This is a genomic window from Nocardiopsis halophila DSM 44494, from assembly GCF_000341245.1.
GTDB classification, from domain to species: domain Bacteria; phylum Actinomycetota; class Actinomycetes; order Streptosporangiales; family Streptosporangiaceae; genus Nocardiopsis_A; species Nocardiopsis_A halophila.
In genome coordinates this window covers 1-47,942 of record NZ_ANAD01000251.1, presented here as the reverse complement: position 1 = coordinate 47,942, position 47,942 = coordinate 1, and the positions used below count along the sequence as shown (strand labels likewise).

The 47,942-nt window shown below is 74.1% G+C and carries 43 protein-coding genes and 1 pseudogene; 20 read left to right on the top strand and 24 right to left on the bottom strand.

The features are described 5' to 3' along the window. The first annotated feature begins 632 nt into the window (after window positions 1-632). The 4 genes from D450_RS0126875 (at window position 633) to D450_RS0126860 (ending at window position 5,448) form a co-directional block, all read left to right on the top strand. On the top strand, window positions 633-1,403 hold the full coding sequence (locus tag D450_RS0126875) for a hypothetical protein (RefSeq protein ID WP_017541718.1): 771 nt from the start codon (window positions 633-635) through the stop codon (window positions 1,401-1,403). Window positions 1,404-1,617: 214 nt separating this feature from the next. Next, on the top strand, window positions 1,618-2,472 hold the full coding sequence (locus D450_RS0126870; protein ID WP_017541717.1) for a hypothetical protein: 855 nt from the start codon (window positions 1,618-1,620) through the stop codon (window positions 2,470-2,472). Window positions 2,473-2,557: 85 nt separating this feature from the next. Then, a complete protein-coding gene (locus D450_RS0126865; protein ID WP_193374801.1) occupies window positions 2,558-4,045 on the top strand; it encodes a TldD/PmbA family protein in 1,488 nt (495 codons plus the stop codon). After that, complete coding sequence (locus D450_RS0126860) at window positions 4,042-5,448, top strand: metallopeptidase TldD-related protein (RefSeq protein ID WP_017541715.1); 1,407 nt, start codon at window positions 4,042-4,044, stop codon at window positions 5,446-5,448. The genes D450_RS0126865 and D450_RS0126860 overlap by 4 nt, the downstream gene beginning before the upstream one ends. Before the next feature lie 42 nt (window positions 5,449-5,490). Here the strand turns inward: D450_RS0126860 and D450_RS0126855 are convergent, their stop codons facing one another. Beyond that, complete coding sequence (locus D450_RS0126855; protein ID WP_017541714.1) at window positions 5,491-5,709, bottom strand: dodecin; 219 nt, start codon at window positions 5,707-5,709, stop codon at window positions 5,491-5,493. Between the two features lie 454 nt (window positions 5,710-6,163). Here D450_RS0126855 and D450_RS33910 point away from each other — a divergent pair, with 454 nt between their 5' ends. Continuing rightward, on the top strand, window positions 6,164-6,388 hold the full coding sequence (locus D450_RS33910; protein WP_152513448.1) for a hypothetical protein: 225 nt from the start codon (window positions 6,164-6,166) through the stop codon (window positions 6,386-6,388). 61 nt (window positions 6,389-6,449) lie between these two features. On the opposite strand, the gene mobA is transcribed toward D450_RS33910, so the two are convergent. The 3 genes from mobA to moaA all read right to left on the bottom strand — a co-directional run bounded on the left by mobA (window position 6,450) and on the right by moaA (window position 9,406). Further along, the gene (gene mobA / locus D450_RS0126845) at window positions 6,450-7,043 is read right to left on the bottom strand and encodes a molybdenum cofactor guanylyltransferase (protein WP_017541712.1); all 594 of its coding nucleotides are present in this window, start codon (window positions 7,041-7,043) and stop codon (window positions 6,450-6,452) included. Between the two features lie 41 nt (window positions 7,044-7,084). Next, a complete protein-coding gene (locus D450_RS0126840; protein ID WP_017541711.1) occupies window positions 7,085-8,272 on the bottom strand; it encodes an RtcB family protein in 1,188 nt (395 codons plus the stop codon). A gap of 144 nt (window positions 8,273-8,416) precedes the next feature. After that, a complete protein-coding gene (gene moaA / locus D450_RS0126835; protein ID WP_026128791.1) occupies window positions 8,417-9,406 on the bottom strand; it encodes a GTP 3',8-cyclase MoaA in 990 nt (329 codons plus the stop codon). A gap of 418 nt (window positions 9,407-9,824) precedes the next feature. Between moaA and D450_RS0126830 the strand changes: the two genes are divergently transcribed. After that, complete coding sequence (locus tag D450_RS0126830; protein ID WP_017541709.1) at window positions 9,825-10,652, top strand: alpha/beta hydrolase; 828 nt, start codon at window positions 9,825-9,827, stop codon at window positions 10,650-10,652. Window positions 10,653-10,733: 81 nt separating this feature from the next. On the opposite strand, the gene D450_RS0126825 is transcribed toward D450_RS0126830, so the two are convergent. Next, window positions 10,734-12,593: an AMP-dependent synthetase/ligase gene (locus D450_RS0126825; protein ID WP_017541708.1), complete on the bottom strand. Its 1,860-nt coding sequence runs from the start codon at window positions 12,591-12,593 to the stop codon at window positions 10,734-10,736. Window positions 12,594-12,793: 200 nt separating this feature from the next. Further along, window positions 12,794-14,221: a MocR-like transcription factor YczR gene (gene yczR, locus D450_RS0126820; protein WP_017558964.1), complete on the bottom strand. Its 1,428-nt coding sequence runs from the start codon at window positions 14,219-14,221 to the stop codon at window positions 12,794-12,796. A 64-nt stretch (window positions 14,222-14,285) separates the two neighbouring features. Between yczR and yczE the strand changes: the two genes are divergently transcribed. The 4 genes from yczE to D450_RS0126800 all read left to right on the top strand — a co-directional run bounded on the left by yczE (window position 14,286) and on the right by D450_RS0126800 (window position 18,372). After that, window positions 14,286-14,951 (top strand): membrane protein YczE, encoded by a 666-nt coding sequence (gene yczE / locus D450_RS0126815; RefSeq protein ID WP_017541706.1) that lies wholly within the window; start codon window positions 14,286-14,288, stop codon window positions 14,949-14,951. A 323-nt stretch (window positions 14,952-15,274) separates the two neighbouring features. Continuing rightward, entirely contained in the window at window positions 15,275-17,065 is a 1,791-nt protein-coding gene (locus D450_RS0126810; protein WP_017541705.1) for a glycoside hydrolase family 15 protein, read from the top strand. A gap of 112 nt (window positions 17,066-17,177) precedes the next feature. Next, complete coding sequence (locus tag D450_RS0126805; protein WP_017541704.1) at window positions 17,178-17,882, top strand: MgtC/SapB family protein; 705 nt, start codon at window positions 17,178-17,180, stop codon at window positions 17,880-17,882. Window positions 17,883-18,048: 166 nt separating this feature from the next. After that, window positions 18,049-18,372 (top strand): hypothetical protein, encoded by a 324-nt coding sequence (locus tag D450_RS0126800; protein ID WP_017541703.1) that lies wholly within the window; start codon window positions 18,049-18,051, stop codon window positions 18,370-18,372. Window positions 18,373-18,474: 102 nt separating this feature from the next. Here D450_RS0126800 and D450_RS0126795 read toward each other — a convergent pair whose 3' ends face one another. After that, on the bottom strand, window positions 18,475-19,308 hold the full coding sequence (locus D450_RS0126795; protein ID WP_017541702.1) for a DsbA family protein: 834 nt from the start codon (window positions 19,306-19,308) through the stop codon (window positions 18,475-18,477). A gap of 492 nt (window positions 19,309-19,800) precedes the next feature. On the opposite strand from D450_RS0126795, the gene D450_RS0126790 reads away from it, so the two are divergent. Further along, complete coding sequence (locus D450_RS0126790) at window positions 19,801-20,472, top strand: uracil-DNA glycosylase (protein WP_017541701.1); 672 nt, start codon at window positions 19,801-19,803, stop codon at window positions 20,470-20,472. 156 nt (window positions 20,473-20,628) lie between these two features. On the opposite strand, the gene D450_RS0126785 is transcribed toward D450_RS0126790, so the two are convergent. Then, window positions 20,629-21,027 (bottom strand): VOC family protein, encoded by a 399-nt coding sequence (locus D450_RS0126785; protein ID WP_017541700.1) that lies wholly within the window; start codon window positions 21,025-21,027, stop codon window positions 20,629-20,631. A gap of 198 nt (window positions 21,028-21,225) precedes the next feature. Between D450_RS0126785 and D450_RS0126780 the strand changes: the two genes are divergently transcribed. Both D450_RS0126780 and D450_RS0126775 read left to right on the top strand, forming a co-directional pair. After that, a complete protein-coding gene (locus D450_RS0126780; RefSeq protein WP_017541699.1) occupies window positions 21,226-24,522 on the top strand; it encodes an NACHT domain-containing protein in 3,297 nt (1,098 codons plus the stop codon). Window positions 24,523-24,627: 105 nt separating this feature from the next. Continuing rightward, a complete protein-coding gene (locus D450_RS0126775) occupies window positions 24,628-25,626 on the top strand; it encodes a DUF2207 domain-containing protein (RefSeq protein WP_017541698.1) in 999 nt (332 codons plus the stop codon). Window positions 25,627-25,699: 73 nt separating this feature from the next. Here D450_RS0126775 and D450_RS0126770 read toward each other — a convergent pair whose 3' ends face one another. Further along, window positions 25,700-26,437 carry a DUF6882 domain-containing protein gene (locus tag D450_RS0126770; protein ID WP_017541697.1) on the bottom strand — a complete coding sequence of 246 codons (738 nt, stop codon included), beginning with the start codon at window positions 26,435-26,437 and terminating at the stop codon, window positions 25,700-25,702. Window positions 26,438-26,693: 256 nt separating this feature from the next. Between D450_RS0126770 and D450_RS0126765 the strand changes: the two genes are divergently transcribed. Beyond that, window positions 26,694-27,170 carry a nucleoside deaminase gene (locus tag D450_RS0126765; RefSeq protein ID WP_017541696.1) on the top strand — a complete coding sequence of 159 codons (477 nt, stop codon included), beginning with the start codon at window positions 26,694-26,696 and terminating at the stop codon, window positions 27,168-27,170. A 90-nt stretch (window positions 27,171-27,260) separates the two neighbouring features. Here the strand turns inward: D450_RS0126765 and D450_RS0126760 are convergent, their stop codons facing one another. After that, window positions 27,261-27,440, bottom strand: coding sequence for a DUF1918 domain-containing protein (locus D450_RS0126760; protein WP_017541695.1), 180 nt, complete (start codon window positions 27,438-27,440; stop codon window positions 27,261-27,263). A gap of 406 nt (window positions 27,441-27,846) precedes the next feature. Here D450_RS0126760 and D450_RS34220 point away from each other — a divergent pair, with 406 nt between their 5' ends. Further along, entirely contained in the window at window positions 27,847-28,086 is a 240-nt protein-coding gene (locus tag D450_RS34220) for a hypothetical protein (RefSeq protein ID WP_017541694.1), read from the top strand. A gap of 1,410 nt (window positions 28,087-29,496) precedes the next feature. Here the strand turns inward: D450_RS34220 and D450_RS0126745 are convergent. The 4 genes from D450_RS0126745 to D450_RS0126730 form a co-directional block, all read right to left on the bottom strand. Next, window positions 29,497-30,138: a sulfotransferase family protein gene (locus D450_RS0126745; protein ID WP_017541692.1), complete on the bottom strand. Its 642-nt coding sequence runs from the start codon at window positions 30,136-30,138 to the stop codon at window positions 29,497-29,499. Next, on the bottom strand, window positions 30,126-31,463 hold the full coding sequence (locus tag D450_RS0126740) for a cytochrome P450 (RefSeq protein ID WP_017541691.1): 1,338 nt from the start codon (window positions 31,461-31,463) through the stop codon (window positions 30,126-30,128). The genes D450_RS0126745 and D450_RS0126740 overlap by 13 nt, the downstream gene beginning before the upstream one ends. A 125-nt stretch (window positions 31,464-31,588) precedes the next feature. After that, entirely contained in the window at window positions 31,589-31,672 is an 84-nt protein-coding gene (locus D450_RS35685) for a cittilin family RiPP precursor (RefSeq protein ID WP_394296684.1), read from the bottom strand. Window positions 31,673-31,853: 181 nt separating this feature from the next. Continuing rightward, window positions 31,854-32,351, bottom strand: a complete 498-nt coding sequence (locus D450_RS0126730) for a hypothetical protein (RefSeq protein WP_017541690.1) — start codon at window positions 32,349-32,351, stop codon at window positions 31,854-31,856. A 109-nt stretch (window positions 32,352-32,460) separates the two neighbouring features. On the opposite strand from D450_RS0126730, the gene D450_RS0126725 reads away from it, so the two are divergent. Beyond that, window positions 32,461-33,015, top strand: coding sequence for a PadR family transcriptional regulator (locus tag D450_RS0126725; RefSeq protein ID WP_017541689.1), 555 nt, complete (start codon window positions 32,461-32,463; stop codon window positions 33,013-33,015). 64 nt (window positions 33,016-33,079) lie between these two features. Here D450_RS0126725 and D450_RS31425 read toward each other — a convergent pair whose 3' ends face one another. From D450_RS31425 to D450_RS34210, 3 genes are all read right to left on the bottom strand, one after another. Continuing rightward, window positions 33,080-33,898, bottom strand: coding sequence for a TetR/AcrR family transcriptional regulator (locus D450_RS31425; RefSeq protein WP_152520929.1), 819 nt, complete (start codon window positions 33,896-33,898; stop codon window positions 33,080-33,082). Window positions 33,899-34,261: 363 nt separating this feature from the next. Then, the gene (locus D450_RS34215) at window positions 34,262-34,477 is read right to left on the bottom strand and encodes a hypothetical protein (RefSeq protein WP_193789694.1); all 216 of its coding nucleotides are present in this window, start codon (window positions 34,475-34,477) and stop codon (window positions 34,262-34,264) included. Window positions 34,478-34,627: 150 nt separating this feature from the next. Continuing rightward, entirely contained in the window at window positions 34,628-34,846 is a 219-nt protein-coding gene (locus D450_RS34210; protein WP_017541686.1) for a hypothetical protein, read from the bottom strand. Between the two features lie 220 nt (window positions 34,847-35,066). On the opposite strand from D450_RS34210, the gene D450_RS0126705 reads away from it, so the two are divergent. Beyond that, entirely contained in the window at window positions 35,067-36,683 is a 1,617-nt protein-coding gene (locus tag D450_RS0126705) for an FAD-dependent monooxygenase (protein ID WP_017541685.1), read from the top strand. Window positions 36,684-36,836: 153 nt separating this feature from the next. On the opposite strand, the gene D450_RS0126700 is transcribed toward D450_RS0126705, so the two are convergent. From D450_RS0126700 to D450_RS0126675, 7 genes and pseudogenes are all read right to left on the bottom strand, one after another. Further along, window positions 36,837-37,598: an SIR2 family NAD-dependent protein deacylase gene (locus D450_RS0126700; protein ID WP_017541684.1), complete on the bottom strand. Its 762-nt coding sequence runs from the start codon at window positions 37,596-37,598 to the stop codon at window positions 36,837-36,839. A 339-nt stretch (window positions 37,599-37,937) separates the two neighbouring features. Beyond that, a pseudogene (locus D450_RS35680) lies at window positions 37,938-38,072 on the bottom strand (IS481 family transposase); the annotation flags it as partial. A 295-nt stretch (window positions 38,073-38,367) separates the two neighbouring features. Further along, entirely contained in the window at window positions 38,368-39,816 is a 1,449-nt protein-coding gene (locus D450_RS0126695) for an FGGY-family carbohydrate kinase (protein ID WP_017541683.1), read from the bottom strand. Beyond that, window positions 39,813-40,871: a 2-hydroxyacid dehydrogenase gene (locus D450_RS0126690; RefSeq protein ID WP_017541682.1), complete on the bottom strand. Its 1,059-nt coding sequence runs from the start codon at window positions 40,869-40,871 to the stop codon at window positions 39,813-39,815. Before D450_RS0126690 ends, D450_RS0126695 begins: the two co-directional genes overlap by 4 nt. A gap of 29 nt (window positions 40,872-40,900) precedes the next feature. After that, the gene (locus D450_RS0126685) at window positions 40,901-41,425 is read right to left on the bottom strand and encodes an RpiB/LacA/LacB family sugar-phosphate isomerase (protein ID WP_017541681.1); all 525 of its coding nucleotides are present in this window, start codon (window positions 41,423-41,425) and stop codon (window positions 40,901-40,903) included. A 490-nt stretch (window positions 41,426-41,915) separates the two neighbouring features. After that, a complete protein-coding gene (locus D450_RS0126680) occupies window positions 41,916-43,691 on the bottom strand; it encodes a dihydroxyacetone kinase family protein (RefSeq protein ID WP_017541680.1) in 1,776 nt (591 codons plus the stop codon). Then, window positions 43,688-44,377: an HAD family hydrolase gene (locus D450_RS0126675; protein ID WP_017541679.1), complete on the bottom strand. Its 690-nt coding sequence runs from the start codon at window positions 44,375-44,377 to the stop codon at window positions 43,688-43,690. Before D450_RS0126675 ends, D450_RS0126680 begins: the two co-directional genes overlap by 4 nt. Window positions 44,378-44,493: 116 nt before the next feature. Here D450_RS0126675 and D450_RS0126670 point away from each other — a divergent pair, with 116 nt between their 5' ends. From D450_RS0126670 to D450_RS0126660, 3 genes are all read left to right on the top strand, one after another. Beyond that, window positions 44,494-45,285, top strand: a complete 792-nt coding sequence (locus D450_RS0126670) for a DeoR/GlpR family DNA-binding transcription regulator (protein WP_017541678.1) — start codon at window positions 44,494-44,496, stop codon at window positions 45,283-45,285. 120 nt (window positions 45,286-45,405) lie between these two features. Further along, on the top strand, window positions 45,406-46,770 hold the full coding sequence (locus tag D450_RS0126665; protein WP_017541677.1) for an MFS transporter: 1,365 nt from the start codon (window positions 45,406-45,408) through the stop codon (window positions 46,768-46,770). An 82-nt stretch (window positions 46,771-46,852) separates the two neighbouring features. Then, complete coding sequence (locus D450_RS0126660) at window positions 46,853-47,755, top strand: sulfotransferase family protein (protein WP_017541676.1); 903 nt, start codon at window positions 46,853-46,855, stop codon at window positions 47,753-47,755. Window positions 47,756-47,942 lie beyond the last annotated feature (187 nt).

Sequence of the window (47,942 nt, the reverse complement as noted above, 5' to 3'; positions counted from 1 at the left end):
GTTGCTGCTGTTCCGGAACCGCGAGAGGCCTGGCAGCCGACCGCCAAGCCCGGGGAACCGCCACGCCTCTTCGTCGCCGCCCTCCCCCCCCTGGCACCCCGACGGCCCGCCGCCCGGCAAGCAGGCCGGAGCGGGGCACCTGCCGTCCCGTCGCCGCTCCTCCCCTGCATCGAAGGACCCCGCCTCCAGGCCGCGCGCCGAATTCCTCGCCTGGCTGGAGGTGGAGCATCTCCTCCGAAGGGGAGCCGAGTGGAACAGGCGATCGCGGGGTCGCGCCTGCGTGCAGGGCCCCGCCTCTGGAATCGGACCTCGGCCCCAGGTGCCCTGTCCGCTGCCGCCCCTCGATCGCGCAGGGACGCCCCGGAGCACGCAGGAACCGCGAATCGCGGTCCCCCAGTCCCCCGGTCCCGCGACCCCGCCTCCGACCGCGTCTTCGACGCCCCTCGTCCGGCCCCTTCCCCGCGGCGTCCGGCCGTGTCGCTTCCCCACCGTCCCCGGCGCGAACCGCCGTTCCGGGGCTATGGCCGCTCCCGGCCATGATCGCTGCTGAGCGTTGATCGCACGGTCGCCTCGTGTGACGCTCGCGTCGGGGCACCGGCGGCGCGACCTGCGGACGGGAACGGTGGGCGGCGATGACCTCAGCCCAGCTGTGGACCCTGATCGGCCTCGGCGTCTTCCACGGCGCCAACCCTGCGATGGGGTGGCTCCTGGCCGTCTCACGCGGGCTCCAGGAGGGCAGCAGGGCGGCGCTGCTGCGGTCGCTGCCGCCGCTGGCGCTGGGCCACGCGGCCTCCATCGCGGCGGTCGCGGTGGTCATCACCGTCACCGGGTCGATGACCGCCTCCCACTGGTTCACCGTGGTCGGCGGCGCCCTGCTCGTCGCGGCCGGCCTGTGGACGCTGCTTGCGCGGCGGCACTTCCACTGGGCCGACGTGCGCATGTCCCTGCCGCAGATCGGGGCGTGGTCCTTCTTCATGGCGTCCATGCACGGTGCGGGCCTGATGGTGCTTCCTGTGCTGGCGGGCGAGATCGCCGAGGGCGGCTCCGGGGCCGGGCACCGGCACGGTGCGGCCGGGCACGCCCACGCCGCGGCCGGGCCGAGCGCCGACGGGGCCGCCGCCGGGCAGGCGGCCTCCGCGGATCAGGGCGGCACCGTCGCCGAGACGGGTGCGGCCGGGGCCGCGGACGCCTCCTGGAGCCTGCTCGACGCGACCGCCGTCGGCCTGTTCGCCACGGGGATCCATACGCTCGCCATGTTCGCCGCCGCGGGCGTGGTCGCCCTCATCGCCTACGACTTCCTGGGTGTGCACGCCATGCGGCTTCGCTGGGTGAACATGGACCGCGTCTGGGCCTTCGTGCTGATCGGGGGCGGCGCCTACGCGGCCTGGTCGGCCTTCGCCTGAGCCGACCCGGCCCCCCGTCACCACGCCCCGGCGATCTCCCCCGGCCTCATCGCCGGACGGCCGCAGGGTCCGCAGGGTCGCCGCCCCGGTCGGCTCCTGTCCCGGCGTCGTCTCCGTGCATGGTCTCCCGGCGTGGCCTCCCTGCGTCGTCCGCACAGGCCGCATCACGGCGCCGCTCAGGAACCATCCCCTGGGCCCGGTCGTCATACGGGCCGTGAGCACCGATCCCCGTCAAGGCGCCTCCGACGCCCCCCGTTCTCCCTCCGCCCCACGGCCCCGGGACACCGGCGCCGGTCGCGGAACCGGCGGCGCCCGGCCGCCCAGGCGCAGGCGCGGCGGCTGCCTCGTCCGCCTCCTGATCGGCCTCGCCGTTCTGGCGCTGCTGGCCGGCGGTCTGGCGCTGGCCGCGCCCAGGCTCCTCGACGCGGCCGGGAAGGACCGCACAGCACTCCCCTGGGGTCCCGAGTGCGCCGTGCACACCGAGGGCGGCAGCGTCGGTCTGACGGCCGAGGAGGCGCAGCTGGCCACCACCGCCGTCGCGCTCAGCGCGCGCGGCGCCGAGGCGCCGGACACCTCCGGGATCGACCCGGCGGCCCTGGAGCGCCTCGCCGAGGGGCCGCCGGACGACGCCGGTCCCAGCCTGACCTGCCGCGCCTCCCCCGCTTCGGGCCTTGCGCGCGAGGATCTGGCCGAGTCGGGCCTGACCCCGCGCGCCGAGAACGTCCTGGAGGCCATGGGCGAGGTCTTCGGTGAGCAGAGCCTGGGCGGCTACGAGCCCGGCGGGGTGGACAGCGGCCACGGCGGCGACTCGGCCCACTACGACGGCCGCGCCATCGACGTGTTCTACCGGCCCGTGAACGAGGAGAACCGCCGCGAAGGGTGGCTGCTGGCGCACTGGCTGGTCGCCCACGCCGAGGAGCTGCACGTGGCCAACGTGATCTTCGACGACAAGATCTGGAACGCACGCGGCTCGGCCGGGGGCTGGTGGGACTACCGCTCGCCCGACCCCGACAACGAGATCCTGCGCCACCTGGACCACGTGCACGTCGACGTCCAGCGCGGCGGGTGAGGAGGGCGGAGCGCCCCCGCCCCGGCGCGGAGCCCCTGGTGCGGCCCCTGGTCGGCGGGTGGGGCCGCCGAGTAGGTTGTCCGGCGTGCCTGACATCGATTCGGACTTCCTCGCACTGCCCCTGCGCGAGCTCGCCGACGCCGCCCTGGAGCGGGCCGGCGCGCTCGGCGCCGAGCATGCCGACTTCCGCCTGGAACGGGTGCGCGGCCGGGTGCTGTCGCTCTCCGACGGCTCGGTCGACACCGCCGCCGACTCCGACACCCTGGGCTTCGCCGTGCGCGTGGTGCACGACGGCGTGTGGGGCTTCGCCTCCGGCGACGTCCTCGAACCCGGCGCCGCCGCCGAGGCCGCCGAGCGCGCCGTGGGCATGGCCCGCGTCGCCGCCCCGCTGACGGCCGAGCGCATCGAACTCGCCCCCGAACCCGTCCACGCCGACAAGGTGTGGGTGTCCTCCTACGAGAGCGACCCCTTCGCCGTCACCGTGCGCCAGCAGGCCTCGATGCTGTCGAGCTGGTCCCGCCGCCTGCAGGAGGACCACCGGGTCGACCACGTGGACGCCACGCTGCTCCAGGCCAAGGAGCAGAAGTTCTACGCCGACAGCGCCGGGACCTCCACCACCCAGCAGCGGGTGCGCATCGCCCCCGAGGTGGAGGTGTTCGCCCACCGGGGCGGGCTCATGGACAGCATGCGCACGCTCTCGCCCCCGGCGGGCCGCGGCTGGGAGTACACCTCCCGGGTCGAGGCCGAGCTGCACGCGCTGCCCGCGCTGCTGGAGGAGAAGCTGCGCGCGCCGTCGGTCGAGCCCGGCCTGTACGACCTGGTGGTCGACCCCTCGCAGCTGTGGCTGACCATCCACGAGAGCATCGGCCACGCCACCGAGCTCGACCGCGCGCTCGGCTACGAGGCCGCCTACGCCGGCACCTCCTTCGCCACCCCCGACCACCTGGGCACCCTGCGCTACGGGGCCCCGTCGATGCAGGTGAGGGGCGACCGGACGGCCGAGCACGGCCTGGCCACCGTCGGCTACGACGACGAGGGGGTGGCCGCCTGCTCCTTCGACCTGATCCGCGACGGGGTGCTGGCCGGCTACCAGCGCGACCGCCGCATCTCCCGGCTGACCGGCCAGGGCCCCTCCAACGGGTGCGCCTTCGCCGACTCCCCCTCCACCATGCCGATCCAGCGGATGGCCAACGTGTCGCTGGCCCCCGACCCCGAGGGCCCCAGCACCGAGGGGCTCATCGCCGGCGTGGAGGACGGCGTGTACATCGTCGGCGACCGCAGCTGGTCCATCGACATGCAGCGGTACAACTTCCAGTTCACCGGGCAGCGCTTCTACCGGATCCGCAACGGGCGCCTGGACGGCATGCTGCGCGACGTCGCCTACCAGGCCACCACCACCGACTTCTGGAACGCGATGGCCGCCGTGGGCGGGCCCTCCACCTACGTGCTGGGCGGGACCTTCCGCTGCGGCAAGGGACAGCCCGGCCAGGTGGCGGCGGTCAGCCACGGCTGCCCGGCGGCGGCCTTCACCGGCGTCCGCGTCCTCAACACCGTGCAGGAGGCAGGAGAGTGACCACGTCCACCCCGCAGGACCTCGTCGAGCGCGCCCTGGGGCTGTCCCGCGCGCACGCGTGCATGGTGCTGGTCCGCGAGCGCAGCCGGACCGACCTGCGCTGGGCGGGCGGCTCGCTGACCACCAACGGCGCCGCCCGCTCGCGGTCGGTGACGGTCGTGGCAGTGGCCGAGGGCCCCGGCGGCACCCAGGTCGGCGTGGTCGAGCGCGGCGGCCTGCGCGACGAGGAGCTGGAGGAGCTGGTGCGCGCCGCCGAGGCCGCCGCCTCCTCGGCCATCCCCACCGAGGAGGCCGTTCCGCTGGTCGGGCCGGGCGAGGCGGGCTCGGGCGGCGACTGGGACGCGCCCCCCGCGGCGACGGGCGTGGAGGTGTTCACCGAGACGGCCCGCGGCCTGGGGCGGGTCTTCGGCGCCTCCGGCGGGTCGGGGCGGCTGCACTACGGCTTCGCCCAGCACAGCATGGTCACCACCTACCTGGGGTCCTCGACCGGGCTCCGGCTCCGCCACGACCAGCCCGAGGGCACCATCGAGATGAACACCCGGGGCGAGGGCGCCGACCCGCGCTCGGCCTGGGTCGGGCGGGGCACGCGGGACTTCACCGACGTGGACCCCGAGGCGCTCGACGCCGAGCTGGCGCGGCGGGCCGAGTGGGCCTCGCGCCAGGTGGACCTGCCGGCCGGGCGCCACGAGGTGGTCATGCCGCCCGAGGCGGTGGCCGACATGATGGTGCCGCTGTACTTCGACTCCGGTGCGCGCGACGCCTACGAGGGGCGCTCGGCCCTGTCGTCCTCCGACGGCGGGGGCGGGACGCGCCTCGGCGAGCGCATCGCCGGACTGCCGCTGGACCTGCTGAGCGATCCGCGGTACCCGGGCCTGGAGTGCGCGCCCTTCACCGTCACCGGCAGTCCCGGGCGCGACGTCAGCGCCTTCGACAACGGAATGCCCCTGCGCCGCACCGAGTGGATCTCCGAGGGCGTGCTGCGCGCGCTTGGCCAGACGCGGGCGACGGCCCGCACGACCGGTATGAAGGCGACGGGCTTCATCGACAACCTGGCGCTGGAGATGCCGGGGGCGACGGACGGCGTGCAGGAGATGGTGGAGCGCACCGAGCGCGGGCTGCTGCTGACCTGCCTGTGGTACATCCGCTCGGTGGACCCGCAGACGATGCTGCAGACCGGGCTGACGCGCGACGGCGTGTACCTGGTGGAGGACGGGCGGGTCACCGGGGCGGTGAACAACTTCCGGTTCAACGAGTCGCCCCTGGGGCTGCTGCGGCGCGCCACCGAGGCCGGGGCGTCGGTTCCCGCGCTGTCCAGGGAGGCCGGGAGCATGTTCCCGCGCACGGCGATGCCTCCGCTGCGGATCCCCGACTTCAACATGTCGACGGTCAGCAAGGCCTCGTGAGGGCCGCGCGGGGAGCGGTCGCATCCGCTCCCCGCGCCCCGTTCACTCCTGGTTCCCCTCCAGGCGGAAGCCCAGCTTGAGCCCCACCTGGTAGTGGGCGATGCGTCCGTCCTCCAGGTGGCCGCGCACCTGGGTGACCTCGAACCAGTCCAGGCCGCGCAGGGTCTGCCCGGCCCGCTCGATGCCGTTGCTTATGGCCTGGTCGACGCCTTCGTGTGAGGTGCCGACGATCTCGGTGACCCGGTAGGTGTGCTCGCTCATGGCCGTCCTCCCCGCCTCCGCCGCGTCCCCTCGGGACCCGGCGGGTGTGTTCCATCGCACATTCCCCGGCTCCCTTCCCGGGGGGCCGAACGGGCAATCCCGTCTTCGCCGCCGCTTTCCCGACCCTTTACGGGTTCCGCCCCTCCACCATTGGTCCCGTTCCGGATAATTCGCCATTAGTTGGAGAAACAGCAGGTCCGCGGGACTCTCCCGAGATCACGTCGTAACTGAGTCTTGACGTACCCCGGGGAGCGGCGGTGTACATTGGGGGACAGCGCTTCGGTCCCCCGTCGGAGCGCTGGGCCGGTGTTTCGAGCCCCCGTCGGAACACCGCGCGCGACGTCGGGTGGTTTGCCCCCGTAGCCACCCGGCGTCGCCTTTTTCTCTCCCCGGCCGGCGCCGCACCGCGGCGTCCGACCGGCCGGGCCGCCGAAGCGACCAGGAAGCACCGCCGTTGAGCCCGAGCGACCCCGCAGCCGCCGAACCGCCCGTCTGCTCGCGGAGGGCGTGCCGCGAACCGGCGCAGTGGGTGCTGGTGTGGAACAACCCCAAGGTGCACACCCCGGACCGCCGCAAGACCTGGCTCGCCTGCGGCGAGCACCGTGCGTACCTGGCCGAATTCCTCGACGTGCGCGGCTTCCTGCGCGAGACGGTGCCCTTCGAGGAGTTCGAGGGCTGACCCCCCGGCCCTGGCACCCCTGTCCTGGCGGCCCGTCCCGGTGCGGGCCGCGTCCCGGCGGTCAGGGCGACCGGCGCCGCAGCAGCTCCCGGGCGCGGTCCAGTTCCTCGGGGGTGTCGCAGTCGAAGGCGGCCAGCTCGGCGCCCTCCCTGAGCGGCACCCGGGCGAAGTCGAACGTCCGGACGTCGCCCGTGGAGGAGAACAGGCCCCGCAGCGACGCCCCTGTGCAGGCCTCCAGTGCCGCGCGCAGCCTCTCGGTGCGCCAGACGCCCAGCAGCCACTGCTCGCGGCCGGCGGCGTCGACCATGACGGCCCCGTGCCGCCCCCGGGCCGCCGCCCGCAGCGCCGAGACGTCCTCGGGGCGCAGGAACGGCAGGTCCCCGGCCAGGACGGCCGTCCAGGGCTCCGCGACCCGCGCCGCGCCTGCGCGCAGCGCGGGCACCGGGCCGGCCCCGGGCGGGTCCTCGCGCACGTACTCGGCCCGGGGCCGCTCCCGGGGCGGCCCCACGACCACCACGCGCCCGGGGGCCGCCGCGGCCACCCGCTCCAGCAGGGTGGCTCCCCCGGCCTCCAGGCCGGGCTTGTCGGCGCCGCCCATGCGGCGTGCGCGGCCGCCGGCCAGGATGACGCTGTCACAGCCCTCGAGCCGCTCCACGGCCCCTCCCCTCAGTCTCGCGCGGCCGCCGGGCCGCCCGCTCAGCCCTTGACGCACACCACCTGCCGCAGGTGCGCCACGACCTCGACGAGGTCGGTCTGGGCCGAGACCACTTCCTCGATGTCCTTGTAGGCGCCGGGGATCTCGTCCACGACGCCGGGGTCCTTGCGGCACTCGACGCCGCGGGTCTGCTCGGCCAGGTCGGCCTCGCTGAAGGTCTTGCGGGCCTTGTTGCGGCTCATCCTCCGCCCCGCCCCGTGCGAGGCGGAGTTGAACGAGGACTCGTTGCCCAGCCCGCGCACGATGTAGGTGCCGGTGGCCATACTGCCCGGGATGATGCCGAGGTCGCCGGCGGCGGCGCGGATCGCGCCCTTGCGGGTGACCAAGACGTCGACGCCGTCGTAGCGCTCCTCGGCGACGTAGTTGTGGTGGCAGGAGATCCACGGCTCGAACCGCACGCCGGGGAAGGACCGGCGCAGCACGTCGCAGGCCAGGCCCATCATGACGTCGCGGTTGCGGCGCGCGTACTCCTGCGCCCAGAACAGGTCGCGGCGGTAGGCGTCCATCTCCGGGGTGCCCGAGACGAACACCGCCAGGTCGCGGTCGGGCAGGTCCTGGTTGTGCGGGAGCCGGCGGGCCTTCCCGATGTGGTGCTCGGCCAGCTCCTTGCCGATGTTGCGCGAGCCGGAGTGCAGCACGGCCCACACGGAGCCCGCGTCGTCGAGGCAGACCTCCAGGAAGTGGTTGCCGCCGCCCAGCGTGCCCATCTGGCGCTCGGCGCGGCTCCGGCGGGGGTGCACGGCCGGGGCGAGGTCGTCGAAGCGGTCCCAGAGCCGGCCCCAGCCGGCGGAGGCGAGGCCGTGCACGCGCCGCACGTCCACCGGAGCCCGGTGCATCGCGAAGCCGACCGGGACGGCCGCCTCCAGGTCCGAGCGCAGCCGGCGCAGGTCGTCGGGCAGCTCCTCGGCCGTGAGCGAGGTCTTGACCGCGGTCATGCCGCAGCCGATGTCCACGCCCACGGCCGCCGGGGAGACGGCGTCGCGCATCGCGATCACCGAGCCGACGGTGGCCCCCTTGCCGTAGTGCACGTCGGGCATCACCGCCAGTCCGTGCACCCAGGGCATGCGGGTGACGTTGCGGAGCTGGTCCATGGCGGCCGGTTCGACGCGCTCCGGATCGGTCCACATCCGAATGGGCACGCGCGCACCGGGCGCCTCCGTGTAGGGCACGGCTCCTCATCCTCCTCCTGTCGGGCGGGTCGGTCCGTCCGGGCCCCGCGGGGCCCGGACGCCTGGAGATCAGACCAGGGGCGGGCCCGCCGCGGCAACGGGATTTCCGTGCGCGCCCGCCCCCGGGACCGGTCCGCCCCGGGCTCAGCCCCCGATCGCCGACATGGGGCGCGCGGGCTGGAGGAAGCCGGTGTCGTCGATGCCGTGGCCGGGCATCTTGCGGGCGACCGCCGCGCGCCAGCGCTCGGCGATCTCGGCGTCGGTGCCGCCGTCGCGCAGCAGCGGGCGCAGGTCGGACTCCTCTCTGGCGAACAGGCAGTTGCGGATCTGGCCGTCGGCGGTGAGCCGGACCCGGTCGCAGGCACCGCAGAAGGGCCGGGTGACCGAGCCGATGACGCCGACGGTGGCCGGGCCGCCGTCGACCGTGAACCGCTCCGCCGGGGCGCTGCCGCGCTCCTCCGCCTCGTCGGGCGCCAGGTCGTAGCGGGTGCCGAGCAGGCCGAGGATCTCGTCGGCGGTGATCATGGTGTCGCGCCGCCAGCCGTGCTGGGCGTCCAGCGGCATCTGCTCGATGAACCGCAGCTCATAGCCGCGCTCCAGGCAGTAGGCGAGCAGGTCGGGCGCCTCGTCGTCGTTGACTCCGCGCATGAGGACGGCGTTGACCTTGACCGGCGTCAGCCCGGCCTCGGCCGCGGCCTCGAGCCCGTCCAGCACGTCGGGCAGGCGGCGGCGCCGGGCCAGGTGTTCGAAGACGTCCGGCCGGAGGGTGTCCAGGGAGACGTTGACCCGGTCCAGGCCCGCCTCGGCCAGGGCCGGGGCCGTCCGGGCCAGGCCGATGCCGTTGGTGGTCAGCGCGGTCGTGGGCCGGGGCTCCAGGGACGTGGCGGCGGCGATGATGCCGGGGAGCCCGCGCCGCAGGAGCGGCTCGCCCCCGGTGAAACGGACTTCCGTGATCCCCAGCATCGTGACACCGATACGGATCAGGCGGTGGAGTTCGTCGTCGGTGAGCAGCTCCGGTTTGGGCAGCCATTCGAGCCCCTCCGGAGGCATGCAGTACGTGCAGCGAAGATTGCACCGGTCGGTGAGGGAGACCCTCAGGTCGGTGGCCACTCTCCCGTAGGAATCAGCCAGCACGGGCGTCACCTCCCATGTTCGTCGCGGGGACCGGTCGGGTGACCGCCCGCGGCGGTGTGCGGCACTGTGGGGGCCGGGACCGCATCACCTTGGTGCTTCCCGACACACGCCACCCTAAAAGACGCGTGGTTCGTCCCGTGGTGCCGGACGGGCCGTTCTTGCGCAACTCCGTCCACTTCGGGACGTTTTCCGGCCGGGTTTCGGTCGCTTTTCCGTCTCCCGGCACAAAACCTCCTCTCCCCCGCGCCCGAGATTCGGCCGATGCCACAGCCCCCTCGGGCGCCCTCCCACGAGTGCACCACGCCCGCCCCGGACCGGCGGGCACCTCCGCGCGGCCCGGAGCGGCGGCACCGCCTGCCCCCGTGTCCACCCGCGCGCCGCACGCTACCTTCGGGGGACGACAACGGAAGGAGCCTCGATGGTCGTATCGCGTGAGTGGGGCCTGCCCGGCGGGCCCGGAGGGGCGCAGCGGCTGCACGCGCGGGCCTGGGCGGCCGGCGGCGCCGAACCCGCCTGGCTGGCGGTCCTGGTGCACGGCTACGGCGAGCACATCGGCCGCTACGAGCACGTGGCCGAGTACCTGTGCGCCCGGGGCGCCGCGGTCTACGGGCTCGACCACCGCGGGCACGGGCGCTCGGAGGGCGAGCGCGTGCTCATCGAGGACTTCGCGGGCGCGGTGGAGGACGTGCACCGGCTCGTCACCCAGGCCCGCAGCGCCTACGCGCGCCTGCCGCTGGTGATGGTGGGCCACTCGATGGGCGGGCTGATCGCCGCGCGGTACGCCCAGGCCCACCCCGGGGAGCTCACCGCGCTGGCGCTGTCGGGGCCGCTGCTGGGCCGCTGCGACTTCGTGCCCGCGCTGCTGGCCCACGAGGAGATCCCGGACGTGCCGATCGACCCGGCGGCGCTGTCGCGGGACCCGGCGGTGGGCGAGGCCTACGCCGCCGACGAGCTGGTCTGGCACGGCCCCTTCAAGCGGCCCACGCTGGAGGCCATCGCCACCGAGCTCAAGAGGGCAGCGGCGGACGGGAGCATCGGCACGCTGCCGCTGCTGTGGATCCACGGGGCGGACGACCGCATCGTCCCGGTCGACGGCACGGCGGAGGGGATCCTCACCCTGGCCGGGGACGACGTCACGGCACGCATCCTGCCCGGCGCCCAGCACGAGGTCTTCAACGAGACCGACCGGGAGACGGCCCTGGAGGAGGTCGCGCGCTTCGCCGCGCGCTTCGCCCCACAGGCGTGAGCCCGACCCCCGCGCTGCACCGGAGGGGACCGTCGGCGCAGCGCGGGGGCGGTGTCCACGGCCCCGCTCGCGGGGCGGGCCTCAGTCGCCGTAGAGCCCGTCGATGGCGTCGGCGAACTTGCGGTGGATGACGCGCCGCTTGAGCTTGAGCGAAGGCGTCAGCTCCTCGCTCTCCACGCTCCACTCGTCGGCGAGCAGCCGCCAGCGCTTGACCTTCTGCACCTGGGCCAGGCCCTCGTTGGCCGCCTCGACGGCCCGGCCGACCTCCTCCAGGATGCGCGGGTCCCGGGCCAGGACGGCCGGGTCCGCGCCTTCGATCCCGCGGGCCGCCGCCCAGCCGGGGGCGACCTCGGGGTCGAGCGTGAGCAGCGCGACCGGGTAGGGGCGCCGGTCGCCGTAGGCCAGCGCCTGGCCGACCAGGGGGTGCTCCTTGAGGCGGCTCTCGATGGAGGCCGGGGCGATGTTCTCCCCTCCCGAGGTGATGAACAGTTCCTTCTTGCGGTCCACCACGTAGACGAAGCCGTCCTCGTCGATGCTGCCCACGTCGCCGGTGTGCAGCCACCCGTCGCCGTCGACGAGCGCGGCGCTCTCCTCGGGCCGGTTGTGGTAGCCCGACGCGTTGACGGGGCCGCGCACGAGGATCTCGCCGTCCTCGGCCGTGCGCACCTCCATGCCGTCGGAGGGCACGCCCACGCTCCCGAACCGGTACCGGTCCGGCCGGTTGACGGTCACGGCCCCGCAGTTCTCGGTCATCCCGTACACGTCCCGGATGAGCACCCCCAGGCCGCTGAAGAAGCGCACGGTCTCCTCGGGCATGGGGGCGGCGGCGGTGACGCAGTAGACGACGCGGTCCAGCCCGATCAGCGCGCGGATGGGCGCGAGCACCTGGGCGTCGGCCCCGGCGAACCGCTCGGCCAGTCCGGGCTCGCGCTCGCGCCCGTACTGCCCCTGCTCCATGTAGGCGCGGGCGATCCCCGAGGCCTCCTCGACCGCCTTGCGCCGGTCCTCGGGGGCGGCCGCCAGGGCGGCGGTGAGGCCGGACTGGAGCTTCTCCCACACCCGGGGCACCCCGAACAGCCCGTGCGGCCGGACCAGTGCCAGGTACTCGCCCAGGCGCGGGAGCTCCGGGCAGAAGTACAGGTGCCCGGCCACCCTGATGGGCAGGTAGGCGCTCAGCACGCGCTCGGCGATGTGGGCCATGGGCAGGTAGGAGATGCTGACCGCCCGGTGCGGTGTGGCGTTGGCCCTCAGGGTGATGACGCACTGGAACAGGACCTGGTGGTGCGTCTCGAACACGCCCTTGGGGTTGCCGGTGGTGCCCGAGGTGTACAGCAGGGTCGCGTTGTCGCCGGGGGTCAGGGCCGCGGCGCGCTCTTCGACCCGGCCGGGCTCGGCCGCGTGCAGGCGCGCGCCCTCGGCGGTGAAGTCGGCCCAGGAGACGTACCTGCGGCCGTCCCCGGGGGCGTCCGGAACCGCGTCCGGGTCCAGCAGCACGACCGTGTGCAGGCTCTCCAGGCGGTCCAGGGCCGTTCGCCACCGCTCCAGCTCCTGCGCGCCCTCCAGGACCGCCATGCGCACGCCGCAGTCCTGGGCCACGAAGGCGACCTGTTCGGGGGCGAAGGTCGCGTACACGGTGAAGGGCACCGCGCCGGCGTGCACGGCGCCCATGTCCGCGATGAGGTGCTCGGACCGGTTGGGCAGCATGAGGGCCACCACCTCGCCCGGCCCGATCCCGGCCCCGATGAAGGCCGCCGCGGCCTCCAGGGCCGCATTGCGGTACTGCGCCCAGGTCAGGGTCCTCCAGCCGTCGCCGACACGGTCGGAGAGGGCGGGAGCCTCGCCCTCCTCCTCCGCCGTGTGCCGCAGCCAGTCCACCAGGGTCCGGCCCTTGATCTCGGCCTCCACCTCCGCGCGCTCGCGCAGGGTCTGCTCTACGTCCACAGCCGCCCTCCCGCCTCTCGAACGTGATGCACGTCACTCCCGCCCGCATATCCGAACACGGTTAGGCGAACCAGGGCAAGACCGCGGATGATCCTGTGACGCCGGCGGAGCGAACGAGGCGGGGGGGCCGAAACCTTCGGCCGCCTCGGCCGCCTCGGGCGCATCGGGCACGGCTCACGCGCGGATCACGGACGAGCCGGTCACAGGTACAGCTCCCCGTGCACCGGGGCCGGGCGCGCCATGGCCTCGCCGTAGGCCTCGAAGAGCCGGTCGACCACCTCCTCCAGCACCTCGGGGGGCTGGGTGTAGGCCAGCCGCACATAGCGCTCCAGCGTCCCCTCCGTGCCGAAGACCGGGCCCGCCGCCGGGTGGACCCCGTGCCGGAGCGCGGCCTCGCACAGCGCGCCCGCGATGGGCTGGGGCAGGGTGACCCACAGCACCAGTCCTCCACTGGGCGTGGTGAACCTCCACCCCGGCAGGCGTTCGCGCAGGAGGGAGACCAGAGCGTCGCGTCCGCGGCGGAGCCCGGTGCTGCGCTCGGCCCGGATGCGGGTGACGTCGGCCAGCAGCCGGGTGACGATGAGCTGGTCGATGAGCGGGCTGCTGATGTCCACACGCTGGCGCGCCGCCATGAGGCGCTCCACCATCGGCGGCGTGGTGCGCACCCACCCCACGCGCAACCCGCCCCACAGCAGCTTGGAGACCGATCCCACGGTGAACACCCTGCCGTCGGTGTCGTAGGCGGCCATGGGCGCGGGCTGGTCCCCGGAGTCGATGGCGAGTTCGGCCACGGTCTCGTCGACGATGATCGAGCTCCCCGCGCGCTTGGCCTCGCGCACCATCACCGCGCGCTCGTCGTCGTCCATCAGGGCGCCGGTGGGGTTCTGGAAGTCCGGGATGAGGTAGGCGGCCTTGGGGCGCCACTGGCGGAAGGCGTCGGCGGCCGACTCCATGTCCCAGCCGTCGGAGGTCACCGCGAGCGTGCGGATGCGGGCCTCGGCGCGCCGGGCGCACTCCAGGGCGTGCGGGTAGGTGGGCGACTCCACCAGCATCGTGTCGCCCGGCTCCACCAGCAGGTCGGTCAGCAGCGCGACGCCGTGCTGGGCCCCGTTGGTGACGAAGATCTGGTCGGGCGTGGTGGGCAGGCCCCGCTCGACGTACCGCCGGGCGATGGCGTGCCGCAGCTCGGGCAGGCCGCGCGGGGTGTAGCCGAGCTTGCCCACGTGCGCGGAGAGCTGCTCCACGGCCTGGCGGGCGGCGTCCTGGAGGCCGTCGACCGCAGGCGATGCGGCCACGCCCAGATCGATGTGCTCGGCCTGGGGGACGAAGGGGGCGCCCCCGCTGCCGCCGGACTCGGGCAGCACCGTCCAGCTGCCGGCGCCCTGCCGGCTGTCCAGGTAGCCGTTGTCGCGCAGCCAGGAGTAGGCGGCGGTGACGGTGTTGCGGCTGACCCCCAGCGCGGCGGCCAGGTCGCGCTCGGCCGGCAGCCGGGTGTGGGTGGGCACCCGGCCGTCCAGGATGAGGCCGCCGATGGCCCGCCCCACCGCCAGGTAGTAGGGCCGCCCCTGGGCCCCGTCACCGACCAGTCGGGCCAATAGCCGCCCATTGATCCGCCGCTCACCGGCCATGGCCGGTCCACTTTCGTGAATTGGCACTGTTACTCGCGTAATGCATGGGGCCAATATTACGCACATGCCCCGTTCTCTCCACTCCCCGCGCCCGCCCGCCGCCCTGCTCGCCGCCCTGGTCCCGCCGCCCCGGCCGCAACGGCTGCTCCGGCTCCTGGTCGGCCTGCACCTGTACGGCGTCGGCGGTGCCCTGCTGCTCGCGGCCGACCTGGGGGCCACGCCCTGGGACGTGCTCCACCAGGGCCTGGCCCTGCGCACCGGCCTGAGCGTGGGCACCTGGAGCATCATCGTGGGCGCGCTGCTGATGCTGCTGTGGATCCCGCTGCACCAGCGCCCGGGCCTGGGCACGGTGAGCAATGTGGTGCTCGTAGGGCTCTCGGTCGACCTGACCCTGCTGTGGCTGCCCGACCCGCACGCGCTGCCGCTGCGCATCGCCTACCTGGCCGTCGGCACCGCGGTCACGGGGGCGGCCACCGGTTGCTACATCGGCGCCCGGCTGGGCCCCGGGCCGCGCGACGGCCTGATGACCGGGCTCGCCGAGCGCGGCCTGTCCCTGCGCGCTGCGCGCACCGGGATCGAGGCGGCCGTCGTCGCCGCCGGCGCCCTGCTCGGCGGGACCGTGGGACCGGGCACGCTCCTCTTCGCCCTGGCCATCGGCCCGCTGGCCCAGCTGTGCATCCCGCGCATGCAAGTGCCCGAACGCCAATGCCCCGGATCCCATTGCGAATGAACGCTCCCGGGGGCGCTTCGGCGCCGGTACGCTGTCCCGGACGGACGGTGACGGCGCGGATCATCGGTCCCGTCCCCGTGCCGACCCCCGCCCCACGCCCCGCGCGGGACGGGGACACGGGGGGCCTGGCGCAGTAGCGTTGCAGGAACACCGGTGAAGACCCGTCCCCCGGCACCGAGGGGGAGGTGGCCCCGTCCGCCGCGGACCCGGCGGAGGGCAGAGGTGACCGAGGCTCCGGTCAAGCGCCCCCGACCCCCTTCGGAGTCGGATACGGTACGTCCGCGCAGGATGTGATCTTCATTACACACCAGGGGGTGAGCCGCGTGTCCGGCTGGATCGAGGACTATGCGCTGATCGGCGACATGCAGACGGCCGCACTGGTGGGGCGCGACGGCTCCGTGGACTGGCTCTGCCTCCCGCACTTCGACTCCCCCGCCTGCTTCAGCGCACTCCTCGGCGACGAGCAGAACGGCAACTGGCGGATCGGGCCCGCCGGCGGCCCTTCCACCGCCACCCGCCGCCGCTACCGGCCCGAGACACTCGTCCTGGAGACCGAGTGGGAGACCGGCGAGGGCACGGTCCGGGTCATCGACTTCATGCCGCCGCGCGGCGGCGCCCCCCACCTGGTGCGCATCGTCGAGGGGGTCAGCGGCACCGTGCGCATGTCCACCGCGCTGCGGCTGCGCTTCGACTACGGGAACGTGGTGCCGTGGGTGCGCCGCAGCGGCTCGGAGCTGGCCGCCGTCGCCGGGCCGGACTCGGTGTGGATCAGCACCGCAGTCCCCCTGGACGGGCACAACTTCGCCCACGACGCCGAGTTCACCGTCACCGCCGGGCAGCGGGTCCCGTTCGTGATGACCTGGCACCCCTCCCACGTGGAGGAGTCCGAGCACCTCGACGCCGAGAAGTCGCTCTCGCGCACCGAGCGCTTCTGGCGCGGCTGGGTGGGCCGGTGCAGCTACGACGGGATCTACCGCGAGGCGGTGGTGCGCTCGCTGATCACGCTCAAGGCGCTCACCTTCGCCCCCACCGGCGGCATCGTCGCCGCGCCCACCACCTCCCTGCCCGAGGAGATCGGCGGGATCCGCAACTGGGACTACCGCTACTGCTGGCTGCGGGACGCCACCATCACCCTTGAGGCGCTGATCCGCAGCGGCTACACCGACGAGGCCGAGGCCTGGCGCGAGTGGCTGGTGCGCGCCGTGGCCGGCGAGCCCCAGCAGATGCAGATCATGTACGGCATCCGCGGCGAGCGGCGGCTGGCCGAGTGGGAGGCCGACTGGCTGCCCGGCTACGAGGGCTCGCGCCCGGTGCGCATCGGCAACGCCGCCGTCCACCAGTACCAGCTCGACGTCTACGGCGAGGTCATGGACGTGCTGCACCTGGCCCGCCGCTCCGGGCTGCCGCGCGAGGAGCACGTGTGGGGCATGCAGCGCTCCCTGGTGAACTTCCTGGAGTGGTGCTGGCAGGAGCCCGACGAGGGTCTGTGGGAGGTGCGCGGTCCGCGCCAGCACTTCGTGCACTCCAAGGTGATGGCCTGGGTCGCCGCCGACCGCGCCGTGCGCACGGTCGAGGAGTTCGGCATGGAGGGGCCCATCGAGCGCTGGCGGGCCCTGCGCGACACCATCCACGCCGAGGTGTGCGAGTACGGCTTCGACGCCGACCGCAACACCTTCACCCAGTACTACGGCAGCAAGGAGCTGGACGCCGCGCTCCTGCTCATCCCCGAGCTGGGGTTCCTGCCCTACGACGACCCGCGCGTGATCGGCACCATCGAGGCCGTCCGCGACGACCTGATGGTCGACGGGTTCGTCATGCGCTACCGCACCGACCGCGCCGGAACCGCCGACAAGCTCCCCGGGGACGAGGGCGCGTTCCTGGCGTGCAGCTTCTGGATGGCCAACGCGCTGCTGCGCATCGGGCGCGAGGCCGACGCACGGGAGCTGTTCGAGCGGCTGCTCTCGCTCCGCAACGACGTGGGCCTGCTGGCCGAGGAGTGGGATCCCAAGGCCGGGCGGCAGGTCGGCAACTTCCCGCAGGCCTTCAGCCACGTGCCGATGGTGACCACCGCACTCAACCTGTCCAAGCACGACGGGCTGCGGCGCTGCCGCTGAGGCGGGGCGCCTCCAGAACACGGTCGGGCGCGCGCCCCGCGGGGTGCGCGCCTGACCCGTGTTTGGGGGCGCGCTGGGGTGGTGCTCGCCCCTGTGCGGGTAGTGCACCCCCATGCTCGACGTGTCCGACCAAGGCTGGGAGCAGCTCCTCGCCCTGCTCACGGCGCTGGTGCTGTGCTCCCTCATCGGCCTCGAACGCCAGTTGCGCAACAAGAGCGCCGGGCTGCGCACGCACACCCTGGTGGGCATCGGCGCGGCCCTGTTCATGCTGGTGAGCAAGTGGGGCTTCGGCGACGTACTGGACCGGGACGACGTCGCGCTGGACCCCTCCCGGCTGGCGGCGCAGATCGTGTCGGGCGTGGGCTTCATCGGCGCGGGGCTGATCTTCGTCCGCCGGGACGTGGTGCGCGGCCTGACCACGGCCGCCACCGTATGGGTGGTCGCGGCCGTGGGCACCGCCGCCGGGGCGGGGCTGTGGCTGCTGGCCGCCGCGGTGACCGCCGTGCACTTCCTGGTCGCCTACGGCTACCCCGTCCTGACCCGGCGCCTCACCCGGTCGGCGCCGGACACCACGGTGTTCGAGATCGAGTACCGGGACCGGCACGGGGCGCTGCGCGGGATCCTGGCCGAGGCGACCGCGCGCGGGTTCGACGTGCACGACGTGCGCACCCGGCGCGGCGACGACGGCGGCGCCCTCATCGGGCTGGTGCTGACCCTGGTCGGGCGGGGCGAGGTGTCCGGCCTCACCGCGGCGCTCGCCGGGCTGGAGGGGGTGGTGTCGGTGCACACCGCCGACCCGGACGACGTGGAGGGGTGAGCCGCGGTGCGCCCCGCGGCGCCCGGATCCGCCCGGGGAGACGCCTTTGACCTGGGCGGACCCTTCCGCCATGCGGCGTTCAGGGTAAGGATCACGCTCGTTCGGGACGGCCTGCCACAGTGGTCCGTCACGGTGCCGGGCGCGAGCGGGGGCAGGAGGCACGGGCATGCATCCGACGACGCGGCAGGACGGCCGGGAGGACCGGCCCGAGCGCGCGGGCCGCTGGCTGGCCGTGGTCGAGGAGTCGCTGGGCCGGGGCGAGCGCGTCGTGGCCGAGACGCTCCACTGGACCTATGAGGACCGGGACGCCGCCCGGGCGGCGGCGCTGGAGCTGGCCCGCACGCACGCTCTCCCGGGGCCGCTCTCGCCGCGGGGGCGCATCATCACCCGGTCCGGGGAGGACTGCTACCGCGTCTACGTCCACGGCGGCAGCGCCGTCTCCCACTTCACGGTCCGGGTCCTGCAGATCACCCAGATCCGGGCCCTGTGAACGGGGGCGGGGCGCAGTCGGCGGGCGGTCCGGGGCGCCGTCCCCTCGCGGGCGCCCCCGACCGTCGGCCGCGCCGTCCGACCGGGCCGGTACCGCGGCCCGCTACCGCGGGGCGGTGGTGACCTCTCCGGGATCGGCGTCGAGAATGCGGGCCCGCAGGTCGGCGGTGTACGGGTCGACGGACTCGCCGTTGATGTAGACCCCCGGAGTGCCGGCGAAAGCGTCCGCGCCGCCGTACCTGTTCATCACGCCGTCGGTCGCCTTGATCAGGGCGTACGCGGCGCCGCTCCCCGCACCGGGGCCGTTCACCTCGGCGTCGGCGGCGTCCATCTCCTCCTGGAGGCGGTCGGGGAACCCCGGGTCGTCGATGCCCGCCTGCTCGCCCAGGCCGGCCAGCTCCTCAGGGGTGAACCCCTCCTCGCCCTCGACGGGCTGCCGCTCGAACAGCAGGTCCTGGTACTCCAGGTAGTGCCCGTACTCGGCGGCGACGATCGCCGCGGCCCCGGCCCGGACCGAGTTCTCCGCCAGGACGCCCCCGCGCTTGGCGAAGACGCTGACGGGCCGGTAGTGCACGATCGCCTCGCCGGACTCGCCCATCTCCTCCAGGAGGCCCTGCCGCTCGGTGTGGAACTCCCGGCAGGCCGGGCACTGGAAGTCGATGTAGACCTCCACCACGGGGGCCTCGGCGCCGGGGTCGGCGTGCACGAGGCTGCCGTCGTCCTGCAGGACCTGCAGCCCGTCGGGCGACACCCCCGGCCCCGCGCCTTCGGACGCCCCGGCGCCGGACGGGCCCTGGCCCCCGCCGCGCAGGAGGAGGAAGCCGCCGACGGCGGCCACGAGCACGAGTACCAGGCCACCCGCCACGAGTCCGATGACCAGGCCGGTCTTGGACTTCTTGGGCGGCGGCCCGCCCGGACCGGGCTGCGGAGGGGGCACCGGGCCTCCGGAGTGCCCCTGCGGCGGGTACGGCGGCTGCGGGGGCCCACCGGGCCCCGGGCCGTAAGGCGCGCCGGAATGCGCGGGCTGTCCCGGGTACCCGGGCGGCGGGCCGTAAGGCGTTCCTGGAGGCGGCCCCTGAGGCGGGCCGCCCGGAGGCCCGGGAACGGGGCGGCCCACCGGTCCCGGCGGGGGTCCCTGGGGCGGGCCGGCGGGTCCGCCCGCCGGAGGACCGGGCGGGGCATCCGGCGGTGGCGGGCCGCCCGGAGCAGGTCCGTGCTGCGGATGCTGAGGGGGCCGGTCGCCGTCGGGCTGCTGGTTCACGTGCTGCTCGCAATGCTCCGGGGTCGCGGGGAGCGGCCCGCTGGGGCCGCGTGGACACGATAACCGCTCCGCCCGGTCGGCGACGCGGCTCCGGCGGGAGCGCAGGATCCCCCGGGAGTTCGGCGGATCCGTCCGATTCGGTCCCTGGGCGTCGCTAGGTTTGTCGTCATGGGACGACCGCTGAACGAGATCATGGACAAGGGCTGGGCCCAAGCCCTGGAGCCGGTTGCAGGGAAGATCGAGGAGATGGGCGACTTCCTGCGCCAGGAGGTGGCCGCCGGGCGCACCTACCTGCCTTCCGGGGAGCACGTGCTCCGCGCCTTCCAGCAGCCCTTCGAGGACGTGCGCGTGCTGATCGTGGGCCAGGACCCCTACCCCACCCCCGGACACGCCATCGGGCTGAGCTTCGCCGTGGCCCCCGACGTCCGCCTGCCGGGCAGCCTGCGCAACATCTTCCAGGAGTACGCCGACGACCTGGGGCTGCCGATGCCGAGCAACGGCGACCTCACGCCGTGGACCAAGCAGGGCGTGCTGCTGCTGAACAGGGCGCTGACGGTGATGCCGCGCAAGCCCGCCTCGCACCGGGGCAAGGGCTGGGAGGAGGTCACCGACCAGGCCATCCGCGCGCTCGCGGCGCGGAACACGCCGATGGTGGCGATCCTGTGGGGCCGCGACGCCCGCAACCTGCGGCCGCTGATGCCGGACGTGCCGTGCGTGGAGTCGACCCATCCCAGCCCGATGTCGGCCAAGAACGGCTTCTTCGGCTCGCGCCCCTTCAGCCGGGCCAACGCGATGCTTCAGGAGCAGGGCTCGGACCCGGTGGACTGGCGCCTGCCCTAGGGCCGTTCGGCGGATGCCCTCCGGCGAGCGGGCGACCGCCCGGAGCGGCGCCCGCAGGGCGGGGCGGAGCGGTCCGTCCTATCGGCCCGCCCCATCGTTCCGCCCTTGCGGTCCTGCTCCTCCGGGGCACCGTCCCACGCCGCCCCGGCCGCCCGTTCACGCCTCGCGGCCGGTGACCTCGGGGATCTCCTCGTCGCTGATCTCGATGCAGAACTCGTTGCCCTCGGGGTCGGCCATGAGCCAGAACCCGGCCCCGCCCTCCCGCCGCAGGTCCTGCAGGACCGTCGCGCCCAGGCCGACCAGGCGCCGCATCTCCTCGTCGCGCCGGGTGCCGCGCGGTCCCAGGTCCAGGTGGACCCGGTTCTTGGCGGACTTCCCCTCGGGAACCCGCAGGAAGAGCAGTTCGGGGCGCCCGTCGGCGCCGGCCACGAACGCCTCGTCTCCGCCGGGGACGCCGTCGGGGTGCACCTCCCCGCCGACGGCCTCGGCCCAGAAGCGGGCCAGGGTGTACGGATCGGCGCAGTCGAAGGTGACCGAGCGGATATAGGACGTCATCCGGCCTCCGGGGAGTGTCGCGCCGCCGGGCCCCGGCGCCCGGCGGCGCCCGCAGCCCCTGCGGCTCAGGGCTTTTCCGTGGCATCCTCGCATCACCGGACACGAGGACGGAACCGGATTCCGGCCCCCGCCGAGCGCCCCCGCGCTCGGCCGCCCCCGGCCCGGCCGCCGCCCGAACGCGAGGAGAGACCACCCCCCATGGCCAAAAGGCAGCTCAGCTACGCGGATGCGCTGAAGGTCCTCGGCAAGGACGAGCCCGCAATCCTGGACTTCGCCGAGAAGCTCGTCGACGGGGGGCTGGGGGCGCTGGGCGTCCCGGACCTGTTCGGGGTGCGCAGCGAGCTGGTCAAGAAGGGGCGCGAGGCGCTGCGGCCGCTGCGCGAGAAGATCACCGGCGTCGACCGGATGACCCGGATGGAGCGGATCGAGGCCGCCCTGAAGATCATCGCGGTCGAGGCGTTCTTCTCTGCGGTGGACGAGGTCCTGGACACCCCCGACTGCCCGCTGTCCCTGAAGGACCTGCGGCTCACCCGTGAGTCCCAGCTGGAGATCGCCGACGGCGTGCGCCCCTTGGACGGGGACGTCCTGCGGATGGAGGACGGCGTGCTGGCGGTGTCCGAGGAGAGCGCGTCCCTTCTGGCCTACGGGCCCCACCGGCGGACCGTCCGCTCCCTGCGCGCCCATGTGGAGGGGACCGAGGCGTTCGCAGCGCTGGACGAGGCCGGGCGCGAGGCGGTGCGCTCCCGGCTGGACGTCGACGCGATCGCGCCGAAGACGGCCGCCGGGTACGCCGACAGCCTCCTCGGGCTCGCCGCGGACGTCCCGGAGGTGCGCATCTGGGCTCAGATGCAGGCCCAGCGGCGCACCGACGCGGGCGTGGAGCGGATCGAGACCGGCCTGGCCGCGCTGCGCGGCATCCTGGAGCAGGTCTCCTCCGGCCCCGCCCCCGGGCGGCGGCGGGAGGAGCTGGCCGCGCTCTACCGGGCGGTGCTCGACCGCCCGATCCTGCGCACGGCCGCCCCGGGGGCCGGGGTGCCCACGTCCGCCGAGGCCTACCTCTCTCCCCGGGGGAGGTTCACGTGGAACGTCGTGGAGGCGAAGCTGTCGTCGGAGAAGTGGTGGCGGCAGCACGCCGGCGCGCACGACGACGTGCAGCTCATCCTCGCCGGTCTGCTGACGCAGAGGGTGGCCACGCGGTACCCGATCACCGTCCTCGGCCACCCGGGGGCGGGCAAGTCCAAGCTGACCGAGATGATCGCCGCGCAGCTGCCGCCCTCGGACTTCCTGGCGGTCCGCGTGGAGCTGCGCGGGGTGCGGGCGAACGCGCCGATCCACGACCAGATCGACGACGGCCTGCGCGCGTCCCTGCACACCGGGGTGTCCTGGCGGGACCTGGCCGACGGCGCCCACGGCGCGCTCCCGGTCGTGATCCTCGACGGGTTCGACGAGCTCCTGCAGGCCACCGGGGTGGACCGGTCGGACTACCTGGAGCAGGTGCAGGAGTTCCAGCGGCGCCAGGAGGCCCTGGGACAGCCGGTGGCGGTGATCGTCACCAGCCGGACGGTGGTCGCCGACCGCATGCGGGTCCCGGAGGGCTGCCCGGTGATCAAACTCGAACCGTTCAGCAGCGCGCAGATCGGGCGGATGCTGGAGATCTGGAACGACGCGCACGAGCAGTCCCTCGCGGCGCGGGGCCTGTCCCCGACCCCGCTGGAGTCGGTGCTGGCCTACCGCGAGCTGGCCGAGCAGCCGCTGCTGCTGATGATGCTGCTCATCTACGACTCGGACACCAACGCCCTCCAGGGCAAGGAGGGGGCGCTGTCGCGCTCGGCCCTGTACGAGGAACTGCTGCGCATGTTCGCCGACCGGGAGGTGGACAAGCACCGGTCCAACCTCACCGACGACGAGGCGCACCAGGCCGTGGAAGGCGAACTGCGCCGCCTGGAGGTCGTGGCGCTGGCCATGTTCACCCGGCACCGCCAGACCATCTCCTCGGAGGAGCTGGACAAGGACCTGGAAGCGCTGTTCCCGGACGCCGGCCTCCGTCCTGAAGAGACCGGTCTCCACGGCGCGCTGAGCGACGCGGACCAGGTGCTCGGGCGGTTCTTCTTCGTCCACGAGTCGCGTGCGGAGGCCCGGGACCGCACGGCGAGCGTCTACGAGTTCCTGCACGCCACGTTCGGCGAGTATCTCGTGGCGCGGTACGTGGCCGCCGTGCTGGAGGGGCTGGTCGAGGACCGGCGGGAGGAGCGGAAGCGCTCCAGACGGCGACGGACTTCGCGTCCGCTGGACCACGGGGAGCTGTACGCCATCACCTCCTATGCGGCGTTCACCTCTCGGGCGGCGGTGGTGGAGTTCCTGGACGACCTCTTGGAGCAGCGTTTCAGGGAAGAGCCGGGCGAGCGCTCGGAGTACATCGACCTGCTGCTGATGCTCTTCCACGAGGCGCCTTACGCACGCCCCTCCCAGGAGTTCGAGGGATACGAGCCCTGGCGCGCGACGGTCATGTACCGGCAGGCCGCCTACTCGATGAACCTCGTGGTGCTGCTGGCATGCTGCGGCGAGGAGCTGGACCTGGCAGAGCTGTTCCCGGAGGAGGACCGGATGCCCTGGCACGGCTGGCGGAGAGCGGCGACGTACTGGCGCGGGCTCATGGATGAGGAGTGGCACGGGTTCGTGGACACGGTCCGCATCCGGCACATGGGCGACCTGACGCGCGCGACGACGAGCACGTTGGAGCGTGAGCGCGGCGAACCGGTGGTCGTCGGGGAGTGCCTGGGCTTCGAGATCAGCCCCGAAGGTCCGGGAGATCTCGACATCATCGATCCGTACGGGATCACGGTCCCGTACGACGGGGTGACGTCCAAGCTTCTGCGAGGCATCGCCGTTCGCGCGAACGGAACGGCGGCACGCATGATGCTGATGCTGACGCCGCTGCTCAGACACGTGAACGAAGAGGCGCTGAACTGGTACGCGGACCCGGAGGAGTCCATACGGACGTGGAGCGAGACCCATGACGTCCTGCGTCTCCGCCTGGAGCCGGTCGGACAGGATCAGTACGGGCGTCTGGACGCCTACCGGAGGCTTCTCACGACACAGGAGCTCGGCCGCATCGAGCTCCTGACGCTGAAGCAGGCCGCCGACGACCTCGACGCTTCGGTCGAACGTCCTGTGGGGACGGAGTTCGCCGGGGGCCTGTCCCTCCTCGTCGACCAGTTCCTGGGGCAGGTCCGCTCCGTGGTCCCCGGAGTGATCCTCGCGCCCGAGGAATTGAACCCGGTCTTCGAAAGACTCGCCTCGCATCTGCCTGTTGAGCAGGATTGCCGTCGGCTCGTCGCAATGGCGGAGGACAACAGGCACCGGGACAGTCCTGAAGAGCCTCGGCGGACCGGCAAGCAGACGAGGATGGAACGGAATCCGCGCCGCTTCAGCAGCAGATTCCCCGAAAGCGAGAGGTCGTACTCGGGCATGAACGCCAACTCCGGGGCCTGGTAGCGCCGGGGCGTGCTTCCGGGCGCTACCAGGCCCCGACACGGAGCACGGGGAGATGGTGCCTGCGGAACACGCAACCTGGACGCCTTTCCGGGCATCTAAGGAGGCATGGACTCCACTCTCCCCCGTGTCCGTACCGGTGTCCCTCCCCTCGCACCCGCCGCGGCCCCGGCCTCCCGGCGCTCCGCGCGTCGGGCGGTCACCGCCACCGCCCTGTGCGGGGCCGTGGTCGCCTCGTTCGCATCGCTGCCCGCCGCCCCGGCGCGGGCCTCGGACGAGAACGCAGCCGACGGCGCCTCTGGAGAGCGCTCCATCGTCGCCTTGGACGTGGACGTGCGCGTCGGCCGGGACGCGGCCGTCCGCATCACCGAGCGCCTGACCTACGACTTCGGCGACGACGGCTCACCCGTGCGCCGGCGGCTCCCGCACCGGGGGAGCATCGCCGGCTCACGGGAGATCGACCTCGGGCTGCGCGATGTGCAGGTGGTGGACACCGACGGTGTGCGCTCCATCGAGGTCGACGAGCGGAACAACGCGACGGAGGTCGTCATCGGCGAGCGCGACGAACCCTTCAGCGGTACCCGGACCTTCGCCGTCGCCTATACCTACGAGAGCGTGATGGTCCGCCGGGACGACGACAGTCCCCGCCTGTTCCTCAACGCGGTCGGCAGCGAGTGGTCGCTCCCGGTCCGGGACGTCACCGTGGAGATCGACCTGCCCGAACGGCCCGAGGGCGTCGACTGCTACGCCGGGGTGCTCGGCAGCACCTCCCCCTGCTCCTCCTCCGACACCAGCGGCGCGGGCGCGTCGTTCACCCAGGACGAGGTGCGTCCGGGGCAGGCGATGAGCGTCGACCTGGTGCTGCCCGAGAGCGCCGTCGACACTGAGCTGCCCACCCTGCAGGAGGCCGACTCCTCCCTGGACGGGCTGTGGCCGCTCTACGCCTTCGGGCTGGGCGCGGTCGGCCTGGCCCTGGCCTTCATCGTCTTCGGCGGCCGCTCGCACGTGGGCGGTGGCGGCGGCACCTGGGGGCACGGCGGCATCGGAGGAGGCGGGGACGGAGACGGCGGTGCGGGCGACGGAGGAGGGGGTGGCGGCGGGGACTGACCCCCGCCGCCACCCCGGGGCCGCATGCGCGTTCGCCGGGCGGCTTCACGGGACGGTTCCGGCGGGCGGGCCGTCAGGCCTGCTCCGCCTCACCGCCCGACATCTTGCCGTCGATGGTCGACACCCGGCCCTGCTCGTCGAAGCCGACGGTGGCCTGGAAGGCCGTCCCCGAGAGGTCGAGCCGGCTCCCCGACGGGTCGAACTCGGCGGTGAGCCCGCGCCGCACGCCGTAGGAGTACAGGGCGCGCCGCACGTCGCGCAGCGGGAGCCCGGACAGGCCCTCCTGGATCACCCGCATGACCCGTGGGCCCTCCGCGGCCGGGAGCGCGAAGTCGGGGTGCTCGATCATGAACGAGGCGTGCGTCCCCGAGCCGACCTCGGCGGTGTAGGAGGTCCAGCGGCCCGCGACGGCTTTCGCGGCCTCGGTCATCAGGGCGGCGACCACCCGCGGGTGGTCGGGCGCCCCCGGGAGCGCCCCGAAGGGCACCTCGGGCTCGGCCAGCTCGGGGATCCCGTGCTCGCGGCCGAAGTCGCGCACGGCCGCGCTCAGCGCGGTGACCGCCTCGGGGTAGCCGGACGGGTTGGCCCAGGCCCAGAGCCAGGAGCCGGGGCCCGGGGCGGCGCTGCCCAGCAGGTGCACCCCGGTGCAGGCCAGCTCCTGGGCCCCGGTGAACCGGAACCGCGGCTGCTGCAGGTCGACGTGCCAGTCGTGCTGCCCGACCACGTCCTCCAGCCGCAGCTGGTGCTCCAGGGAGAGGAAGGCCGCGTCGTCGAGGAGGTCGGCGAAGGAAGGAGACGAGGATTTCGACACGCCGCGAAGACTAGGGGGCGCCTGTGACAGCGTCGAATCGGACATCCCGCCCGTGGTGCCCGCCGCCCTGTGACCGCGGCTCTCCGCTCGGGGCTCCGCGTCCGCCGTGCCCCGTCCCCGCCGTCGGGGCCGCCGTCCCGCACCGACGCCGCCTTCTGAGGCAGAATGCCTCCTGACTCCCTGCCCCTATTGCTGTTCTCCCACTGTTCTGGCGATCGGGCCGCACCGAGCGGCCCCTGACGAGAGGCGGTCATCCATGGACGCCACCGACCTCGGGCACCTGCGCCGCTGTGTGGACCTGGCCGAAGAGGCACTGGACGCCGGAGACGAGCCGTTCGGGTCGGTCCTGGTGTCCGGCGACGGCGTCGTCCTGGCCGAGGACCGCAACCGCACCGCCGACGGCGACAGCACCCGCCATCCGGAGTTCGCCCTCGCGCGCTGGGCCGCCGAGAGGATGCGGCCTGAGGACCGCCCCGCCGCGACCGTCTACACCTCCGGTGAGCACTGCCCGATGTGCTCGGCCGCGCACGCGTGGGTGGGGCTGGGGCGGATCGTCTACGCCTCCTCGAGCGAGCAGCTCACCGGGTGGCTGTCCGGACTCGGCCTTCCCGCTCCCCCGGTCCGGCCGCTGCCCATCCGGGAGGTCGCGCCCGGAGTGGCCGTGGAGGGGCCCTCCCCCGAGCTCTCCGAGCGGGTGCACCGGCTGCACCTGCGCTACCACGGACGCGCCTGAGGCCGCCTCAGGCGCGGGAGCGGGCGGGTCCCCGTGCCAGCGAGGGCCGGGAGCCCGCTCCCGCGCCGCCCGATCCGCTCCTGAAGGCCGTCAGTCCTCGATCACGCAGTCCGGGCCGGGGAAGATGAGACTCTCGTGCCCGTCCTCGAAGCGGACGAGGTAGGGCGGTTCGCCCTCGGAGCCGCGCACTTCGATGATCTCGCCGGCCTGTCCCGCCTGACCGACGGTCTTACCCTGGATAAGGATCCTGTCGCCGACGTTGGCCTGCATACGGGAACCTCCGCCTCTGCCGTGCTTCGCTGGGCACCGCGCGCTGCACGCACGGCGCACTCCTCCCGCACGGCGCGCACCGTCACGCACTGTCGGGCGCCGTCACACGCCGGCGCCGTGCGGCGAAGAGTATCCGGCGCCCGGGCCCCTGGGAACTCCCGACGGGGTTCGTCAGGGGTCACCGTCCGGCCGACCGGTGCCCCTCCCCTACCCAGGATGTGCCCCACGCCAAATGTGCACGGCCCGGGGCTGAATCTGACACCCGTGTCAACTCCCAGGGCTCCCAGGGTATGTACGTCGATTCGGTGAAGATCGGAGACCCTTCGGCCCCTATCGGGGTCAGCCGCAGGTCGCTGCGGTACTACGAGCAGCAGGGGGTCATCGGGTCCCACCGCCTCGGCGGCGGGTGCGCAACATCCGCGAGCTCCTCTCCTCGGGACTGCCCATCGCCGACCTGCCCCCGCCCGCCCCCTTCCTGGGCCTAGAGCCGACCCTGGAGCACTGCCACCCCGCCCTGGAAATCTACCGGCGGAGCCTGGGCGAGCTGGACCCGAGGATCTCCGACCCGCCTGGCCCCGGGGGAATCGCCGTCGAAGACCGCAACGTGTCCGGCACGGACGTGCGCGGCCGTTCCGGGGACGTGTAGAGGACCGTCCTTGCGGCCGGTCGAGCCGCCCCCGGAGATCTCCTCCCGGACGACGCCTGCGGCGCCGGTATCGGATGGCGGGCACCTCCCCGTCCGCCACCGACGGCGAAGCAGGAGGCCCGCCCCTCTCAGGGGCGGGCCCTGAACGGGGGAACGTCACTCCCCTGCTGCGCTCCAGGAGCCGGTGCCGTAGACGAACCCGTGGTCGGTGAACACGTCCGGGTCGCCCTGCTCGAAGGCGGTCCCGGCGGCCACGGCTCCCCCGCCCGGGACGGTGGCCACGTCGGCCATCGACAGGTCGTACTTCTCGTCCGACAGCGGCTGCCCGGTGGTGGTGCCGTCGGCGGCGACGTGCACCATCACCGGGTTCCACCCGCGGTCCACCACCCACAGGCCGCCGTCTCCGGCGTCGGCCACCGCGGTGTAGGAGCCGGACTCCCCGCCGGTCTCCACCGTCCACTCCCTGCCGTCGTAGCGCCCGACGAGCGGCCGGTAGTGGTTCATGTCCTCGCCGTCCTTCCAGAACAGGTGGCCCACCGCGACGACGTCGTCGGCCGAGCGGGCGAGGACGTCGGTGAAGACCGCGTCGGACTCGCCGGAGGGCAGGTCCACCTCCGGGACCTCCATGGGGCTCCATCGCTCGCCGTCCCACCGCTCGGCGCCGGGCTGCCCGTCGTCCCGGGAGCCGACCGCGAACACCGCGTCCGGCCCTGCGGCCGCCACCGCCTGGGACACCGAAGGGGCCGGGTAGTCGCGCCAGATCTCGCCGTCGAAGAACACCGCGCGGTCGTAGCCGTCCACCGGCCGGGACAGCATCCAGACCGCGTCGGTATCGGCGGCCGCCAGATCGGTGGGGTGCAGGGCGGGGTCGATCCGCGGGGCGGTCCAGGAGCCGCCGTCGCGGTGCAGGACCACGGCCTGACCGCCGGGGGTGGTGCCGGCCGCCCACACCTGGCCGCCGACCGCGTCGGCGGCGTCCGGCTCGACGGTCGCGCCCTCGGGGACGCCCTCCGGGGTCCACTCGGTGCCGTCCCACCGGTGGATCCGGGTGGCGCCGGGGCCCTGGGCGCTGTCGTCGCCGAAAGCCCACACCGCGTCGGGGCCCGCCGCCGCGACCGCGGTGAACGAGCCGCCGTCCTCGGGCGCCCCGTGGACCTGGCGCCACTGGGCCGCGTCGGCGTGGGCCGGACCCGCCAGTGCGGTGGCGGCCAGNGCCCCCCCCCCCCGCCGTCCCCGCACGCCGTGCCTTGGTGACCTGGGGGGTCGAATCCGCCATTCCTTCACTCTCCGCTCAACAGGCGACACGTATCATCACGTATGACGCCCGTCACGCCGGACGCGTTGGCGCGGCCGGTGAGAAAATCGGGCCGTATCCGCCGGTTCGTCGGTGTTCCCGCCCCCTGGCGTCTTCTATCGGCGGCCGATGCGCCGCCGCACGCGCGCGTGGAAGTCGGCGGCGCCATTGCTCCGGGGGTAGGGGGTCCCGGGCACCGGCACTCCGAGGAAGGAGCACAGCGGCCCCCATCCCTCCTCGGCCCGGAACACCAGCAGGCGGTCCCCGGGAACGGCGGCGATCACGCGCTCCCGGTGCTCGGAGAAGACCGACAGCGCGTGGGATCGCTCCTCGAAACGGCCGTGGAAGGCGCCGTCCCAGATGAGCTCTTCGGCGAAGGCGGCGACCTGTGCAGTGTCGCCTTCCAGGCGGCGCCGCCTCCCCTGCTCGTCGAACCGGCTCAGGTACAGAGTGCGGTAGGCGCTGCGGTACCAGGCCTCGGGATCGCGATCGGTCAGGACGACACGCGCCCGGGGAAAGGCGCGCACCAGGTCGCCGACGAAGGCGCAGCCGGGCCAGCCGAGCGTCGAGGCGTAGCCCGCGACGGCGCGGCCCACCGATTCGCGCCCGGCCGCGGCATCACGCCAGGCACCCAGGCGCTCCGGGCGGTCGTAGAGCTCCCCCATGTGGAAGACGGGGCCGAATCCGAGCAGCGCCAGGGCGGTGTGCAGGGACATCGTCCCGGTCCTGCCGAACCCGGCGCCGATCACCCCGACCATCGCGCTCCTCCCGGACGCTCCTTGCGCACGCGGGCCCACACGCCTCTGGGCTGCAGAGCCAGGGTGGCGCGGGGCCGCACCCCGTCGGGGTCGACCGGTTCGAAGCGCACCCGGGCCCGCAGTTCGATGGCGATCTCCTCGATCTCGCTCAGGGCCATGGACGCGCCCAGGCACCCGCGCGCCCCGGCACCGAAGGGGAAGTAGGCATAGCGGCGGGCGGGTCCGGCGCCGTCCAGCCACCGTTCGGGGCGGAAGCGGTCGGGCTCGGGGAACCAGCGCGCGTCGCGGTGGGTGACCCACTGGCTCAGGCCGATGACCGTCCCCTCCGGGAGCCGGTACCCGCCGAACTCGACGGGCCGCACCGCGACTCTGCTGACCACCCACGCGGGCGGGTACAGGCGCATCGCCTCCTTGGCGGCCGCGGCGGCGTAGCCGTCGGCGCCCGCCCCGCGCGCGGAGCGTGCCAGGCCGGCGTCGGCCTCGGGGGCGGTGCCCAGGCAGTGCACCAGCCAGGTCAGGGCGTCGGCGGTGGTCTCGTACCCCGACATCAGCAGGGTGGCCAGCTCGTCCCGGATCTCGGCGAAGGGCGCGCGGGGCCGCTGTTCGACGAGCCTGCCGAGGGCCGTGGCGCCGCCGTCGGGCTCGTGCTCCCCGACGATCCGCCGCAGGGAGGAGTCCAGCGCCCGCATGGCGCGGCGCAGGGAGAGGTTGACCGGCGTGGGCATCCACGCCGGCAGCCGGNCCCCCCCCCCCAGCCGGACGGCGCCGGCGGTGAGGCGCATGACGGCGGCCACGGCGTCGGCGAGCGCGTCGGCGTCGGCGCCGAGGGGGCGCCCGGTGATGTGCACGGCTCCGACCCGCATCGCCAGCCGGGACATCTCCTTGTGGACGTCGACGGTCTGGCCCTCGGTCCAGGAGTCGGCCGTGCGGGCGGCGGCGTCCCGGGCGCAGGCCCGGAGGCCGACCAGCCGTTCGCTGCGGAAGGCGGGCTGCAGGCGGCGCCGTTTGCGCTCCCAGTCCTCGCCCTCGCTGTTCATCATGGCCAGCGGGAAGCCGGTTCCGCTCCGTCGGCGCTCCCCGGGCCGCACCTTGACCAGGGCCCGGTCGCGGTCGACCAGCACGCGGCCGACGTCATCGGGGTGGGCCAGCAGGACGTTCGCCGGGGTGAGCGCGACGGTGTCCCCGTACTCGTGTGCGCAGCGGGTCAGGAACCCCAGGGGGTCGACGGCGAAGTCGGCGGCGTTGGCGGCGCCGCTTGCGCGGGAGGGGCCCGGCGGGCGGCGGTCGTGCGGGGACGGTGCGGAAGGTGTGGGCGGGGCGGGCATCCCACCTCCTGCTGCGGGCCGGTGCACGGAGCGCGGGGTGCGTGCGGGGCGCGTGCCGCGGGGGTCGGAGAGCGCGCGGGCCGGGCTCGCCCCCGCGCCGCGGTTCAGCGGAAGGTGAGGAGGGATCAGTAGTAGATGTAGGGCCGGGTGAGGCGCTGCTTGTCGACGATTCCGAGGGCGGCTGCGACGCGGTAGGCGACTCTCTTCACGGAACACCTCTTCGCTCGGGCCCGGACTCCCTTGTCATCCGGACGTCGGTCGCCGTTCGGGCGGTCGTCTCGCCCGGGCGACGCGGACAACCTACGCGGGAGGGCGCGCCCGCGGCCATGGCGGCGAGGTGAGCATCGCCTGTCCGGCGTCCCCCTGTCCTCGTGGACGGCCTCCGGTCCCTCACGCACCCGCGACCGGCCGCCGCTCGGGGGACCGGCGCCAGGGCATCAGCGCCCGGTGCCGGGGGCGCACCGTGCCGGCGGCGACCATCGAGCGGTAGACGACCAGCGGGGACCCCACGAGGGTGGGGAGGAGCCAGGCGAGGACGGCGCCGTCGGAGAACTGCACCGCGACCGGCGTCGCATAGGCGATGACCGTGGACATCATCAGCACGAGGTGGGCCCTGTACCAGCCGCGCACCGGTCTGCGCCAGGCCAGGTACACCCCGGCCGCCCCGGCTGCGAGGGTGGCCGTCGCGATGATGCCGAGCCACCACATCGCGGGCGCGAACGGCAGGAGCGCGTAGGTGGTCACCGCCACCGCCACGACGGTCGCGCCGAAGACGCGGCCGGCGACGGTGTGCGGACCGCGGCGCTTGCGCGCGGTCAGGGCGGTGAGGGCGGCCGCCAGGCCGACGGTGCCGGCGGCGATGTGCAGGACGAGCAGGAACGTGTGCATGGGACCCCCGGCACGGTGGAAGGGCGGGCACGCCCCCCGCGACAGTCCACTGTGGACTGTTGCTACCTCAGAATGGACCTGACACAGTGGACTGTCAAGGGGGTGTCGCATGAACGGACGCCGGACGGCCAAGGACGCGCCGCACGGGCTGAACAACACGGCCGCCTCGCTCCTGGGCTTCCTGCACGAGCGGCCGATGACCGGCTGGGACCTGGTCGCCGCCGCCGAGCAGCTGATGGGCGACTTCTGGTCCATCACGCGCAGCCAGGTCTACCGGGAGCTGTCCACGATGGCCCGGGCCGGGCTGGTCGAAGAGGGCGAGCGCGGGAAGCGGGACCGGCGCCCCTATGCGATCACCGAGGCGGGCCGCACGGCCTTCGCCGACTGGAGCGCGGCGATGCCGGGCGAGGAGGCGGTGCGCTTCCCCCTGCTGCTCATGCTCACCCTCGGCCGGCACATCCCGCGCGACCACCTCACCGCGGCCGTCGAGCACCACCGCGCGCTGCACGCCGAGCGCCTCGCCGAGTACGAGGGGCAGGCCGAGGGCATGTCCGACCCGTACGCGGCCGCGACGCTGAGCTTCGGCATCCACTACGAACGCGCGGTGCTGGCCTGGTTCGACGACCTTCCCGAGGAGATCACCCGCGGCGCCCGGAAGGACTGAGAGCGCTCCCCGGCCCGGCCCGGCTCGGCGTCCGGCGCGTGGCGCGTGCGCCACCGGCCGCCGGTCAGGCCCCGGTCCCGCGCTCCGTGCCGCGCTCTGCTACCGCGTGTTCCGTCTCGCGATCCTTGTCACGCTCGGCCGCGCGCTCGATACCGGCGATGATCGCGTCCAGGCCGAACTCGAAGGTGCGCATCACGTCGCCGCGCTCCGGCGACAGGCCCGCCATCACCGCCGCCAGGTGCGGGAACATCCCCTGTGGAAGCGAGCGGAGGTAGCCCGTGATCTCACCGACCCTGCGGGCGACGTCCTCCGCTCCCGCCCCCGAGGCCAGGCCGCCGTGCACCTCCTGCTCGAAGGCGAACGCGGTGCCGTAGAGCGCCAGCAGGTCGCCCGCCGCCCCCGCGGCCTCCGGACCCATGCCACCCGCGCGCAGGATGCCGAGCTGGGCGTCCATGTGCGCCAGGAGCCGCGGCGTGGTCGGGATCACCGTGCGCATGGCGATCTCGGCCGACCCCGGGTGCTCCATCAGCACCCGTAGCTGCAGCAGGGCGTGCTCGCGCAGCTGGTCCCGCCAGCGGGCCGGGTCGGGGACGGGGACCGGGACGCCGGCGAAGACCTCGTCGAGCATCAGCTCGTGCAGGTCCTGCTTGTCGCGCACGTGGGCGTAGAGCGAGGCCGGCCCGGTGTCCAGGGCCTGGGCGACACGGCGCATCGTCACACCGGCCGGCCCCTCCTCGGCCATGATCCGCAGCGCCGCCTCCACCACCGCGGCGGTACTCAGCGGCCGCCGGGCGGTCGGACGCGGCGCCTTGCGCCACGGCGGCACGGGGACCGTGGGGCTGTCCGGCCCCGAAGAGCCGGAGGCGGACGGTGACGCGTTCACGGCGAACAGTGTACTGGCGCGAACACCGTTCGGCCCCGCTCCGCGGTGCCGCGGGGCACGGCACCGCCATTCCGCGGTCAGGGAGCGGTCGGCGCCGGACGGACGAGGGCTCAGATCCAGTGCGATTCCCTGGCGATGCGCAGCGCGTCGACCCGGTTGCGCGCCCCCGACTTCACCACCATCGAGGAGATACGATTGCGCACGGTCTCGTCCGACGGGCACAGGCGCGCCGCGTCCGGGACACCTACCGCCAGGGACTCGAAGCGGTGGTCGACGGGCTGCTCGGCCGCGCCTGACCCCGTCGCAGGCCCGCCGCGCCACGGCGTCCGCCCATCACAGGGGGCCGGACACCGAAGACCTGGCTCACCCGGACGCCCCACCGCCGAGGACCTGGGCCCACAGCGCCTTCTTGTCCGTCTTGCCCACCGGGGCCAGCGGCAGGTCGGTGCGGACCACGAGGTGGTCCGGCAGCTTGTAGGCGGCGACACCGCGCGCCGCCAGCGCGGACCGCACCTCGCGCAGCGTCGGCGGCGCCCCGGCGTCCCGGGGCACCACGCCCGCGCACGTGCTCTCCCCCATCAGCACGTCGGGCCACGACCCCGGCCGCGGCGATCCGGGGGTCGTCGCACAGCTGATCCTCCAGCTCCTTGGCCGGGACCTTCCCGCCTCCTCGGTCGACCACGTCGCTGATGCGCCCAACCACCTCCAGGTACCCCTCGGCGGTCCGCGTCACCAGGTCACCGGTCCGGAAGTACCCGTCCTCGGTGTAACGGAGCCGGTTGTGCTCGGGCGCACGTCAGTGGCCGCGGATCGTGTAGGGACCGAGATCCCCTCGACGAACTCGACGGCCGATCCGGCGATCCGCCCCATGGCAGCGTCCAGGGCGTGCTGGTCGCGGCGCCCGCCCTCGGACATGAGCACCAGGTGGAGCGCGGTGCCGAGCAGCACCGGGACCAGGGCGAGCAGGGTGAGCCGTTAGTCGACCAATAGCAGGTAGACCAGGCTGACCAGCGGCACCACCACCAACGAGGTGGCCTGCGCCATTCATTTCCTCCGCCGCCCCTCGGGGCCCTGCGCGATCCGGCACACCCCTTGCCACGAACGGTGTTCGCCTTTAGAACAGTATTCGTCTATCGAACAATGTTCGTCACCGATCGCGAGGTCCGCCATGACACGCACCGAGCACGCCCCCGTCCTGATCGTCGGCGCCGGCCTGGCCGGCGCCTCGGCGGCGATGTTCCTGGCCCTGCACGGGGTGCGGGCGCTGGCCGTCAGCCGCCACCCCGGCCCCGCCGACCAGCCCAAGGCCCGCGGCCAGTCCTGGCACACGATGGAGGCGCTGCGCATCGCCGGGGTCGCCGAGGCCGTGCGCGCGGCCGGGTTCGACGCCGGCCGCTCCATGTCCATCGTCATCGCCCGCACCCTCACCGGGCCGGTCCTGCACGAGATCATCGGCGAGGACTGGCCCGACTGGTCGCACATCACCCCCGAGCGGATGGGCATGGCCAGCCAGGAGCGCACCGAGCCGATCCTCATCGAGCGCGCCCGCGGCCTCGGCGCAGAGGTCCGCTTCTCCACCCGCCTGGACTCCTTCGAGCAGGACGACGGGGGCGTGGTCGCCCACCTGCACGACCTGGCCACAGGTGAGGGATACCGGGTCCGCGCCGGGCACCTGGTCGCCGCCGACGGTTGGCGGGGCGGGATCCGCGACGCCCTGGGCATCGGTGCCCCGGGGCGCGGCACCATCTCGGCCTCCCTCGCCCTGATCGTCGAGGCCGACCTGGAGGAGGCGATCCAAGGGCGCGAGTTCAGCCTCCACTACCTGCAGAACCCCGACATGGCAGGCGGCGGCGGTGTGTTCACCACCACCGACGCCCCCGGGCGCTACGCCTGCGCCTTCGGGCACGACCCGGAGTCCGGGAAGAGGGCCGAGGACTACACCGACGCCGAGTGCGCGGAGCAGGTGCGGCTCGCCGCCGGCATCCCCGACCTGGACGTGAAGGTCCTCGCCAAGGACACCACCGGCACGGCGCACGCGGTGGCCGAACGGTTCGGCCTGGGGCGCGTCCACCTCATCGGGGACTGCGCGCACACCATGCCCCCGCACGGCGGGCAGGGGGGCAACACCGCCGTGATGGACGGCTTCTACCTGGCCTGGAAGCTGGCGGCGGTGGTGCAGGGCTGGGCGGGTCCGGGGCTGCTCGACTCGCACGACGCCGAGCGCCGACCCTATGGGCGGATGATCGCCGACCAGCAGTACGCCAACCTGGTGCGGCGGCAGTCACCGCACCTGGCCGACGGCACCGAGGCCGAGCCCGTCCCGCCCGAGCGGCTGCTCTTGGGCTACCGCGTCCCCGACGGCGCGGTGGTGCGCGAGGAGGGCGACGACGGCGCCCTGACCGAGGACCCGGCCGCGCCCACGGGGCGCCCCGGTTCGCACGCACCGCACGTGTGGCTGGAGCGCGACGGGACGTCCCTGCCGGTGCTCGACCTGTTCGGCAGGGGTTTCGTCCTCCTCTCCGAGGACCCCGCGTGGGTGCCGGCGGCCGAGCGCGCCTCCCGGCTGCTGGGCGTACCGCTCCGCGCCGAAGTGGTGGGCACCCCCGGCTCAGGGACCGCGCTGACCGACCCGCGAGGGCACTGGCGTTCGCTCTACGGGATCTCCGCCGAGGGCGCGACCCTCGTGCGCCCGGACCGCTTCATCGCCTGGAGGACGTCGGCCCCGGCCGATGAGGAGGGGTTGGTCGCGGCTCTGAGGACCATCCTGTGCCGGGCCGATGCGTGACCGTCACCGACGATTCGGGATCCGGCCATCGTCGACGGCCGGGCCCGGGATGGAGGGAGATCCTCGTCGACCGGACGGGCGCCGAGTGCGCTCGGCCGGTCGTCCGAGCCGTGTCCGCAGCGTGCGCCGCGGGCTCCGATCGGCTCGACGGCCTCAGGTGGTGGCGTGCACCAGTGCCGGGACCACCTCGCCGATCGGGTCCCGGAGGACCGCGGAGGCCGCCTCGTCATAGGGGGTCGGCTCTGCGTTGACGACGATCAGGGTCGCACCGGCGCTCAGGGCGACGTCGCACAGGCCCGCGGCCGGATGGACGGTCAGCGAGGTGCCGACGGCGACGAAGACCTCGGCGTCCTCGGCGGCCTTCGCCGCCTCCTCGATCACGTCCGGATCGAGCCTCTGTCCGAAGGAGATGGTGTCCGACTTCTGGATCCCTCCGCACTCCAGGCAGTGCGGGTCGGACTCCTCGTCCAGGCGCTCCAGGACCTCGGGGGCGGGGGTCCGCAGGCCGCAGGCCGTGCAGACGACCCGGTGCATGGTCCCGTGGACCTCGACGACCTGGTCGTCGGGGACGCCCGCCGCCTGGTGAAGGCCGTCGATGTTCTGGGTGATCAGACCGCTGAGGCGCCCCGATCCGGCGAGGTCGGCCAGCGCGTGGTGGGCGGCGTTGGGTTCGGCGTCCCAGGCCGGGTGGTCGCGGCGCATCAGCCACACCTTGCGGCGGACGTCGGCGTCGGACATGTAGGTGTCGTAGTCGAACATCGCGGCCGTGGCGGGGTCCTTGGTCCAGACCCCCTGCGGGCCCCGGAAGTCGGGGATCCCGGAGTCGGTGGAGATCCCCGCGCCGGTGAGCACGGCGACCCGCTCGGCCCCGCTCATCATCGCCTCAGCCGCCGCGAGGGTCGGTCCGTCGGCCATGGGTCTCCACCGCTCTCCGATTGACGCCGGGGACGCCCGAACGGCGGTCGTGTGAAGGGGCCGCCGCCGAGGCGGCGCCCATTCTGCCACCGCTCCACCGCCCCGGCGACCGCCGGTGCGGGATTCCCTGACCGCCCTCACCCCCGAAACGGCAGAGCTTCCGGACGCCTCACCGCTCGTCTCAGCGCCGGCCTCACCGGCCGGCCGGACCTGGGGCGACCACACTACGGACCGAGCCCTGCGAACGACGAGCGGGCCCCGGAGCGGACATCCCGGAGCAGTCCCCGGGCCCGTGAAACGGAAGGCGCCCGTTGTCCGGGGAACAACGCAGCACCCGGCCATGCCCGCCGTGCCGCGGTCGCGGTAGCGCTCGACGGCCCGGCGCAGGGGCCATCCGCGCTCGACGATGCAGCGGGCCAGGGCAAGGCGCCCGTTGGGGGCCGGTTTGGCGATGTGGTGGGTAGTGCCGGGCATCGAGGGCCTTCCGGGGCGGTGGGACGTCAGACATCCACACCGACACCGGAGGTCCTCTTCGTTCGTCTCGACCGGGGTCGGTGTAACCGACCTCAGCGGCCAGTACAGCTGGCGCGTAGGCCGTCTCCTATGGGCGGCGCCTTCTCCCTGCGCCCTGACCGGCGGAAGTCGGCCCCGACCGCGAAAGCGATACCACTCCGGCGGGAGCGACGTCCGGCCCCCGGTGGGCGTCCCACCTGAGCGTCGCGAAGGGACAGGCCCCTCCCGCCGGGAGAAGGGCCTGTCCTTCAGCCGGCTAAGCGGCCCAGGCGGTGCGTGCCAGGTCGAGGGAGGACCGGTACTCGGTGTAGGCGTTCTGGTAGAACTCCGTCCCCTCCTCGGTCGGCTCGACCGTTCGAGCCGCCGCCCACCAGCGCTCCTCGTCCACCGGTTCGCCCAGCGCGCGGGCGCACGCGATCACCGCCCCGCGCGCACCCACCCCCGGGTCGTCGGGGATGGTGATGGGGCGCCCCAGCACATCGGCGAAGATGCGCGTCCACTCAGGGGAGCGCACCCCGCCCCCGCAGGCGTACAGGTTCCCGTCGAGCCCCGCGGCCTCCAGGCAGTGCCGGGCGGCGAACGCCACCGACTCGCAGAGCGCCCGGATCACGTCCGCCCGGGTGTTCTGCAGGCTCAGACCGGTGAAGCGGGAACGCGCCGCCGAGTCGACGAACGGTGCACGCTCCCCCGACTCGGCCAGGAACGGCAGCGCCCGCACTCCCCCGGCGCCCCTGCCGGACTCGGCCAGCAGCGCGTCGGCGTCCTCGACCCCGACCCCCACCAGCTCGCACGCCCAGTCCAGTCCGGCGGTGCCGACCATGGCCGCCATGGCCCGCAGGTACCGGTCGCGGTCGGGCAGGGCCAGCATCATGCCCGCGGGCTCGCCGTCGGGGTCGAACGCGGGCCCTGACCGGAGCACCTGGCAGGCGAGCGTCGTGCCCGCGATGAGCACCCCGTCGCCCGGCTCGCGGACCCCGGCGCCCATGGCGCAGGCGGGCATGTCGAACGGCCCCGCCGTGACCGGCAGGCCTTCGGGCAGGCCCAGCAGTGCGGATCCGGCGGCGTCCAGGTGCAGCACGGTCCCCGGAGCCGCGGGCTCGGCGAGCAGCCCGCGGCGGTGCCCCAGCCCGCACGCCTCCAGGGCCTCGTCGTCGTAGCGGCGGGTGCGCGGGTCCAGGAACGGCAGCGAGGCGTCGGAGACGTCCACGGCCACCGTCCCGGTCAGGCGCTGGGCCACCGCGTCCACGCAGTACCCGGCGACGGCCGCGGCCTCCAGCGACTCGGGCTCCTCGGCGTCCAAGTGGGCCAGCAGCGCCGCCGCGCATCCGGGGAAGACCCCCGAGCCGGTGCGGGCGAAGACCCGGCGGGCGGTGCCGTCCCGGTGCCACTTGGCGACCAGCGCCGAGGCCCGCCCGTCCAGCCAGGACACGGCGGGGCGGACGGCGCGGCCGCGCTCGTCGCGCAGCCACAGCCCGTCGCCCTGCCCGGTCAGCGCCAGGGCGGTGACGGGGGCGGGGAGCCCTGAGGCGACCTCGCGCACCACCCGGGCCACCGTGCCCAGGACTTCCTCCAGGTCCTGCTCGACCCGGCCGCCGGGCAGGCGGTCCAGGCCGCTGGCGGCGCCGGCCTGGGCGACGGAGGCGCCGTGCCGGTCGAAGGCCACCGCCTTGGTCAGCGACGTCCCGATGTCCACCCCGATGATCATGGCCGGTCCCGGACGTCGGGGTTGGCCAGGTGGGCCTGGGCCTCGCCGCGGCTGTAGCGCCCGACCTCGGCGGCGACGATGCGGGCCGCGCGCTCGGCGGTCTGGCGGCTGCACCCGGCCAGGTGCGGGGTGGCGATCACGTTGGGCGCGTCGCGCAGGGCCCAGTCGGCGGGCGGCGGTTCGACGTCGTAGACGTCCAGGGCCAGGGCGCCCAGGCGGCCCGAGCGCAGCGCCCCGGGCAGCGGCGCGTAGTCGAGCAGCCCGCCGCGCGCGGTGTTGACCAGCACGGCGCCGTGCGGCATCAGCGCCAGCCGCTCGGCGCCGATCAGGTGGTGCGTCTCGTCGGTGAGCCGGGCGTGCAGGCTCACCGCGGTGCTGCGGCGCAGCAGGTCGTCCAGGTCGGCGGGCTCGGCGCCGTCGGCCCGCACTTGCCCGGGGTCGGCGTAGGGGTCGCTGACCAGGACGCGCGCACCGAAGGCGACCAGCACCCGGGCCACGCGGGCGCCGATCGCGCCGTAGCCCACCAGGCCCACGGTGCTGTTCTCCAGCTCCACGCCGGCGTTGTCGTAGGCGTAGAGGTCGCCGCGCCAGGTGCCGTCGCGCAGCAGCTCGGCCGAGGAGCCGGGGATGCGGCGCAGGGCGGCCAGGATCATGCCGACGGCGAACTCGGCCGCCGCGGCGGCGTTGCGCCCGGGGGCGTAGGTGACGGCGACCCCGGCGGCGGTGGCCGCCTTGAGGTCGACGTTGACGGGCCCGCCCCGGCAGACCGACACCAGGCGCAGGCCGGGCGCGGAGGCGAAGACCTTCTCGGTGAAGGGGGCCATCTGGGTCACGGCCACCTCGGCCCCCTTGAGGGCGTCGATGACCTGCTCCTCGGTGCCGCTCGCCTCGTGCACGCCGCCCACGGGCCCGAAGGGCTCGACCGGCCAGGGCAGGTCGAGACGGGAGACCTCGGGGGCGCCCGGGGCACCGGGGGCGGTGCCGAGCTCGGCGCGGACCGCATCGGCGAGCAGGTCGGTGCGGACGAATTCGTCTCCAGCAGCGAGTATGCGCAAGGTGGTGCCTCTCTTGCCGTGCGGCCGACTCAGGCGCGGCCGGCTTCGTAGGAGTCGATGCGGGCGACCTTCTCCGCGCTCGGCGAGTTCTCGTCGAAGGTGTGGCCGAGCCATTCGGTGAGGATCTTCTCAGCCGCGTGCGGGCCGATCACACGCGCCCCGAAGGTGATGACCTGGCAGTTGTTGGACTTGATGGACCGCTCGGCCGAGTAGGAGTCGTGGGCGACGGTCGCGCGGATGCCGGGCACCTTGTTGGCGGAGATCGCCACGCCGATGCCGGTCCCACAGACGAACACCCCGCGGTCGGCCTCCCCGCGGGCGATGCGCTCGGCCCCTTCGAGGGCCGGGACCGGGTAGGCCAGGTCGTCGGAGGCGTCGGTGACGCCGACGTCCTCGACGCTCGCGACCCTGGGGTCGGCGCGCATGAGGTCGCGCAGGCGGTCCTTGAGCCCGACGCCGGCGTTGTCGGCGGCGACGACCACGCGCAGGGGGCGCGCCCCGCCGTCGCCGCCGGCCGCGTCGGCCGGTGCTCCCGTGTGCGTTTCCGCGGTCATCGGTCACCTCCAAGGCGGTCCCCGGCCGGAGCCGGGGGAAGACGTCTCATGCTGCTGGTCGGTCGTTCGGGTCGCGGCGCCCGCCGCTTCGGGGGCGGGTGCCGGGACGGATGCCGGGGCGCGTGCGCCGGAGGGGCGGGGCCGGTCAGGGGCGTGGCCCCGTTTCGCCGGGCGGCCGAAGGCCGACCGGAAGGGGCACGCGCCGTGCTCGGGGCGGTGGCCGCCGGAGTGGTGTCGCTTCCCACCTCTGGGATCAAGACGGGGAAGAGGGGACTGCGCACGGAGCCGCGTCGATCCGCCTCACGGCCCCCTGCCGACTCACGGCCCCCCGGCCGGCGGACCGCCCACCCGCCGGGCAGGCGTGGACCACCGGACGCCGTTCCCTCCCGGCGGACGCCATCGCCCACCGGACCGGAGCGGGCCAGGGTGCGCCGGCCCGGAACGGCCCTCGCCGCGCCCCGGCGGAACGGGGCCGGGTCGAGCGGGCGGGTCACCCCCGGCTCCCCTCGCCCTGCGCCCCGGTCGTCGCGGGCCCGTCGGTCCGTGCGGCCGCCGCTTTCAGCGCCACCTCGGACACGGCGGTCACCAGGTGGGCGAAGGAGGTGGCCCCGGGGTCCGGGTGGCCGTGGCTGCGGGCGGCCAGGCGGGCCGCCCTGCCCTTGGCGGGGGTGAGGCCGGCGGTCGCGAGCGCGGCCTCCCGGGCCTCCTCGGCGGCCGCGGCCCAGCAGGCGGCGGCCTCGGCCGCGCCCGCACCGGGAGGGGACGCCTCGGCGCCCTTGCGCAGGATCCCGCGGAACGGGTCGATCGCATCGAGCATGGTCTTGTCGCCCGGGCGGGCGCCGCCCAGCTCGGTGAAGGCCGCCACGGCCCGGTCGACGGCGTCGGCCAGCGCGCCCGGGGTGATGCCGGCGGCGTCATTCCCCTCCAGGCCGGCGCCGGTCTCGGCGAGCAGGACCCCGTACAGCGCCCCGGAGGCGCCGCCCGCCGCGTCGGCGAACGCGGTCCCCGCCGCCAGCAGGGCACCGGAGACCGGCTCCCCGTCCGCCTCGGCCGCGCGCGCGGCGGCCACGGCCGCCCGGATGCCCCGGGTCATGCCCAGGCCGTGGTCCCCGTCGGCGGCGACGGCGTCCAGGCGTCCCAGCTCGTCCTCGGCCTCTTCGAGGCGGACCATCGCCGCGCTCAGCGCACGGTCGACCGGACCCGCGGCGGCCTGGTCGTCGGGGCGCTCCAGTCCGGCATCGACGGTGCGGACCGGTTCGACCGGCTCCAGGCGCGCGCCGGTGCTGCGGTAGCCGGGGGTGTCGCAGGGCGCGGCGTACAGCTCGGCCAGTTCGTCGTCGAGCACCATGACCGACAGTGACAGGCCCGCCATGTCCAGGGAGGTGACGAACTCGCCCGCCTCGGTGTGCACGGGGAGGAGCCCGGCGCCCGCCAGGCGCTCGTGCACCCGGGCGCAGACGGTGAACATCTCCTCGTACTTGGTCCGCCCCAGGCCGTTGAGCAGGACGGCCACGCGCCCTTGGGAGGGAAGCTCGGGCAGGAGGCCGTCGACGAGTTCGTCGGCCAGTTCCTCGGCGCCCAGGCGCCCGACCGTGCGCACCCCGGGTTCGCCGTGGATGCCCAGACCCAGCTCCATCGCACCGTCGTCCACGGTGAACAGCGGCCCGTCCGCCCCTGGGAGGGTGCAGCCGCCGAACGCGACGCCGAAGGTGCGGGTGGCGGCGTTGGCCCGCTCGGCGGCGGCGTGCACCCCGGCCAGGTCGTCGCCCCGCGCGGCCGCGGCTCCGGCGACCTTGAAGACGAAGAAGTCCCCGGCGACGCCGCGCCGGCGCCCGGCCTGCTCGGCGGGGCCGCTGGCGACGTCGTCGGTGACCAGGACCGTGCGCGAGTCGATCCCCTCGGCGGCCAGGCGGCGCGCGGCCAGGCCGAAGTGGAGCACGTCCCCCTGGTAGTTGCCGTAGCCGAACAGCACCCCGCCGCCGTCGTCGGCCTCGCGCGCGGTGCGGTAGACCTGCTCGGCGCTGGGGCTGGTGAACACGTCGCCCACCACGGCGCCGTCGGCCAGGCCGGGGCCGACGAGCCCGGCGAACGCCGGGTAGTGGCCGCAGCCGCCGCCGATGACCACGGCGACCTTGCCCGTGCGGGGGCGTTCGCGGGCCACCACCCCGTAGGCGCCGGGGACCTTGCGGACCGTGCGCCCGTAGGCGGTGGCGAAGCCGTCGAGCCAGTCGCGCTTGAAGGTCGCGGCCCGTCCCAGGACCGTCATCGGTGCACCCCCTCGGTCTCGCGCTCGCCGTCCAGGCGGGCCAGCAGCAGGCCGCGGGCGGCGACCGCGCCGTCGGCGACCTCGGCGGCCAGGTCCAGGGCGTCGGGCTTGGGCGGGTAGGCGGGGTTGGGGACCGCGATGACGGTCAGCCCCGCGGCGGCCGCGGCGCGGATGCCGTTGCTGGAGTCCTCCACGCCCAGGCACTCGGCGCCGGTGCGGCCGAGCCGGGAGGCGGCCTCCCGGTACACGTCGGGGCTGGGCTTGCCCCGGGCCACCTCGGCGCTGGAGACGGTGGCGGTGAAGGCGTCGGCCAGGCCGTGGGCCTCCAGCGCGGCGTCGATCACCGGGCGGGCGGCCGAGGAGGCCAGGGCCACCGGGACCCGGGCGGCGGCGTCGCGCACCATGGCGGCGGCGCCCTCCAGCAGCGGGGCGCGCCCTTCGGCGACCGCCGCGACCAGGCCGTCCACCACGGCCGTCTCGGCCTCGGGCGCCCGGTCGGGGACGCCGCAGGCCCGGGCCAGGTAGGCCGCCCACTCGGGGGCGCTCTTGCCCTGGCAGGCGGCGGTGTACTCAGGCGTCCACCGCACGCCGTGCCGGGCGGCGTAGGCCGTCCAGTTCTCCTCCCACAGGTGTTCGCTCTCCACGATGACACCGTCCATGTCGAACACCACGGCGGCGAAGGCCATGTCAGCAACCCCTCTCACAAACTCAACGGGAAATTAACACGCCTTCTGTTATTTGTCACCACCGATCCGGCGCCGCATCGCACGCGGTCCCGCCCCGATGCGCGATCCTGGACCCCATGAACAAGGAGACGCCGAGCGGCAGCACCCGCTCCCGCAACATCCGCCAGCAGCGGATCACGGACTACGTCATCAGCCGGGGGTCGGCATCGGCCGCCGAGCTGGTGGAGCTGACCGGGGTCAGCCTCATGACGGTCCACCGCGACCTGGACGAGCTGGCCCGGCGCGGCCTGCTGCGCAAGTTCCGCGGCGGGGTGTCGGCGCTGCCCTCGACGGTGTTCGAGAGCAACGAGGAGTACCGGCGCCAGGTGCACGTGGAGGCCAAGGCGGCGATCGCGCGCCGGGCGGTCGAGCTGGTCGAGCCGGGCATGTCGGTGATGCTCGACGACTCCACCAGCGCGCTGGAGGTGGCGCGGCTGCTGCCACAGGTGGGGCCGCTGACTGTGGCCACCAACTACCTGCAGGCCATCGAGGTGCTCAAGGGCGCCGAGGAGGTGCGGCTGATCTGCCTGGGCGGGGACTACTCCTCCACCCACGACTCCTTCAACGGCATGGCCTGCATCGAGGCGGTGGAGCGGCTGACCGTGGACGCGGCGTTCCTGTCGACCTCGTCGATGACCGCCGAGACCACCTACCACCAGGAGCCCGAGATCATCATGGTCAAGCGCGCGATGATGGCGGCCGCGCGCACCCGGGTGCTGCTGATGGACTCCAGCAAGATGCCCCGGCCGGCGCTGCACCGGCTGGCCCCGCTGGCCGACTACCACCGCCTGGTGGTGGACGAGGGCGCCCCGTCCGACCTGGTGGAGGAGGCCCGCCAGCACCTGCCGGTGGACGTCGCCCCCCTGTGAGGGCGCACCGCAGGGCGCCGGGCGGGCCTCGGGACGCCCCGCGGAAGGATTTCGCTTTCACATATTGCGCGTTAAGTTAACAAGGTCCATGATGTGCTCCGGATCTCACCTGGAGGACACATGACCGCAACTTCACCGACGGCGGCCTCCCCCGCCCCGAGCGCGCTCTCCCGGTGGCTCGACCGGGTCGGCGTGCCCGTCCCCCTGGCGCTGGGCTACCTGGGCCTGCTGATCTTCATGATCGGCGACGGCATCGAGTCCGGCTTCATCACCCCCTTCATGGCCGCCAACGGCGCCGGAGACGACGTGCACGCCTCCTACGCCGTCACCGTCTACGGCGTGGCGGTCATGATCGCCTCGTGGCTCTCGGGGGCGCTGTCCCAGCTGTGGGGGCCGCGCCGGGTGATGATGATCGGCCTGGGCATCTGGCTGGTCTTCCACGTCGCCTTCCTGCTGGCGGCCGCCTCGCAGAACTACCCGATGATGCTGGCCGCCTACGGCCTGCGGGGCTTCGGCTACCCCATGTTCGCCTTCGGCTTCCTGGTCTGGATCACCGCGGTGGCGCCCACGGTGCGGCTCGGCGCGGCCGTCGGCTGGTTCTACTTCGCCTTCACCGGCGGCCTGCCGACCCTGGGCTCGCTCGTCGCCAGCGGGACCAACCCCGTCCTGGGCCACTACGGAACCCTGTGGCTGTCCCTGGGCGTCATCGCGCTCGGCGGCGCCGTGTGCCTGCTGGGGGTGCGCGAGCGCACCGGGTACTCCCGCATGGCCCCCGAGGGCGTCAAGCCGGTGCAGAGCCTGATGTCGAGCATGGCGATCGCCTGGCGCAACCCGCGCGTGGGCATGGGAACCGTGGTGCGCATCATCAACACCGCGCCCCAGTTCGGCATGCTTGTGCTCTTCCCGAGCATCTTCGCCGAGGACATCGGCTTCGGCGAGGGCCGCTGGCTGCTGCTGGTGTCGGTCATCTACGGCACCAACATCTTCTTCAACCTCATCTTCGGCCTCGTCAGCGACCGCCTGGGCTGGCGCCACACGATCTTCTGGTTCGGCGCGCTGGGCTGCTCGGCCACCATCCTGCTGCTGTACTACGTCCCGATGGCCTTCGGCGCCGACTACTACTGGCTGGCCCTGATCGTGGGCGCCATGTACGGTGCGACCCTGGCCGGGTTCGTGCCCATCTCGGCGCTGCTGCCCTCGCTGGCCCCGGAGAACAAGGGCGGCGCGATGGCGCTGCTGAACTTCGGCGCCGGCGGCGCCACCTTCGTCGGGCCGGCACTGGTGAGCCTGCTGCTGGTGCCCTTCGGCGCGGGCGGCGTGGTGATCTCCTTCGCGGTGCTCTACCTGATCGCGGCGGCGATGACCTGGTTCCTCAAGGAGCCGGCCGCGCCCGCCGACACCGCCGCCAGGGCACGGACCGGCGACCGAACGGCAACGGATGTGACACGGGAGACACCCCCGACCGAATCGGCCTCCCCCCGCTGACCAGCGGCGACGCCGATCGGACGGGAGAAACGGCGGCGAGGTGCGCGGCAGAGTCCGGCAAAGAGTGTAAAAATCGACCTACATGAAGCAGCCGCCGCACATCCTCGTCGCGAACGGGACGAAGGTCAGGCGCCCGGTGTTCGTGCTGGGCGCCCCCCACTCGGGGACCGACCTGCTCGCCCGTGCACTCGGCCGTGCGCCCGGCTTCCTGGTGAGGGCCGGGCACACGGCCGTCATGAACGCCGTCTACACGGTGGCGCGGCGCCCCTCGCTGGCCGAGGAGCGCGCCTCGGGCACCTCCGCCCTGCTGCGGGACGCGTTCGCCGAGGCGTGGAGCCTGACCCCGCCCAACTGCCCGTTCTGCCCGGGCACCCGCTTCCCGGCGCGCGAGGCGGCGTCCCCGTGCCGCCACGCCGGCGGGATCACCGCCTACGGCGACGCCAGCCCGGACCTGCTCTACAGCGCGCCCGCGCTCAGCGCCGCCTTCCCCGACGCCGCCTTCGTGCAGATCATCAGGGACGGCCGGGACGTGGTGGCGGAGATGCTGGACGACGAGCGGTCGTTGGCCTGGTTCCGCCCGGGCGCCGTCCGCATGGAGGGCGAGCCGCCCCACCCCTTCTACGGGGTGGAGGACGAAGAGGAGCGCGACGGGTACACCTCGCTCTCCGACACCGCCAAGTGCGCGATGCGCTGGCGGGGCGCGGTGCGGCTGTCGGCCCGCCTGCGGGGCGAGTTGGACGCCGAGCGGCTGATGACGCTGCGCTACGAGGATGTGGCGGGCAAGGAGGTCGAGACGGCGGAGCAGCTGCGGGCCTTCACCGGGGCGCGGGTGTCGGCCGTGGAACTGATCCGTGAGGAGTCGGCCGGTCCGCCGTCCCGCACCCGCCTGACGACCGACCAGCACACCGAGATCCGGTCGGTGGCCAAGACCGAGCTGTCCCGCCTGGGCTACGGGGAGAAGAAGTCCCGCTCGGCACGGGCGTGAACGGCACGCCGGACCTCAGCCCCCCTCCACGCCGTCGCGCCGGTCGACGGCCGGAACGGTCCGGCCTTCCCGGTGACGACGCCGGAAGGGAACAGGGCGGCGCATCACCGGGTGAGAACGTTCCCGCACCGTTCCCGCCCCTGCCGCTCCCGGACGACCGCCCCTTCACGACCACGACTCCATCCAC

Bases quoted from the DNA above. Each gene is read 5' to 3' on its own strand.
- D450_RS0126680 (WP_017541680.1), bottom strand. From the start codon at position 43,691: ATGACGGTCCTGGGACGGGCCGCGACCTTCAAGCGCGACTGGCTCGAC.
- D450_RS0126660 (WP_017541676.1), top strand. From the start codon at position 46,853: ATGAAGCAGCCGCCGCACATCCTCGTCGCGAACGGGACGAAGGTCAGG.
- yczR (WP_017558964.1), bottom strand. From the start codon at position 14,221: ATGGCCGGTGAGCGGCGGATCAATGGGCGGCTATTGGCCCGACTGGTC.
- D450_RS0126855 (WP_017541714.1), bottom strand. From the start codon at position 5,709: ATGAGCGAGCACACCTACCGGGTCACCGAGATCGTCGGCACCTCACAC.
- D450_RS0126730 (WP_017541690.1), bottom strand. From the start codon at position 32,351: ATGCACACGTTCCTGCTCGTCCTGCACATCGCCGCCGGCACCGTCGGC.
- D450_RS0126760 (WP_017541695.1), bottom strand. From the start codon at position 27,440: ATGCAGGCCAACGTCGGCGACAGGATCCTTATCCAGGGTAAGACCGTC.
- D450_RS34215 (WP_193789694.1), bottom strand. From the start codon at position 34,477: ATGGGGGAGAGCACGTGCGCGGGCGTGGTGCCCCGGGACGCCGGGGCG.
- D450_RS0126765 (WP_017541696.1), top strand. From the start codon at position 26,694: ATGGACGCCACCGACCTCGGGCACCTGCGCCGCTGTGTGGACCTGGCC.
- D450_RS0126675 (WP_017541679.1), bottom strand. From the start codon at position 44,377: ATGGCCTTCGCCGCCGTGGTGTTCGACATGGACGGTGTCATCGTGGAG.
- D450_RS0126875 (WP_017541718.1), top strand. From the start codon at position 633: ATGACCTCAGCCCAGCTGTGGACCCTGATCGGCCTCGGCGTCTTCCAC.
- D450_RS0126830 (WP_017541709.1), top strand. From the start codon at position 9,825: ATGGTCGTATCGCGTGAGTGGGGCCTGCCCGGCGGGCCCGGAGGGGCG.
- D450_RS0126780 (WP_017541699.1), top strand. From the start codon at position 21,226: ATGGCCAAAAGGCAGCTCAGCTACGCGGATGCGCTGAAGGTCCTCGGC.
- D450_RS0126790 (WP_017541701.1), top strand. From the start codon at position 19,801: ATGGGACGACCGCTGAACGAGATCATGGACAAGGGCTGGGCCCAAGCC.
- D450_RS0126685 (WP_017541681.1), bottom strand. From the start codon at position 41,425: ATGACCGCGGAAACGCACACGGGAGCACCGGCCGACGCGGCCGGCGGC.
- D450_RS0126805 (WP_017541704.1), top strand. From the start codon at position 17,178: ATGCTCGACGTGTCCGACCAAGGCTGGGAGCAGCTCCTCGCCCTGCTC.
- D450_RS0126670 (WP_017541678.1), top strand. From the start codon at position 44,494: ATGAACAAGGAGACGCCGAGCGGCAGCACCCGCTCCCGCAACATCCGC.
- D450_RS0126695 (WP_017541683.1), bottom strand. From the start codon at position 39,816: ATGATCATCGGGGTGGACATCGGGACGTCGCTGACCAAGGCGGTGGCC.
- yczE (WP_017541706.1), top strand. From the start codon at position 14,286: ATGCCCCGTTCTCTCCACTCCCCGCGCCCGCCCGCCGCCCTGCTCGCC.
- D450_RS0126725 (WP_017541689.1), top strand. From the start codon at position 32,461: ATGAACGGACGCCGGACGGCCAAGGACGCGCCGCACGGGCTGAACAAC.
- D450_RS0126745 (WP_017541692.1), bottom strand. From the start codon at position 30,138: ATGGTCGGGGTGATCGGCGCCGGGTTCGGCAGGACCGGGACGATGTCC.
- D450_RS0126800 (WP_017541703.1), top strand. From the start codon at position 18,049: ATGCATCCGACGACGCGGCAGGACGGCCGGGAGGACCGGCCCGAGCGC.
- D450_RS0126665 (WP_017541677.1), top strand. From the start codon at position 45,406: ATGACCGCAACTTCACCGACGGCGGCCTCCCCCGCCCCGAGCGCGCTC.
- D450_RS0126705 (WP_017541685.1), top strand. From the start codon at position 35,067: ATGACACGCACCGAGCACGCCCCCGTCCTGATCGTCGGCGCCGGCCTG.
- D450_RS0126775 (WP_017541698.1), top strand. From the start codon at position 24,628: ATGGACTCCACTCTCCCCCGTGTCCGTACCGGTGTCCCTCCCCTCGCA.
- D450_RS0126785 (WP_017541700.1), bottom strand. From the start codon at position 21,027: ATGACGTCCTATATCCGCTCGGTCACCTTCGACTGCGCCGATCCGTAC.
- D450_RS0126700 (WP_017541684.1), bottom strand. From the start codon at position 37,598: ATGGCCGACGGACCGACCCTCGCGGCGGCTGAGGCGATGATGAGCGGG.